At 72.0% G+C, this 56001-nt stretch carries 54 protein-coding genes, 1 pseudogene and 1 riboswitch (1 of these 56 only partly in view); of the genes and pseudogenes, 30 read left to right on the top strand and 25 right to left on the bottom strand.

Annotated elements, in window-relative coordinates; all coding sequences use genetic code 11:
• The 3 genes from AB0K36_RS23885 to AB0K36_RS23875 all read right to left on the bottom strand — a co-directional run.
• Positions 1-29 carry the beginning of a hypothetical protein gene (locus AB0K36_RS23885; protein WP_364597835.1) on the bottom strand. Its footprint begins 181 nt before the window's first position, so only the first 29 of its 210 coding nucleotides appear in the window; it begins with the start codon at positions 27-29; the stop codon falls past the left edge of the window.
• Positions 30-214: 185 nt separating this feature from the next.
• Complete coding sequence (locus AB0K36_RS23880; RefSeq protein WP_264242608.1) at positions 215-331, bottom strand: SGM_5486 family transporter-associated protein; 117 nt, start codon at positions 329-331, stop codon at positions 215-217.
• 4 nt (positions 332-335) lie between these two features.
• Positions 336-1613 carry a CynX/NimT family MFS transporter gene (locus AB0K36_RS23875; RefSeq protein ID WP_364597831.1) on the bottom strand — a complete coding sequence of 426 codons (1278 nt, stop codon included), beginning with the start codon at positions 1611-1613 and terminating at the stop codon, positions 336-338.
• A gap of 107 nt (positions 1614-1720) precedes the next feature.
• Here AB0K36_RS23875 and AB0K36_RS23870 point away from each other — a divergent pair, with 107 nt between their 5' ends.
• Complete coding sequence (locus AB0K36_RS23870; RefSeq protein ID WP_364597828.1) at positions 1721-2407, top strand: FadR/GntR family transcriptional regulator; 687 nt, start codon at positions 1721-1723, stop codon at positions 2405-2407.
• On the opposite strand, the gene AB0K36_RS23865 is transcribed toward AB0K36_RS23870, so the two are convergent.
• The 3 genes from AB0K36_RS23865 to fabG form a co-directional block, all read right to left on the bottom strand.
• Positions 2370-2813, bottom strand: coding sequence for a hypothetical protein (locus tag AB0K36_RS23865; RefSeq protein WP_229835546.1), 444 nt, complete (start codon positions 2811-2813; stop codon positions 2370-2372). The genes AB0K36_RS23870 and AB0K36_RS23865 overlap by 38 nt on opposite strands.
• 104 nt (positions 2814-2917) lie before the next feature.
• The gene (fabI, locus tag AB0K36_RS23860; RefSeq protein ID WP_364597825.1) at positions 2918-3685 is read right to left on the bottom strand and encodes an enoyl-ACP reductase FabI; all 768 of its coding nucleotides are present in this window, start codon (positions 3683-3685) and stop codon (positions 2918-2920) included.
• A gap of 4 nt (positions 3686-3689) precedes the next feature.
• A complete protein-coding gene (gene fabG / locus AB0K36_RS23855) occupies positions 3690-4409 on the bottom strand; it encodes a 3-oxoacyl-[acyl-carrier-protein] reductase (RefSeq protein WP_189475710.1) in 720 nt (239 codons plus the stop codon).
• 229 nt (positions 4410-4638) lie between these two features.
• Between fabG and AB0K36_RS23850 the strand changes: the two genes are divergently transcribed.
• The 3 genes from AB0K36_RS23850 (at position 4639) to tyrS (ending at position 8927) form a co-directional block, all read left to right on the top strand.
• Entirely contained in the window at positions 4639-6162 is a 1524-nt protein-coding gene (locus AB0K36_RS23850) for a TldD/PmbA family protein (protein ID WP_364597822.1), read from the top strand.
• A complete protein-coding gene (locus AB0K36_RS23845; protein WP_364597819.1) occupies positions 6159-7553 on the top strand; it encodes a metallopeptidase TldD-related protein in 1395 nt (464 codons plus the stop codon). The genes AB0K36_RS23850 and AB0K36_RS23845 overlap by 4 nt, the downstream gene beginning before the upstream one ends.
• Positions 7554-7658: 105 nt before the next feature.
• Positions 7659-8927, top strand: coding sequence for a tyrosine--tRNA ligase (tyrS, locus tag AB0K36_RS23840; protein ID WP_364597816.1), 1269 nt, complete (start codon positions 7659-7661; stop codon positions 8925-8927).
• A gap of 179 nt (positions 8928-9106) precedes the next feature.
• On the opposite strand, the gene AB0K36_RS23835 is transcribed toward tyrS, so the two are convergent.
• Entirely contained in the window at positions 9107-9385 is a 279-nt protein-coding gene (locus AB0K36_RS23835; protein ID WP_364597813.1) for a GlsB/YeaQ/YmgE family stress response membrane protein, read from the bottom strand.
• Between the two features lie 227 nt (positions 9386-9612).
• Between AB0K36_RS23835 and AB0K36_RS23830 the strand changes: the two genes are divergently transcribed.
• Both AB0K36_RS23830 and AB0K36_RS23825 read left to right on the top strand, forming a co-directional pair.
• Complete coding sequence (locus AB0K36_RS23830) at positions 9613-9987, top strand: DUF3099 domain-containing protein (RefSeq protein WP_364597810.1); 375 nt, start codon at positions 9613-9615, stop codon at positions 9985-9987.
• Positions 9988-10189: 202 nt separating this feature from the next.
• Positions 10190-10426, top strand: coding sequence for a hypothetical protein (locus tag AB0K36_RS23825; RefSeq protein WP_229835544.1), 237 nt, complete (start codon positions 10190-10192; stop codon positions 10424-10426).
• Here the strand turns inward: AB0K36_RS23825 and moaA are convergent.
• The 3 genes from moaA to AB0K36_RS23810 form a co-directional block, all read right to left on the bottom strand.
• Positions 10409-11398 carry a GTP 3',8-cyclase MoaA gene (gene moaA, locus AB0K36_RS23820; protein WP_364597807.1) on the bottom strand — a complete coding sequence of 330 codons (990 nt, stop codon included), beginning with the start codon at positions 11396-11398 and terminating at the stop codon, positions 10409-10411. The two genes, AB0K36_RS23825 and moaA, sit on opposite strands and share 18 nt — an antisense overlap.
• 150 nt (positions 11399-11548) lie before the next feature.
• Positions 11549-13186, bottom strand: a complete 1638-nt coding sequence (locus tag AB0K36_RS23815; protein ID WP_364597804.1) for a monocarboxylic acid transporter — start codon at positions 13184-13186, stop codon at positions 11549-11551.
• The gene (locus AB0K36_RS23810) at positions 13183-13548 is read right to left on the bottom strand and encodes a DUF485 domain-containing protein (RefSeq protein WP_364597801.1); all 366 of its coding nucleotides are present in this window, start codon (positions 13546-13548) and stop codon (positions 13183-13185) included. Before AB0K36_RS23810 ends, AB0K36_RS23815 begins: the two co-directional genes overlap by 4 nt.
• A gap of 255 nt (positions 13549-13803) precedes the next feature.
• On the opposite strand from AB0K36_RS23810, the gene AB0K36_RS23805 reads away from it, so the two are divergent.
• From AB0K36_RS23805 to AB0K36_RS23795, 3 genes are all read left to right on the top strand, one after another.
• Entirely contained in the window at positions 13804-15333 is a 1530-nt protein-coding gene (locus tag AB0K36_RS23805; RefSeq protein WP_364597798.1) for a S8 family peptidase, read from the top strand.
• A gap of 76 nt (positions 15334-15409) precedes the next feature.
• Positions 15410-16813, top strand: a complete 1404-nt coding sequence (locus tag AB0K36_RS23800; RefSeq protein ID WP_364597795.1) for a CoA transferase — start codon at positions 15410-15412, stop codon at positions 16811-16813.
• A 197-nt stretch (positions 16814-17010) separates the two neighbouring features.
• Positions 17011-20121: an NACHT domain-containing protein gene (locus AB0K36_RS23795; RefSeq protein ID WP_364597792.1), complete on the top strand. Its 3111-nt coding sequence runs from the start codon at positions 17011-17013 to the stop codon at positions 20119-20121.
• A gap of 7 nt (positions 20122-20128) precedes the next feature.
• Here the strand turns inward: AB0K36_RS23795 and AB0K36_RS23790 are convergent, their stop codons facing one another.
• Positions 20129-20851, bottom strand: coding sequence for a VIT1/CCC1 transporter family protein (locus AB0K36_RS23790; protein ID WP_364597789.1), 723 nt, complete (start codon positions 20849-20851; stop codon positions 20129-20131).
• A gap of 102 nt (positions 20852-20953) precedes the next feature.
• On the opposite strand from AB0K36_RS23790, the gene AB0K36_RS23785 reads away from it, so the two are divergent.
• The 5 genes from AB0K36_RS23785 to AB0K36_RS23765 all read left to right on the top strand — a co-directional run bounded on the left by AB0K36_RS23785 (position 20954) and on the right by AB0K36_RS23765 (position 25691).
• Entirely contained in the window at positions 20954-21961 is a 1008-nt protein-coding gene (locus AB0K36_RS23785) for a DEDDh family exonuclease (RefSeq protein WP_364597786.1), read from the top strand.
• A 63-nt stretch (positions 21962-22024) separates the two neighbouring features.
• Positions 22025-22258, top strand: coding sequence for a metallothionein (locus AB0K36_RS23780; protein ID WP_100106509.1), 234 nt, complete (start codon positions 22025-22027; stop codon positions 22256-22258).
• A gap of 72 nt (positions 22259-22330) precedes the next feature.
• Positions 22331-23116 (top strand): SURF1 family cytochrome oxidase biogenesis protein, encoded by a 786-nt coding sequence (locus AB0K36_RS23775; protein ID WP_364597783.1) that lies wholly within the window; start codon positions 22331-22333, stop codon positions 23114-23116.
• 30 nt (positions 23117-23146) lie between these two features.
• Entirely contained in the window at positions 23147-24931 is a 1785-nt protein-coding gene (locus tag AB0K36_RS23770; protein ID WP_364597780.1) for a glycoside hydrolase family 15 protein, read from the top strand.
• A 4-nt stretch (positions 24932-24935) separates the two neighbouring features.
• Positions 24936-25691 carry an SDR family oxidoreductase gene (locus AB0K36_RS23765; RefSeq protein ID WP_364597777.1) on the top strand — a complete coding sequence of 252 codons (756 nt, stop codon included), beginning with the start codon at positions 24936-24938 and terminating at the stop codon, positions 25689-25691.
• 307 nt (positions 25692-25998) lie between these two features.
• On the opposite strand, the gene amaP is transcribed toward AB0K36_RS23765, so the two are convergent.
• The 5 genes from amaP to AB0K36_RS23740 are packed head-to-tail and all read right to left on the bottom strand — an operon-like array spanning position 25999 to position 28378.
• On the bottom strand, positions 25999-26577 hold the full coding sequence (amaP, locus tag AB0K36_RS23760; protein ID WP_364597774.1) for an alkaline shock response membrane anchor protein AmaP: 579 nt from the start codon (positions 26575-26577) through the stop codon (positions 25999-26001).
• A 15-nt stretch (positions 26578-26592) separates the two neighbouring features.
• Positions 26593-27285, bottom strand: coding sequence for a DUF6286 domain-containing protein (locus AB0K36_RS23755; protein WP_364597771.1), 693 nt, complete (start codon positions 27283-27285; stop codon positions 26593-26595).
• Entirely contained in the window at positions 27282-27671 is a 390-nt protein-coding gene (locus tag AB0K36_RS23750; protein WP_364597768.1) for an Asp23/Gls24 family envelope stress response protein, read from the bottom strand. Before AB0K36_RS23750 ends, AB0K36_RS23755 begins: the two co-directional genes overlap by 4 nt.
• Before the next feature lie 6 nt (positions 27672-27677).
• On the bottom strand, positions 27678-27869 hold the full coding sequence (locus AB0K36_RS23745; RefSeq protein WP_189475670.1) for a hypothetical protein: 192 nt from the start codon (positions 27867-27869) through the stop codon (positions 27678-27680).
• 11 nt (positions 27870-27880) lie between these two features.
• Positions 27881-28378: an Asp23/Gls24 family envelope stress response protein gene (locus AB0K36_RS23740; protein ID WP_364597765.1), complete on the bottom strand. Its 498-nt coding sequence runs from the start codon at positions 28376-28378 to the stop codon at positions 27881-27883.
• 92 nt (positions 28379-28470) lie between these two features.
• On the opposite strand from AB0K36_RS23740, the gene AB0K36_RS23735 reads away from it, so the two are divergent.
• Positions 28471-29142 carry a hypothetical protein gene (locus AB0K36_RS23735; RefSeq protein ID WP_364597762.1) on the top strand — a complete coding sequence of 224 codons (672 nt, stop codon included), beginning with the start codon at positions 28471-28473 and terminating at the stop codon, positions 29140-29142.
• A gap of 118 nt (positions 29143-29260) precedes the next feature.
• Here AB0K36_RS23735 and AB0K36_RS23730 read toward each other — a convergent pair whose 3' ends face one another.
• From AB0K36_RS23730 to AB0K36_RS23720, 3 genes are all read right to left on the bottom strand, one after another.
• Positions 29261-30052, bottom strand: a complete 792-nt coding sequence (locus tag AB0K36_RS23730) for an enoyl-CoA hydratase/isomerase family protein (RefSeq protein ID WP_364597759.1) — start codon at positions 30050-30052, stop codon at positions 29261-29263.
• Between the two features lie 149 nt (positions 30053-30201).
• Complete coding sequence (locus tag AB0K36_RS23725; protein ID WP_005319113.1) at positions 30202-30423, bottom strand: helix-turn-helix domain-containing protein; 222 nt, start codon at positions 30421-30423, stop codon at positions 30202-30204.
• A gap of 386 nt (positions 30424-30809) precedes the next feature.
• A complete protein-coding gene (locus tag AB0K36_RS23720) occupies positions 30810-32408 on the bottom strand; it encodes an ABC-F family ATP-binding cassette domain-containing protein (RefSeq protein ID WP_364597756.1) in 1599 nt (532 codons plus the stop codon).
• A 370-nt stretch (positions 32409-32778) separates the two neighbouring features.
• On the opposite strand from AB0K36_RS23720, the gene AB0K36_RS23715 reads away from it, so the two are divergent.
• Positions 32779-33186, top strand: a complete 408-nt coding sequence (locus AB0K36_RS23715) for a VOC family protein (protein WP_364597753.1) — start codon at positions 32779-32781, stop codon at positions 33184-33186.
• A 33-nt stretch (positions 33187-33219) separates the two neighbouring features.
• On the opposite strand, the gene AB0K36_RS23710 is transcribed toward AB0K36_RS23715, so the two are convergent.
• From AB0K36_RS23710 to AB0K36_RS23700, 3 genes are all read right to left on the bottom strand, one after another.
• On the bottom strand, positions 33220-34608 hold the full coding sequence (locus AB0K36_RS23710; protein ID WP_435877923.1) for a hypothetical protein: 1389 nt from the start codon (positions 34606-34608) through the stop codon (positions 33220-33222).
• Positions 34609-34698: 90 nt separating this feature from the next.
• Positions 34699-35823, bottom strand: coding sequence for an alpha/beta hydrolase (locus tag AB0K36_RS23705; RefSeq protein ID WP_189475659.1), 1125 nt, complete (start codon positions 35821-35823; stop codon positions 34699-34701).
• A 568-nt stretch (positions 35824-36391) separates the two neighbouring features.
• A complete protein-coding gene (locus tag AB0K36_RS23700; protein ID WP_364597751.1) occupies positions 36392-37057 on the bottom strand; it encodes a class II aldolase/adducin family protein in 666 nt (221 codons plus the stop codon).
• Between the two features lie 211 nt (positions 37058-37268).
• On the opposite strand from AB0K36_RS23700, the gene AB0K36_RS23695 reads away from it, so the two are divergent.
• The 7 genes from AB0K36_RS23695 (at position 37269) to AB0K36_RS23665 (ending at position 45664) form a co-directional block, all read left to right on the top strand.
• Entirely contained in the window at positions 37269-38498 is a 1230-nt protein-coding gene (locus tag AB0K36_RS23695; RefSeq protein ID WP_364597749.1) for an inorganic phosphate transporter, read from the top strand.
• A 12-nt stretch (positions 38499-38510) separates the two neighbouring features.
• Complete coding sequence (locus tag AB0K36_RS23690; protein ID WP_159693227.1) at positions 38511-38732, top strand: hypothetical protein; 222 nt, start codon at positions 38511-38513, stop codon at positions 38730-38732.
• A gap of 123 nt (positions 38733-38855) precedes the next feature.
• Positions 38856-38998: riboswitch (cobalamin riboswitch) on the top strand.
• An 89-nt stretch (positions 38999-39087) separates the two neighbouring features.
• Entirely contained in the window at positions 39088-40041 is a 954-nt protein-coding gene (locus tag AB0K36_RS23685) for a cobalamin biosynthesis protein (RefSeq protein WP_364597746.1), read from the top strand.
• Positions 40038-41546, top strand: coding sequence for a cobyric acid synthase (locus AB0K36_RS23680; RefSeq protein WP_364597744.1), 1509 nt, complete (start codon positions 40038-40040; stop codon positions 41544-41546). Before AB0K36_RS23685 ends, AB0K36_RS23680 begins: the two co-directional genes overlap by 4 nt.
• Positions 41547-41634: 88 nt before the next feature.
• Positions 41635-43680 carry a putative cobaltochelatase gene (locus AB0K36_RS23675; RefSeq protein WP_364597741.1) on the top strand — a complete coding sequence of 682 codons (2046 nt, stop codon included), beginning with the start codon at positions 41635-41637 and terminating at the stop codon, positions 43678-43680.
• Positions 43680-44288: a cob(I)yrinic acid a,c-diamide adenosyltransferase gene (gene cobO, locus AB0K36_RS23670; protein WP_053557448.1), complete on the top strand. Its 609-nt coding sequence runs from the start codon at positions 43680-43682 to the stop codon at positions 44286-44288. The genes AB0K36_RS23675 and cobO overlap by 1 nt, the downstream gene beginning before the upstream one ends.
• The gene (locus AB0K36_RS23665; protein ID WP_364597738.1) at positions 44282-45664 is read left to right on the top strand and encodes a cobyrinic acid a,c-diamide synthase CobB; all 1383 of its coding nucleotides are present in this window, start codon (positions 44282-44284) and stop codon (positions 45662-45664) included. Before cobO ends, AB0K36_RS23665 begins: the two co-directional genes overlap by 7 nt.
• Before the next feature lie 41 nt (positions 45665-45705).
• On the opposite strand, the gene AB0K36_RS23660 is transcribed toward AB0K36_RS23665, so the two are convergent.
• Entirely contained in the window at positions 45706-46425 is a 720-nt protein-coding gene (locus AB0K36_RS23660; protein ID WP_364597735.1) for a ZIP family metal transporter, read from the bottom strand.
• Positions 46426-46799: 374 nt separating this feature from the next.
• Between AB0K36_RS23660 and AB0K36_RS23655 the strand changes: the two are divergent.
• Both AB0K36_RS23655 and cobC read left to right on the top strand, forming a co-directional pair.
• Positions 46800-47165 (top strand): annotated as a pseudogene (locus AB0K36_RS23655) (cobalamin biosynthesis protein); the annotation flags it as partial.
• A gap of 159 nt (positions 47166-47324) precedes the next feature.
• Positions 47325-48425 (top strand): Rv2231c family histidinol phosphate aminotransferase CobC, encoded by a 1101-nt coding sequence (cobC, locus tag AB0K36_RS23650; protein ID WP_364597732.1) that lies wholly within the window; start codon positions 47325-47327, stop codon positions 48423-48425.
• 139 nt (positions 48426-48564) lie between these two features.
• Here cobC and AB0K36_RS23645 read toward each other — a convergent pair whose 3' ends face one another.
• Positions 48565-49533, bottom strand: coding sequence for an SCO1860 family LAETG-anchored protein (locus tag AB0K36_RS23645; RefSeq protein WP_364597729.1), 969 nt, complete (start codon positions 49531-49533; stop codon positions 48565-48567).
• 417 nt (positions 49534-49950) lie between these two features.
• The gene (locus AB0K36_RS23640; RefSeq protein WP_364597726.1) at positions 49951-51036 is read right to left on the bottom strand and encodes an amidohydrolase family protein; all 1086 of its coding nucleotides are present in this window, start codon (positions 51034-51036) and stop codon (positions 49951-49953) included.
• Positions 51037-51152: 116 nt separating this feature from the next.
• Here AB0K36_RS23640 and AB0K36_RS23635 point away from each other — a divergent pair, with 116 nt between their 5' ends.
• From AB0K36_RS23635 to thpD, 5 genes are all read left to right on the top strand, one after another.
• Positions 51153-52253 carry a pyridoxal-phosphate-dependent aminotransferase family protein gene (locus tag AB0K36_RS23635; RefSeq protein ID WP_364597723.1) on the top strand — a complete coding sequence of 367 codons (1101 nt, stop codon included), beginning with the start codon at positions 51153-51155 and terminating at the stop codon, positions 52251-52253.
• A 427-nt stretch (positions 52254-52680) separates the two neighbouring features.
• Positions 52681-53211, top strand: coding sequence for a diaminobutyrate acetyltransferase (gene ectA / locus AB0K36_RS23630; protein WP_364597721.1), 531 nt, complete (start codon positions 52681-52683; stop codon positions 53209-53211).
• Between the two features lie 92 nt (positions 53212-53303).
• Positions 53304-54572 (top strand): diaminobutyrate--2-oxoglutarate transaminase, encoded by a 1269-nt coding sequence (gene ectB / locus AB0K36_RS23625; RefSeq protein WP_364597718.1) that lies wholly within the window; start codon positions 53304-53306, stop codon positions 54570-54572.
• A gap of 32 nt (positions 54573-54604) precedes the next feature.
• Positions 54605-55003: an ectoine synthase gene (locus AB0K36_RS23620; protein ID WP_005319062.1), complete on the top strand. Its 399-nt coding sequence runs from the start codon at positions 54605-54607 to the stop codon at positions 55001-55003.
• 3 nt (positions 55004-55006) lie between these two features.
• On the top strand, positions 55007-55903 hold the full coding sequence (gene thpD / locus AB0K36_RS23615) for an ectoine hydroxylase (protein WP_189475624.1): 897 nt from the start codon (positions 55007-55009) through the stop codon (positions 55901-55903).
• Positions 55904-56001: the final 98 nt, after the last annotated feature.

Here is a 56001-nt window from a genome sequence, read left to right as displayed (position 1 = left end):
AGGGACCGGGGGTGCGTGTGGGCCGGCATGGCCGCCTCCGTACGTCTAGAGGTCGATTCCCTCAAACGTACGGATCATGGACGGCCGGGCCCATCCGGTGGCCCACCCACTTCACCCTGAGCCTGGCCCCCTAGGGGAGGGTGGTGCCAGCACCACCGTCCCTCCGCGTCGAGGGAGGGACGGGGCCCCGGTGCCCGGCCGGAGCGGGGTCGGGTCAGGGAGCGGCGATCGTGGCGATGACCGAGATGACCACGCCGATGAGCAGGATCAGGCCGAAGATCCCGAGGAGCTTCTTCTGGCCGTTCTGGGGGTTCGGGTCGAGCACTGGCATGGTCTCAGTCTCGCATCCCGGTCTCGTCCTCGATCGTCCGGTCCCTGCCCGCGAGGACGCCCATGGCGATCTGGGGCACGAGAAGGGCCGCCATCAGCCCGATCGGCAGGCCCCAGCCGCCGCTGTGCTGATAGAGCACGCCGACCAGGAGCGGCCCGGGGATGGAGATCAGGTAGCCGGTCGACTGGACGAACGCGGAGAGCCGCACGACACCCGCACCGGTCCTGGACCGCATGCCGATCATGGTGAGCGCCAGCGGGAACGAGCAGTTCGAGATGCCCAGCAGCAGCGCCCACGCCCACGCGCCCGCCGCCGGTGCCAGGAGGAGTCCCAGGTAGCCGGTCAGGCCGCACAGGCCGAGACCGATCGCGATCGGTCCCTGCCGGCTCAGCCGGGTCGCCAGTCGCGGAATGACGAAGGCCAGCGGCACGCCCATGACCATGGTGACGGCGAGCAGCACGCCGGCGGTCTGCGCCGAGACACCCGCGTCGCGGAAGATCTGCGGCATCCAGCCCATGGTGATGTACGCACCGGTCGCCTGGAGCCCGAAGAAGCAGGCCAGGGCCCATGCGGTCGGGCTGCGGGTGATCCGCGGAGCGGGGGCGGGGTCGTCCCCCTGGGCCGTTCGCTCCGCGCCGTCCCCGCGGTCGCGGTCGCGCACCAGTCCGAGCCAGGGCAGTACGGCGACGGCCGCCAGCAGCGCCCACACGGCGAGACCGACCCGCCAACTGCCACCCAGCGCGCTCGTGATGGGCACGGTCGCGGCCGCCGCCACGGATGTGCCGAGCGCCAGCGCCATCGAGTAGAGGCCGGTCATGGAGCCGACCCGGTCGGGGAAGTAGCGCTTGACGATCACCGGCATCAGTACGTTGCTGACGGCGATGCCCATCAGGGCGAGCGCGCTGGCGGCGAGGAACCCGGCCGTGCCACCGGCGAAGGGCCGTACGACGAGCCCCGTCGCGATGGCCGCCATTCCGGCGCACAGGACGGCGCCGGGTCCGAAGCGGCGGGCGAGGCGGGGTGCGGCGGTGCCGAAGAGGGCGAAGCACAGCGGCGGCACGGAGGTGAGCATGCCGGCCACGCTGCCACTCATGTGCAGCCCGGTCCTGGCCTCTTCGAGCAGGGCTCCGAGGCTGGTGATGGCGGGGCGCAGGTTGAGCGCGGCGAGGACGATGCCGACGAGGACGAGCCGGGTGATCCACACCGGGCCCGTGCGGGCGGCAGAATCCCGGGGAGCAGGGGCTGTCGCGGCGGGGCTCAGTGTGCGGGTCTCGTCAGGCATTGGCCCATCATAGAATCATGGGATGATTGGTTGTCCAATCCTGGACGACACCTCGGCCGCCGGCCGCCCCAGGGCGTCGGGCGGACGCCTTCACGACAAGGAGCACCATGGCGCTGTCCTCTCCCCGGCGTTCCGCACTGTCCGACCAGGTGATCGCCCAGTTGCGGAACCAGATCACCTCGGGCGAGTGGCCGGTGGGTTCACGGATCCCGACCGAACCCGAACTCGTCGAACAGCTCGGCGTCGCCCGCAACACCGTCCGCGAGGCGGTACGGGCACTCGCCCACAACGGGCTGCTCGACATCCGGCAGGGCTCGGGGACGTACGTGCTGGCCACCAGTGAGCTCGCGGGCGTCATGCACCGGCGGTTCGCCGACGCCGACCCCCGGCACATCGCGGAGCTGCGCTCCACGATGGAGTCCTCCGCGGCGAGGCTGGCCGCCGAGCGGCGCACAGAGCGCGACCTCAGGCAGCTGGACGCCCTCCTGGCGAGGCGCGAGGAGGCATGGGCCTCCGGCGTCGCGGAGGCGTTCGTCGCCGCCGACGCGACGTTCCACCTCGCCGTGGTGGCCGCCTCGCACAACGAGGTGCTGACCGGTCTCTACGCCGACCTCGGCGATCTGCTGCGCGACTGGCTGCGCGAGGACATCGGCCAGGATCTGCGCCCCGAGCACCACATGGACCACGCGCGGATGGTCGAGGCGATCCGCGCGGGCGACGGCGACGCGGCCGCCTCGGAGGCGGCCGGCTACCCGTTCATGTGCCTGCGTCGGCCCGCGGCGGCTGGTGGCTGATCCACACCGAGCGGATCTCCTTCCAGCACCGTCCGGTCAGTTCCCCGTACTCGGCCGGGCGGAGCAGGACCGGGGCGGTGTCCGCGTCGACGTCCCACCAGCGGTCGCACTCGACGTGCAGCCGCACACGGTCGGCGGCGGGATACGGGTTGTGGCAGTAGGCGGTGACCCGGGAGCCTTCCACGACGGTGCTGCACCGGGCCTGGTAGGACGGCTGCGCCGGGCGGGGGTCCTGCGTCTCCTGACGGAACTGAAGGGCGGTGTAGGTGATCCCCCACACCAGCACCGTCGCGGCGGCCAGGGCGGAGGCGTTGCGCCATTTCGTACGCACGAGCAGGACCTCCTCGGCCGGGCTGCGGCGCACGCGCCACAACAGCACCACAAGGAAGATGTGCTCCTCCAGCATCGCCGCCCTCGCCCCCGGGCGCCCAGCCGCTGGGCCGAACGAGGGACGCCCCGCCCACCGCGCCAAGCGGTGGACGGGGCGTCCCTGGTGTACGTATGTGCTGGTCAGGCACCCATGATGTGCACGCCGCCGTCGACGTGGACGATCTCGCCGGTGGTCTTCGGGAAGAAGTCCGAGAGCAGCGCGACGACACCGCGGCCGGCCGGCTCCGGGTCGGCCATGTCCCACTCGAGCGGGGACCGCTCGTCCCACACCTTCGCGAGGTCGGAGAAGCCGGGGATGGACTTGGCGGCCATCGAGCCGAGCGGACCGGCCGAGATCAGGTTGCAGCGCACGTTCTGCTTGCCGAGGTCCCGCGCCAGGTAGCGGCTGGTGGCCTCGAGGGCGGCCTTCGCCGGGCCCATCCAGTCGTACTGCGGCCAGGCGAACTGCGCGTCGAAGGTCAGACCGACGACCGAGCCGCCGTTCTGCATCAGCGGCAGGCAGGCCATGGTCAGGGACTTCAGCGAGAACGCGGAGACGTGCATCGCGGTCGACACCGACTCGAAGGGCGTGTTGAGGAAGTTGCCGCCGAGGGCGTCCTGCGGGGCGAAGCCGATCGAGTGGACGACACCGTCCAGACCGCCGAGCTCCTCGCGCACGATGCCCTCGACGCGGGCCAGGTGCTCGTCGTTGGTGACGTCGAGCTCGATGACCTTCGCGGGCCTGGGGAGCTTCTTGGCGATGCGCTCGGTCAGGGTGGGCCGCGGGAAGGCGGTGAGGATGATCTCCGCGCCCTGCTCCTGGGCCACCTTGGCGGTGTGGAAGGCGATGGAGGACTCCATCAGCACACCGGTGATCAGGACGCGCTTGCCCTCGAGAATTCCGCTCATGTGATCAGTGACCCATGCCCAATCCGCCGTCAACGGGGATGACGGCTCCAGTGATGTACGAGGCGTCGTCGGAGGCCAGGAAGCGCACGGCGGCGGCGATCTCCTCCGGCTTCGCGTAACGGCCGAGCGGCACCTGCGAGACGATGCCCGCGCGCTGCTCGTCGGTGAGCACCTGCGTCATGTCGGTGTCGACAAAACCGGGCGCGACGACGTTGAAGGTGATGTTCCGCGAACCGAGCTCACGGGCCAAGGAGCGGGCGAAGCCCACCAGGCCGGCCTTCGAGGCGGCGTAGTTGGCCTGCCCGGCCGAGCCCAGCAGCCCGACGACGGAGGAGATCAGCACGACACGGCCCTTCTTGGCGCGCAGCATGCCGCGGTTGGCGCGCTTGACGACCCGGAAGGTGCCGGTGAGGTTGGTGTCGAGGACGGAGGTGAAGTCGTCCTCCGACATCCGCATCAGCAGCTGGTCCTTGGTGATGCCGGCGTTGGCGACCAGCACCTCCACATTGCCGTGCTTCTCCTCGATCTCCTTGTAGGCCTGCTCCACCTGCTCGGCGTCCGTGATGTCGCAGCGGACGGGCAGGCAGCCCGCCTCGACGAGCTCGGCGGGCGGCTCGCCCGACCGGTAGGTGATGGCGACCTTGTCGCCGTTCTCGGCGAAAGCGCGGGCGATGGCGAGGCCGATGCCCCGGTTTCCTCCGGTGACGAGAACCGAGCGGCTCAACGGATCACCCTTTCGTCAGTGGTCTGGAGCACCTGGCAGCCAGGCGACTACCCGAAAACCTATCGGTCCGGTCCGTCGTACGGGGAATCGGTCCCTGACAGCGCCGCAGATCAGTCACTGTCGGGTCCCTACAGAAGAGGACGGCACGGCATCCTTCACAACCCGCTGGGCAACAGGCACCCCGTCGCGACATGATCGGGGCGACCCGTCGCGACGACAGGAGACATCCGTGCCTCATTCCATCGACGAAGCCTTCACGGCGCTGCCGCTGCGGGCGCTCGCCGACGCGGCACTCGCCCGGGCCCGCGCGCTCGGCGCCGAGCACGCCGACTTCCGTCTCGAGCGTGTACGCAGTGCGGCGTGGCGGCTGCGTGACGCCAAGCTCGCCGGTTCCTCCGACACCACGGACCTCGGGTACGCCGTGCGCGTCGTGCACGGCGGTGCGTGGGGCTTCGCCTCGGGGGTGGATCTCACCATGGACGCCGCGGCACGCGTCGCGGGCCAGGCGGTGGCGATGGCGAAGCTGTCGGCGAAGGTGATCGCGGCGGCCGGGTCCGACGAGCGCGTGGAGCTGGCGGACGAGCCGGTGCACTCGGAGAAGACGTGGGTCTCGTCGTACGAGATCGACCCCTTCGAGGTACCCGACGAGGAGAAGACCGCGCTGCTCGCCGACTTCAGCGGCCGGCTGCTGCGGGCGGACGGCGTGGCGCACGTGGACGCGTCGCTGCTCACCGTCCACGAGAACAAGTTCTACGCGGACACGGCCGGCACCGTCACCACGCAGCAGCGTGTCCGGCTGCACCCGCAGCTCACCGCGGTCGCCGTCGACGGCACCAGCGGCGAGTTCGACTCGATGCGCACCATCGCGCCGCCGGCCGGCCGCGGCTGGGAGTACCTGACCGGCACGGGCTGGGACTGGGACCGGGAGCTGGAGGAGATCCCCGGACTGCTGGCGGAGAAGATGCGCGCGCCGAGCGTCGAGTCGGGCCGCTACGACCTGGTGGTCGACCCGTCGAACCTGTGGCTGACGATCCACGAGTCGATCGGCCACGCCACCGAGCTGGACCGGGCGCTCGGCTACGAGGCCGCGTACGCGGGGACCTCGTTCGCGACCTTCGACCAGCTGGGGAAGCTGGCGTACGGCTCGTCCGTGATGAACGTGACCGGCGACCGCACGGCCGAGCACGGGCTGGCGACGATCGGGTACGACGACGAGGGCGTCGAGGCGCAGAGCTGGGACCTGGTCAAGGACGGCACGCTGGTCGGCTACCAGCTGGACCGGCGGATCGCGAAGCTGACGAACCTCGGCCGGTCCAACGGCTGCGCGTACGCCGACTCCCCCGCGCACGTCCCGGTGCAGCGGATGGCGAACGTGTCGCTCCGCCCGGATCCGGGAGGCCTGTCGACGGAGGACCTGATCGGCGGGGTCGAGCGGGGCATCTACGTGGTCGGCGACCGGTCGTGGTCCATCGACATGCAGCGCTACAACTTCCAGTTCACCGGGCAGCGGTTCTTCCGGATCGAGAACGGCCGGCTGGCCGGACAGCTCCGGGACGTCGCGTACCAGGCGACGACCACCGAGTTCTGGGGCTCCATGGAGCAGGTCGGCGGCCCGCAGACCTATGTGCTCGGTGGGGCGTTCAACTGCGGGAAGGCCCAGCCGGGCCAGGTCGCCGCGGTCTCCCACGGCTGCCCCTCCGCCCTCTTCCGGGGCGTCAACATTCTGAACACCACGCAGGAGGCCGGCCGATGAGCCCCCGTACGACCAAGCCGCACGAGATCGTCGAGCGGGCTCTCGAGCTGTCCACCGCCGACGGCTGTGTCGTCATCGCCGACGAGGAGTCGTCCGCCAATCTGCGCTGGGCCGGCAACGCCCTGACCACCAACGGCGTCACCCGCGGCCGTACCCTCACCGTCATCGCGACCGTCGACGGCGCCGAGGGAACCGCCTCCGGTGTGGTGTCCCGGTCCGCGGTGACCGCCGCCGACCTCGAGCCGCTGGTGCGCGCCGCCGAGGCGGCCGCCCGCGGCGCCGGTCCCGCCGAGGACGCCCAGCCGCTGGTCGAGGGCACCCCGGCGTCCCCCGACTTCACGGACGCTCCCGCCGAGACCACCTCGGCCGTGTTCGCCGACTTCGCACCCGCCCTCGGAGAGGCCTTCGCGCGGGCCCGGGCCGGCGGCCGGGAGCTGTACGGCTTCGCCAACCACGAGATGACCTCCACCTATGTGGGCACCTCCACCGGACTGCGGCTGCGCCACGACCAGCCGAACGGCACCCTCGAGCTGAACGCCAAGTCCCCGGACCGTACGCGCTCGGCGTGGGCGGGCCGCTCCACGCGGGACTTCAAGGACGTCGACCCGGCCGTCATGGACGCCGAACTGGCGCAGCGCCTGGTCTGGGCCCAGCGCCGGACCGAGCTGCCCGCGGGCCGGTACGAGACGCTTCTGCCGCCCACCGCCGTGGCCGACCTGCTGATCTACCAGATGTGGTCGTCCGCGGCCCGCGACGCGGCGGAGGGCCGCACGGTCTTCTCCAAGCCGGGCGGCGGCACCCGCGTCGGGGAGACGCTGTCCCCCCTTCCGCTGACCCTGCGCAGCGACCCGCACGAGCCGGGCCTCGAGTCGGCCCCGTTCGTGATCGCGCACTCCTCCGGCGACGACGCCTCCGTCTTCGACAACGGCCTGCCGATCACGGCGACGGACTGGGTGCGGGACGGAAAGCTCGATCGTCTGGTGGCCACCCGGCACAGCGCCGGTCTGACCGGACTGCCGGTGGCGCCTGGAGCGGGGAACCTCGTCCTGGACGGCGGCGGTGAGCGCAGCCTGGAGGAGATGGTGGCCGGCACGGCCCGCGGTCTGCTGCTGACGTGCCTCTGGTACATCCGCGAGGTCGACCCGGCGACGCTGCTGCTGACTGGTCTGACCAGGGACGGCGTGTATCTGGTGGAGAACGGCGAGGTCGTCGGCGAGGTCAACAACTTCCGCTTCAACGAGTCGCCCGTCGATCTGCTGTCGCGGGCGGCGGAGGCCGGGCGCAGCGAGAAGACGCTGCCGCGCGAGTGGGGCGACTGGTTCACCCGGGCCTCGATGCCCGCGCTGCGGGTGCCGGACTTCAACATGAGCTCGGTGAGCAAGGGCGTGTGAGCGCCGGATATCCGGTCGGCCCGGCCCCCGGTCACCAATAGACTGGGTGGTAGCGCCCCGCTACCACCCAGTGGGGTTTCCACTGTTCCAAGGAGACACGACACCGTGACGGACATCGTCGACGAGCTGAAGTGGCGCGGGCTGATGGCCCAGTCCACCGACGAAGAGGCCCTGCGCAAGGCTCTCGCGGACGGTCCTGTCACGTTCTATTGCGGCTTCGACCCCACCGCGGCGAGCCTGCACGTCGGTCACCTGGTGCAGGTGCTCACCATCCGCCGCCTCCAGCAGGCCGGGCACCGCCCGCTCGCGCTGGTCGGCGGGGCGACGGGGCAGATCGGCGACCCGCGGCCGACCGCGGAGCGCACGCTGAACGATCCGGAGACGATCGGGCGCTGGGTCGACCGGCTGCGTTCGCAGATCGAGCTGTACCTGTCCTTCGAGGGCGACAACGCGGCGATCATGGTGAACAACCTGGACTGGACCGCGGGCATGTCCGCGATCGAGTTCCTGCGGGACATCGGCAAGCACTTCCGCGTCAACAAGATGCTCACCAAGGACTCGGTCGCCCGCCGCCTGGAGTCCGAGCAGGGCATCAGCTACACGGAGTTCAGCTACCAGCTGCTGCAGGGCATGGACTTCCTGGAGCTGTACCGCCGCTACGGCTGCACCCTGCAGCAGGGCGGCAGCGACCAGTGGGGCAACCTGACCGCGGGACTGGACCTGATCCACCGGCTCGAGCCGGACGCCGAGGTGCACGCCCTGGCCACGCCGCTGATGACCAAGGCGGACGGCACCAAGTTCGGCAAGTCCGAGACGGGAACGCTCTGGCTCGACCCGGAGATGACGACGCCGTACGCGTTCTACCAGTTCTGGCTGAACACGGACGACCGGGACATCTCCCGCTACATGCGTGTCCTGAGCTTCAAGAGCCGCGAGGAGCTCGAGGAGCTGGAGAAGCAGACGGAGGAGCGGCCGCAGGCGCGGGCCGCGCAACGCGCGCTGGCGGAGGAGCTGACGACGCTGGTGCACGGCGCGGACCAGTGCGCCGCGGTGATCAACGCCTCCCGGGCGCTGTTCGGTCAGGGCGAGCTGGCGGACCTGGACGAGGCGACACTGCGTGCCGCCCTCGCCGAGCTGCCGCACGCGCGGGTCGGCGAGCTGCTGCCGGTGGTCGATCTGTTCACCGAGGTCGGTCTGGCGCCGAGCAAGTCCGCCGCCCGCCGCACGGTGAAGGAGGGCGGCGCCTACGTGAACAACGTGAAGGTGACCGCCGAGGACGCGGTGGTGGCCGGTGACGAGCTGCTGCACGGCCGCTGGCTGGTCCTGCGCCGGGGCAAGAAGAACCTGGCGGCGGTCGAGGTCGCGGCCGGCTGACCGGAGCAGGACGTGCGGTGGCCGGTCGGCCGGGAGCAGCACGTTTCCGCAGCCTGCCGACCAAAGCGGGACCTGGCGTGCCGGCCGGCCGGGAGCAGGACGCACCCGAGGACCGGTGACCGGAGCAGGACATGCCGTGGCCGGGTGGGCGTGCTCGCCCACCCGGCCACGGGTGTTCGTCAGGCGCGATGCTGTTTCTTGCCGCGGGCGGCGGTGTAAGCCATGTCGCCCAGGAAGACGATGACGATGGCAGCCGCGAGCTGAAGTGCGTGCCGGCCCCAGTCGATGCCGCTGGTCTCCGCGATGCCGAAACCACGGGCGACGGCGTTGCCGATGATGGCGCCGATGATGCCGAAGATGGTGGTCAGCCACAGCGGACTGTGCTGCTTGCCCGGGATGATCGCTTTCGCCAGCAGGCCCAGCACGAATCCCACGATGATCGCCCACAACCAGCCCATGGCTGCCTCCTTGTCCGGCCTTGCGTGAGCAGTTACGTCGCCAGTCTCGGCGCGTGGGCCGTACGGCGCATGTCGGGGTCGGCCGTACGTGCGTCGGCGCAGGCCGGGCACGCAGACGTAGGGCGGCCCCGCTCTCGAACGCGGCGCAGCCCGGGCGTACCGTGGAGGATCGGAGCAGGGGAACGTCCGCCGAAGGTCCGGCACGGGGAAACGGGTGGTGGAGCACGATGCGGAAGCATGGTGGGACCGAGGTCTTCCGGATCACCGGCGCACGGCAGGGCCTTGCCGACGACGTCCGCGGCAGGCAGCGCCGCTATGTGATCTCGATGTCGATCAGGACGGTCGCCGTGATCCTCGCGGCGGTGCTGTGGAACGTGGAACGCCATGTGGCGATCGTGGCGCTGGCGCTCGGTGTGCTGCTGCCGTACATCTCCGTCGTCATCGCCAACGCGGGGCGGGAGAACGCCCCTTCGCTCCCGTCGACGTTCGTCCAGCCCCCGGTCCGGCCGGCCGTCGAGGCCGCCCCCGAGCAGCGCGAGGCGGAACCGGAGCCGGAGGCGGAGCCCTTCCAGGAGGACCGTCCGGGGGCCGGGCAGCGCTGATCACGGCGGTGTCCGGCGGGTCTTCGAAGCTCAAGAAAAGCTCAGATCAATCATGAAGTTCCGGTGCACCTCACCCTGTCCCCCGTGACATACTGCGTACGCGCTCCGCATCCCCCGTCGGAGCGACGGACCGACGCCGGGCAGCTCCCCCCGTGGCTGCTCGGCGTCGCCATGCTGGGACAATGATCCCGTGAATCCTCCGGTGAGTGACGAAACCCCGATCTGCTCTGCCAAGGGCTGCCGTACCGGCGCCGTCTGGGTCCTCGCCTGGAACAACCCGAAACTGCACACTCCGGACCGCCGCAAGACGTGGCTGGCGTGCGACGAGCACCGCGAGCACCTGTCCCAGTTCCTCGGGGTGCGCGGTTTCCTGAAGGACGTCGTGACGCTGGAGGAGTGGGAGCGGGGTGCCGGGGCCGGGTCAGCCGCCGATGGCTGACATGGGACGCTCCGGCTGCAGGAACGACGGGTCGTCGAGACCGGATCCGGCCTTCTTGCCCCACATCGCCAGCCGCCAGATGCGGGCGATCTCCTCGTCGGGCGCCTCCGAGCGCAGCGCCGCCCGCAGGTCGGTCTCCTCGGTGGCGAAGAGGCAGGTGCGCACCTGACCGTCGGCGGTGAGCCGGGTCCGGTCGCAGGCGCGGCAGAACGGACGGGTGACGGAGGCGATGACGCCGACCCGCTGCGGCCCGCCGTCGACGAGCCACCGCTCCGCCGGCGCGGATCCGCGCGCGGCGTCGCCTTCGGGGGTGAGGGTGAAGCGCGTCCGCAAGGACTGGAGGATGTCCCCCGCGGTGATCATGCCGTCACGCTTCCAGCCGTGCTGTGCGTCGAGCGGCATCTGCTCGATGAAACGCAGTTCGTATTCGTTCTCCACGGCCCAGGCGAGCAGGTCGGGTGCCTCGTCGTCGTTCAACCCGGGCATCAGGACGGCGTTGACCTTGACCGGGGTCAGGCCGGCGGCGCGGGCGGCTTCGAGGCCGTCGAGCACATCGTGGTGGCGGTCGCGGCGGGTGAGGGTCTTGAAGACGTCGGGCCGCAGGGTGTCCAGGGAGACGTTGACCCGGTCCAGGCCGGCGGCCTTGAGGGCCGCGGCGGTGCGCTTGAGCCCGATGCCGTTGGTGGTGAGGGACATCTTGGGGCGGGGCTCCAGGGCGGCGCAGCGCTCGACGATGCCGACCAGTCCCGGGCGCAGCAGCGGCTCACCGCCGGTGAAGCGCACCTCGGTGATGCCGAGGTCGGTGACGGCGATGCGGATCAGCCGGACGATTTCGTCATCGGTGAGCAGATCGGGCTTGGCCAGCCACTGCAGGCCCTCTTCGGGCATACAGTACGTACACCGCAGATTGCACCGGTCCGTCAGAGAAACGCGCAGGTCAGTGGCCACTCGGCCGTAGGTGTCGATGAGCACTGTGGGCCCCCTCCCCTAATCGCGGATCCGACGGTTTCGAGCCTACGCGACGCCGCCGACAACACCAGGGCCCGATTGGCACGAGGTACGGCACGGCCGCGTCGTAGGACCCTACGACGCGGCCGCTGACATGCGTATGTCGTTTTCCTCTCAGTGGGCGCCGATGCCGGTGAGGGACTTGACCTCGAGCTCGGCGTACTTGCCCTCGTCGGGCTTCTCCTTGGTCAGGATCGAGCCCAGCCAGCCGAGCAGGAAGCCCAGCGGAATGGAGATGAGACCCGGGTTGGAGAGCGGGAACCAGGCGAAGTCCACGCTCGGGAACATCGCGGACGGGCTGCCGGAGACCACCGGCGAGAACAGCACCAGGAACACCGAGGAGGCGAGGCCTCCGTAGATGGACCACAGGGCGCCCTGGGTGGTGAACCTCTTCCAGAACAGGCTGTAGAGGATCGTGGGCAGGTTGGCCGAGGCGGCGACCGCGAAGGCGAGGGCGACGAGGCCGGCCACGTTCAGGTCGCGGGCGAGCGCGCCGAGGGCGATGGAGACGATGCCGATGAAGACGGTCGCCCAGCGCGCGGCTCGGACCTCCTCCTTCTCCGTGGCCTGTCCCCTGCGGATGACGTTGGCGTAGATGTCGTGCGCGAACGACGACGAGGAGGCCAGCGTGAGTCCGGCGACGACGGCGAGGATGGTGGCGAAGGCGACGGCCGAGATCACGGCGAGCAGGATCGCGCCCCAGGCCGAGTCGACGCCGCCGATGTGCAGGGCGAGCAGCGGGGCAGCGGTGTTGCCCGCCGGGTTGGACGCCTTGATCTCCGCGGGTCCGACAATCGCGGCGGCGCCGAAGCCGAGCGCGATGGTCATCAGGTAGAACGCGCCGATGATGCCGATGGCCCAGTTGACGGACTTACGCGCGGCCTTGGCGGTGGGCACCGTGTAGAAGCGGATGAGGATGTGCGGGAGTCCGGCGGTGCCGAGCACGAGCGCGATGCCGAGGGAGATGAAGTCGAGCTTCGTCATACCGTCGACGCCGTACTTGAGGCCGGGCTCGAGGAAGGCGTCGGGGTTGCCCTTCTGTCCGACCTCGCTGTTCTTCGCCGCCTCTCCGAGCAGGTCGGAGATGTTGAAGTTGAACTTCCACAGCACCAGGAACGTGATGAGCAGGGTGCCCGCGATGAGCAGGACGGCCTTGACCATCTGCACCCAGGTGGTGCCCTTCATCCCGCCGATGGTCACATAGACGATCATCAGCAGACCGACGAGGGCGACGATCGCGATCTTGCCGCCGTCGCTGGTGATGCCGAGCAGCAGCGAGACGAGGATGCCCGCGCCCGCCATCTGCGCGAGCAGGTAGAAGATCGAGACGACGATGGTGGAGACGCCCGCGGCGGTACGGACCGGGCGCTGGCGCATCCGGTAGGCGAGGACGTCGCCCATCGTGTAGCGGCCGGAGTTGCGCAGCGGCTCGGCGACCAGCAGCAGGGCGACGAGCCAGGCGACCAGGAAGCCGATCGAGTAGAGGAAGCCGTCGTAGCCGAAGAGGGCGATGGCGCCGGCGATGCCGAGGAACGAGGCGGCGGACATGTAGTCGCCCGAGATGGCGAGGCCGTTCTGGAAGCCGGTGAACTGGCGTCCGCCCGCGTAGAAGTCGGCGGCGTCCTTGGTCTGCCGGCCGGCCCAGACGGTGATGAACAGCGTCCCGACGACGAAGGCCGCGAAGAGTGTGATGATCAGCGGCCGGTGCTCGGTCGTGGCGTTCGAGGCCGCGAGGTGCAGGGCGGGGCTCATGCGTCGGCCTCCATACGGGACTTGATGGCCTCGGCCTTCGGGTCCAGCTTCGCGGCGGCGTGCCGGGAGTAGAACCAGGCGATGAGGAACGTGGTCAGGAACTGCGCGAGGCCGAAGACCAGAGCGACGTTGATGTTGCCGAAGAGCTTCGTGCCCATGAAGCCGCCGGCGTAGTTCGAGAGCAGGACGTAGAGCAGGTACCAGGCGATGAACGCGATGGTCAGGGGGAAGGCGAAGGAACGGTACGTGCGGCGCAGTTCGCCGAATTCCGTACTCTGCTGCACCTGCACGAACGACTCTGTCGTGGGCTGTGCGGTGCTGGTCTGCTTATCGCGCTCGGGCGGCGGTGCCTCGGTGGTCACGGAATCTCCTCGCGACGCGGGTGCGGTGGGGATGGACTCGGGGATGTCACTGGCAGGGGCGGTTCGATGTTGTCCCACTCCCTGACAACGGCACGGAGCGCGCGCCGAACTGGTTCAGCCCTGGTCTTTTTCTTCTGTACTTCCTTCGCGAACTCATTGAATCCGGACCTTGATCAGCGATAGTTTCGCTCGTCATGTACCCGCCCATTCGCACAGGGGTGTCTGGGCGGTTGTCACGGATGATGTGGAGAACCCATGGCTCATCTGGGATCCAGACGGCGCCGCGCACTCGCGCTGCCCGCCGGTCTGGCGCTCACGGCCTCGCTCGGCTTCCTGCCCGCGGGGGCCGCTACGGCGGCGCCGGTCGACGACGTACCTGCCGCGGTCCAGGCGGACGGACCCAAGCTGTCGTACGTCGTGAACGTGAAGGGCGGTCACGGCACCGCAAAGTCGGTCAAGAAGGCCATAGCCAAGGCCGGCGGAACGGTGGTGATGTCCTACGACCAGATAGGCGTCATCGTCGTCCACTCGCAGAACCCGGACTTCGCCACGACCATCCGCGGTGTGCGGGGCGTGGCGTCGGCCGGTGCCACACGCACCGCGCCTCTGGCGCCCTCGGCCGACATGGCCATCGAGTCGGAGCGCCCGCTCACCGCCGACGAGGCGAAGGCCTCCGCCGCGGTGGCGTCCTCGGACCAGGACCCGCTGGAGCCCCTGCAGTGGGACCTCCCGGCCATCAAGGCCGACAAGGCGCACGAGAAGACCCTCGGCAGTGACAAGGTCACCGTCGCGGTCATCGACACGGGTGTCGACGACACCCACCCGGACCTCGCGCCGAACTTCGACCGCGAGGCCTCCGTCAGCTGCGTGGGCGGCGTGCCGAACACGGCGGACGGCGCCTGGCGTCCGGGCCCGACCGAGTCCGACCACGGCACCCATGTCGCGGGCACGATCGCCGCCGCGAAGAACGGCGTCGGCGTCACCGGCGTCGCGCCGGGCGTGAAGGTCTCCGGCATCAAGGTCTCGCAGCCCGACGGCTTCTTCTACACCGAGGCCGTCGTCTGCGGCTTCGTGTGGGCGGCGGAGCACGGCGTCGACGTGACCAACAACAGCTACTACACGGACCCGTGGCTGTTCAACTGCAAGAACGACGCGGACCAGAAGGCCCTCGTCGAGGCCGTCTCCCGCGCCACCCGCTACGCGGAGGGCAAGGGCGCGGTGAACGTGGCCGCGGCCGGCAACTCCCGTATGGACCTGGCGGCGGACGAGCTCACCGACACCACGAGCCCGAACGACACCACCCCGGTCGAGCGGGTCGTCAACCCGCGCGAGTGCCTCGACATCCCGACGCAGATCCCGGGCGTCGTCACGGTGTCCGCGCTGGGTGCGAAGGGCCTGAAGGCCTCGTACTCCAACTACGGCGACGGCGTGGTCGACATCTCCGCTCCGGGCGGCGACTCGACGCGCTACCAGGCGCCGGACGCGCCGGCGGTCGACGGCCGGATCCTCTCCACGGTTCCGGGCGGCTACGGCTACAAGGCCGGTACGTCGATGGCCTCCCCGCACGTCGCGGGCGTGGCGGCGCTGATCAAGTCGACCCACCCGTACGCACCGCCGGCCCTGGTCAAGGGTCTGCTGTACGCGCAGGCTGACGACACGGCGTGCACCAACCCGTACGACATCAACGGCGACGGCACCGTCGACGCGGTGTGCGAGGGCGGCGAGCGCGACAACGGCTTCTACGGCACGGGCGTCACCGACGCTCTGGACGCGGTCCGCCGCTAGCGGCTTCCTGTGAGGGGCCCGGTGCGGGATCCGCACCGGGCCCCTTGCGTTGTGGCGCCGGTGCCATAGTGAGTGCATGACCCACTCACCCTCCGATCTCCCGACCAGCGGTACCGCCCAGGCATGGGCGGCTCTGGATGGTGACCCCGCCCTGCTCGGCCGTGTCGTCCACAAGGGCGGCGGCTCTCTGCCGTCCCGGCTGCCGGTCATGGAGCTGGCGCGCGCCACCGTCGGGGTCTGCTCCCTCGCCGCCGCAGAGCTGGCCGCGCGGCGCGGCGGCGGTCCGGTCGCCTCCGTGACCGTCGACGACGGTGCGGTGGCCACGGCGTTCCTCAGTGACAGGCTGGTGCGGGTGGACGGCGTGGCGCCGACCACGTTCGCACCGCTGTCCCGGTTCTGGCGCTCCGCCGACGGGTGGGTTCGCACCCACGCCAACTACCCGCACCACCGGGCGCGGTTGCTCGCGGCGCTGTCCCTGCCCGAGGACGCCGGCGTCGAGGACGCCGCCGGCGCGATCGGCGAACGCCGTGCCGTGGACGTAGAGGAGAGCGTGTACGCGGCCGGTGGCCTGGCCGTGGCCATGCGCGCAGGGGACGAATGGGCGCGGCACCCGCAGGGTGCGGCCACCGCGGGACGTCCGCTGCTGCGGGTGGAGCGGCTCGGCGACGACCGCCCGCCGAGGGCCGCGAACGACCGGGCGTCCCTGCCCTGTTCGGGACTGCGCGTGCTGGACCTGACCCGGGTGCTGGCCGGACCGGTCGCCACGCGGACACTCGCGCTGCTGGGCGCCGACGTGCTGCGGATCGACTCCCCCCATCTGCCGGAGAGTCAGGACGCCCACAACGACACCGGGCTGGGGAAGCGGTCCACCCGGCTCGACCTGGCCGCGGCCGGGGACCGTGCCGCGTTCGAGGAGCTGCTGGCGCTGGCCGACGTGGTGGTGACCGGCTATCGACCGGGCGCCCTCGACCGGTTCGGTCTCTCTCCACAGGCGCTGGCCGAGCGCCGTCCGGGCCTGGTCGTGGCCCGGCTGTCGGCCTGGGGCCGGTACGGGCCGTGGGACGGGCGGCGCGGCTTCGACAGCCTGGTCCAGGCCGCGACCGGCATCGCGGCCACGGAGGGCGACGAAGGCCGCCCGGGCACACTGCCCGCCCAGGCCCTCGACCACGGCACCGGGTACCTGCTGGCCGCCGGGGTGCTGCGCGCGCTGACCGGACAGCACGGCGTCGGCGGCACCCGGCTGGTGGAGGCCGCTCTCACACAGACGGCGGCCTGGCTGACCAGCGGGCTCGTCAAGGCCCCGGACGGCGACACCGCGGCGTACGACGCCGACCGGTGGCTCACGGAGAGGGACAGCCCCATGGGGCGCCTGCGTCACGCCGTTCCGGCGGTCGGCTACGACGGCGGGCCGGCCGACTGGGCGCGCCCGCCCGGCTTTTGGGGGACGGACGCGCCGAGGTGGCCGGCCGCCACGGTGTGACCGTGGCCCCGGGTGCGGTGCGCCGGTGCCCGTCCGGCAGCCGTCGGGCCGGGCATCGGACAGCCCGCGCGTGCCGGAGCGTCTTCGCCCGCCGAGGGTAGGCCCGTCCGAACTACGGGCATGCACCGATGACCGGCGCGACACGGATCGCGGACCGCACGATCCGGTGGCCGGTGGACTCACGGGGAGGAACCACAGTGCAGGGGTTGGAAGCCGTCGTCTTACGGCTGGCCGGGACGCTGGCCGTGACCGTCGTGAAATCGCTGATCGCCGTCCGCCCGGGGGCAGGCCTGGTGACCGGCCGCAGGGCCGCGCCGCTCCCCCGGCCGGACCCGGCCCCGGTGGCGAGGAAGCTCGCTGGCCGGCTCTCGGACCCGTACGCCGACCTGCCCGACCACGAGCGCGAGGCCGCCGTCGAGGCGGTACGGGACACCGTCCAGGCCGCGGGCACGGTCGGTCCCGACCGGCTGTTCGCGCTGGACCTCGATCCGGAGCGGCTGTTCCGGACGCTGCGGGACCCGGCGGCCGGCCTGGCCGAGCGGGGCGTGGAACTCTACGACGAACTGCTGCGGCTGTGCTGTGCGCACATGGTCGAGAACCTGACCGCCGACCAGTCGTTCATGGCACGGGCGGCGGTGGAGCAGACCCGCAGGGCGGGACGCACGGAAGCACTCGTCGAGGACGTCAGGGACCGGCTCGGCCCTCGTCCGGAGGCGGTGGCCCTCGGCTTCGAGGGACGGTACGCGGACTACGTGGCCGAGACCCACGGGCGTCTGGAGCTGTTCGGGCTGACCCTCGGCCGGTCGGGGAGCGAGTGGCCGCTGGACACGGCGTACATCTCCCTGGCCGTCAGCGGGGACGGACCCCACCAGGAGGGTTTCGGCCTGCCCCGGACCGGACAGGTCGCCGTGAAGGCGGAGCAGATCCTGTCTTCCGCCGACCGGCTCGTCCTGCGCGGTGCCGCCGGCTCCGGCAAGAGCACCCTGGTGCAGTGGCTCGCGCTGAACGCCGCCCGGCGCAGTTTCGGCAAGGACCTGGAGGACTGGAACCGGTGCGTGCCCTTCCTGTTGCGGCTGCGCGCCTTCACGTCGTCCGACACCCTGCCGATGCCGGACGCCTTCCTGCGGGCGGCGGGGGTCCCGCTGCACGGTGAGGCACCCGCCGGCTGGACGGAGAAGCTGCTGACGGACGGCCGGGCGCTGATCCTGGTCGACGGGGTGGACGAGATCCCCTCACGGCAGCGGCACCGTACGGAGAACTGGCTGAAGTCGCTGATCGCCGCCTACCCGGACGCCCGGTACGTGGTCACGACCCGGCCGTCGGCCGTCCCGGAGGACTGGCTGGCCCGCCAGGGATTCGTCGGGCACTCGTTGCTGCCGATGGAGCGTGACGACATCCGCTCCTTCATCGGCCACTGGCACGAGGCCGCGCGCCAGGAGTGCCTGTCCCAGACCGAACGCGCCCAGCTCGACACCTACGAGACGTCCCTGCGCAAGGCCGTCTCCACCCGCCGTGATCTGGGCCGGCTGGCCACCAACCCGCTGATGTGCGCCCTGCTGTGCGCGCTGAACCGGGACCGCAGGATGCAACTGCCGCGTGCCCGCAAGGAGCTGTACGACGCCGCGCTCGACATGCTGCTGGTGCGGCGGGACACCGAGCGGGAGATCGTCGGTGTGGAGGGCGTCGATCTGACGCGTGAGGAGCAGACGGCGCTGCTGCAGCGGCTGGCGTACTGGCTCATCCGCAACGGCCAGGTGGAGGCCGAGCGCGCCGAGGCGGTGGAGATGGTGGCCGAATGGCTGGCCGCCATGCCGCAGGTGCAGGGCAGCCCGGAGCAGGTGTTCTCCCATCTGCTCATCAGGAGCGGTCTGCTGCGTGAACCCCGCCCGGGTGCGGTGGACTTCGTGCACCGCACGTTCCAGGACTATCTGGGCGCCAAGGCCGCGGTGGAGGCCCGCGACTTCGGGGTCCTGGTGCAGAACGCGCACGACGACCAGTGGGACGACGTGGTGCAGATGGCCGTCGGTCACGCCCGCGTCGAGGAACGGGCCCGGCTGCTGCGGCACCTGCTGCGCCGCGCCGACCGGGCGCAGCGCCACCGGCACCGTCTGGTGCTGCTCGCCGCGGCCTGTCTGGAACACGCTCCGGAGCTGGACCCGGAGATCCGCGCGACGGTGCAGTCGCGCACACAGGAGCTGCTGCCCCCGCGCACCCAGGAGGACGCGGCGCAGCTCGCCAAGGTCGGTGAGCTGGTGCTGGAACTGCTGCCGGGACCGGAGGATCTGGAGGAGTACACGGCGGCGGCCGTGGTCCGCACGGCGGCCCTGATCAAAGGGGACGCCGCGTTCGAGGTGGCCGCGCGGTTCCGGGAGGACGCACGGCTGTCCGTGGCGTTCCAGGTGTCGACGGCGTGGGGCTCGTTCGACACCGAGTCGTACGCCAGGGACGTGCTGGCCGCCGGGGCGTGGAACACCGCGTACCTGCATGTCCAGACCCCCGAACAGCTCCACGCCCTCCGCCACATACCCAAGGCCCGGCGCCTGCATCTGGCGGGAGACCACCACGACCTCACTCCGCTGCTCGCGGTGGAGGACCCCGAGTGGCTCTTCCTGTACGAGAACGGCGTGGTGGACGATCTCACGCCGCTCGCGTCGTTCCGGCGGCTCAAGGACGTCGGTCTGAGCCGGTGCCCCGAACTGCGCGACCTGCGGCCGCTGGCGCGTCCCGGACTCGAGCGGCTCTCGCTCTGGGAAGTTCACCCGGAGGTGTCGATCGAGCCCCTGCGGGACATGCCCGACCTGCGCAGCGTGAACCTCTCCCAGCCGCTGCTCATCGAGAGCCTCGAAGAACTGCCGGTCGGACCGGGCCTCGTGCACCTCGGGCTCCACCACCAGACCCGCTACGTGAGCCTGGAGGGCATCGAGCGGTGGCCGTCGCTGGAGGGGCTGACGATCGCGGGCCAGTCGCAGCTGCGTCAACTGTCGCGCCTGCCGCTGCCGGCGTCGCTGACGAGTCTGAGCCTGTACGAGGTCGACCCTCTCGACCCGCGTCCGCTCCTCGGCCACTCCACGCTGCGGCACCTGCACCTCTGGCGGTGCGAACTGCCGTACGGCCTCACCGCGCTGCGCGAACTGCCCGCGCTCACCTCCCTGGAGCTCTGGCAGTGCTCACCGTCCGGAGCGCCCGTCGACATCGGACCGCTCGTCGCGATGCCCGAGCTGAAGATCACCGTCTCGGACGACACCCCGGTCGTCGGCATCGACCGCTTCCCGCCCGACCGCGTCGAGGTGAAGCGCGTCAGGACCTGACAGCACCTCAGACACCGGCCGCGTCGAGCGCCGAACCGGCGGCGTACGTCACCGCCATGGCGAGCGCCCCGCCGCACATGTTGCGCAGGACGGCGGGCCCGGCCGCGGCAGCGCCCAGCCGGGCGCTCCACCAGCCGGTCAGCGCCAGCGCGGTGAGCACCGAGAGGACCGTGACGTACAGGCGGACCGATGCCGGCGGCAGCACGATCGCCAGCAGCGGCAGCAGCGCACCGACGGTGAACGCCAGGAAGCTGGCGCTCGCCGCGTGCCAGGGGTTGGTCAGCTCGTCGGGGTCGATGCCGAGTTCCACCCGGGCGTGCGCGCGCAGCGCGTCCCGGTCGGTGAGCTGCACGGCGGCCTCCCTGGCCACCTCCTCCGACAGGCCGCGGTCCGCCAGCATGCGGGTCAGCTCGTCCAGTTCGGCCTCCGGCTGCTCCTTCAGCTCCCGCTTCTCCACCGCCAGCGCGGCCCTCTCCGAGTCGCGCTGCGTGGAGACGGACACGTACTCGCCTGCCGCCATCGACATCGAACCGGCGAGCAGTCCGGCGAGGCCCGCCGTGAGCAGCGCCGGCCGCGAGTCCGTCGCGCCGGCCACACCGACGACGATGCCCGCCGTCGAGACGATGCCGTCGTTCGCGCCGAGGACGGCGGCGCGCAGCCAGTTGAGACGGGTACCGAGTCCACCGGGGTGCGCCTCGTCGTGGCTCTCGCCGCCGGTCGCTTCACTCATCCGGGGAGCCTCTCACGCACGGAAGTTGGGGACGAGGAGCCACACCCCGGGCTCCGGGCGATGGGGGCGGGACAGGGCTGTCGGTGTCTGCCCGTATTCTCTGTGACCATGCTCGACGACCGTAGGACCGCAGCGACGACGTGGCCGGCCGCGTACCCACAGGGGTACGCGGTCGTCGACGTGGAGACCACCGGCCTCGCCCGTGACGACCGGATAGTGTCGGCTGCCGTCTACCGCCTCGACACCCAGGGCAACGTCGAGGACCACTGGTACACGCTCGTCAACCCGGAGCGCGACCCCGGACCGGTGTGGATCCACGGTCTGACGAGCGAGGCGCTCGAAGGCGCCCCGCTGTTCGGGGACATCGCCGGCGAGCTCTCCGCGCGGCTCGACGGCCGGGTCCTGGTCGCGCACAACGCCACCTTCGACTGGTCCATGATCGCCAGGGAGTACGCGCGTGCGCGCGGCGCGGCGCCGACCCGGCAGCGGCTGTGCACCATCGCGCTCGCCAAGGAGCTGCGGCTCCCGCTGCCCAACCACAAGCTCGAGTCGCTGGCCGCGCACTACGGGGTCGTGCAGCAGCGCGCGCACCATGCCCTGGACGACGCCCGCGTGCTCGCGGAGGCGTTCCGGCCGAGCCTGCACACCGCGGCCCGCGACGGTGTGCGGCTGCCGCTGCTCGAATGCCGGCCGCTGACGGAGTGGTCGGACGCTCCCGCGACCCCGCGCGTCGGCTACCAGTCGTCGTACGGTCACAGCAGCTGGCGGCCGTCGCGCAAGCGGCCGCCGTGCCCGTACCCCAACCCGGGGAGGTACCGGCCGGGCGGGCAGCTGGTGCAGGGCATGCGGGTCGCCTTCTCCGGCGACACCTCCGTGGAGCGTGAACTGCTCGAGGACCGGGCCGTCGAGGCGGGCCTGCACGTCGCCACGAGCGTGTCCCGGCTCACGAGTCTGCTGGTGACCAACGACCCGGACGCGGCGACGTCCAAGACCGTCAAGGCCGCCTCGTACGGCACTCCGGTCGTCGACGAGGGCGCCTTCACCCAGCTGCTGCGGGACGTCGCCCCCGCGCCGGACGCCCCGACCGGACGGACACCCGCATCGGAGTGAACCGGGCGCGACTCGCCCGCCGCCCGCTCGCCCGGGGCGCCGAAGCGTTTCACCCTGTGGCGCATGGCACGTTGTGAGGTTTGCGGAAACGACTACGGCATGTCCTTCGAGGTGCACGCGCAGGGCGCGGTGCACGTCTTCGACTGCTTCTCCTGCGCCATCCACCGTATGGCGCCCATCTGTGAGCACTGCCGGGTGCAGATCATCGGCCAGGGCGTCGAGGTCGAGGGCCACTGGTACTGCGGCGCCCACTGCGCCCGCGCCGAGGGGAGGGCCGGCATCGTCGACAGGGTGTGACCTGCGCCCGGCCGGGGCACGGGCGGGGACCCACCGTCCGTGGCCCTGCGCCGAGCAGGTACGGTCGAAGCCGTGTACCGCTTCCTGTTGTCCCGGCAGTGGGTGATCCTCACCCTCATCGGCCTCGTTCTCATCCCCACGATGATCGAGCTGGGTTTCTGGCAGCTGCACCGGCACGAGCGCAGGGTCGAGCAGAACGCCCTGATCGCACGGAACCTCGAGGCGAAGCCGGTGCCGATGGAGGAGCTGACCTCCCCCGGGCACACCGTCCCGCGCTCCGACTACTGGCGGCAGATCACCGCGACCGGCACCTTCGACACCGACCACGAGATGGTCGTCCGCCGCCGCACCAACGCCGACGACCGCGTCGGCTTCCACGTACTGACCCCGCTGGTACTGGCCGACGGCCGGGCCGTCCTCGTCAACCGCGGCTGGGTCCCCGCCGCCGCCGACCAGAAGGCCTTCCCCGAGGTGCCTGCCGCGCCCGCGGGAACCGTGACCGTCACCGGCCGGCTCAAGGCCGACGAGACGACCGGCGCCAGCGGCATCAAGGACCTGAAGGGCCTGCCGCCCCGCCAGGTGATGCTGATCAACAGCGAGCAGCAGGCGCAACTGCTGGACCGGCAGGTGCTCGGCGGCTATCTGGAGCAGACGGCGCCGAAGCCCGCGGGCGGCGGCCCGGAGATGATCCCGACCCCGGACCACGACTCCATCGGCGCCCACATGGCGTACGCCGTGCAGTGGTGGCTCTTCGCCGCGGCGGTGCCCGTCGGCTGGGTGATTCTCGTACGGCGGGAGAGGCGCGACCTGGCTGCGGCGGAGCGGACCACGCACGAGCCGGCTCCCGCGGCTGCTTAGCGTCCCCTTCTGGCGGGAACACGCCGGAGCGTGACCCAACGTATCGAGGACTACGCCCTCATCGGCGATCTGCAGACCGCTGCGCTGGTCGGCAAGAACGGCTCCATCGACTGGCTGTGCCTTCCCCGTTTCGACTCCGCCGCATGCTTCGCCGCCCTCCTCGGCGACGAGGAGAACGGCCATTGGCGGATCGCGCCCAAGGACGCGGGCGCCTGCACCGACCGCCGCTATCTGGGCGCGTCACTGGTGCTGGAAACGGTGTGGGAGACCCGCACCGGCAAGGTCCGGGTCCTCGACTTCATGCCGCAGCGTGACGAGGCGCCGGACGTCGTCCGCATCGTCGAGGGCCTGAGCGGCACGGTCGAGATGGCGGGCACACTACGGCTGCGGTTCGACTACGGCTCCGTGGTGCCGTGGGTACGCCGCGCGGACGGCCACCGGGTCGCCGTCGCGGGGCCCGACTCCGTGTGGCTGCGCAGCGAACCGGAGGTCAAGACGTGGGGTCACCACTTCAGCACCTGCTCGTCGTTCACGGTCGAGGAGGGCGAGAAGGTGGCGTTCGTCCTCACCTGGCACCCTTCGCACAAGCCGCGGCCCGCGCTCGTCGACCCGCACGAGGCCTTGGAGCACTGCCTCCAGGACTGGGAGACCTGGTCGTCGAAGTGCCGCTACCAGGGCCCCTACCGGGACACCGTGCTGCGCTCCCTGATCACTCTCAAGGCGCTCACGTACGCCCCCACCGGAGGCATCGTCGCCGCGCCCACGACGTCCCTGCCCGAGGACATCGGCGGTGTACGGAACTGGGACTACCGCTTCTGCTGGCTGCGCGACGCGACCCTCACCCTGAGCGCCATGGTGTCCGTCGGATACCTGGACGAGGCCGCGGCCTGGCGGGACTGGCTCCTGCGGGCGGTAGCCGGCGACCCGGCCGATCTTCAGATCATGTACGGCCTGGCCGGTGAACGCCGCCTGCCCGAGATGGAGCTGGACTGGCTCACCGGCTACGCCGGCTCCGCGCCGGTCCGCGTCGGCAACGAGGCGAGGTGCCAACTGCAGATCGACGTCTACGGCGAGGTCATCGAGTCCCTCTACCTGGCCAGGCAGGCCGGTCTCGCACCCGAGCGACAGGCGTGGAACATCCAGCTGAGCCTTCTCGGCTTCCTCGAGTCCACATGGCGCGAGCCGGACGAGGGTCTGTGGGAGGTCCGGGGCCCGCGCCGGCACTTCGTCCACTCCAAGGTCATGGCATGGGTCGCCGCCGACCGCGCCGTGCGCACCCTCGAGAGCGAACCGTCGCTGCGCGGCGACTCGGCACGCTGGCGGGCCATGCGGGACGACATCCACCGCGAGGTCTGCGAGAAGGGCTTCGACCCGGTCCGCGGCACCTTCACCCAGTCGTACGGCTCCACGGAGCTCGACGCCGCGGTCCTGCTCATCCCGCGCGTCGGCTTCCTGCCCCCGGACGACCCCCGGGTCGTCGGCACGGTCGACGCGGTGTGGCGGGAGCTCGGCAATGGACCGCTCGTACGCCGCTACACCCCTGACGCCGCCCAGGTCGACGGACTGCCCGGCCGCGAGGGCGCGTTCCTGGTCTGTTCCTTCTGGCTGGCTGACGCGCTGCGGATGACGGGCCGTGAGCAGGAGGCCCGCGAACTGTTCGAGCAGTTGCTCGGCCTCTGCAACGACGTGGGCCTCCTCTCCGAGGAGTACGACCCGGTGACGGGACAGCACCTCGGCAACTTCCCGCAGGCGTTCAGCCACATCGGACTGGTGACCACGGCCCTCGCGCTCACCGGGCAGCGGACGGCAGGATAGGGCCATGGATCTTGGACTGAAGGACCGTGTCTACATCGTCACCGGCGCCTCGAGGGGCCTCGGCAACGCCTCCGCGCGGGCGCTCGTCGCCGACGGCGCGAAGGTCGTCGTCACCGGGCGCGACGAGAAGACGGTCACCGACGCCGCGGCCGCACTCGGCTCCGCCGCGGTGGGCGTCGCCTGCGACAACGCCGACCCCTCCGCCGCGGAACGCCTCGTCGCCGCCGCCCGCGCGCACTTCGGCCGCTTCGACGGCGTCCTCATCAGCGTCGGCGGCCCGGCGCCGGGCTACGCCGCGGACAACACCGACCAGCAGTGGGCCGCCGCGTTCGAGTCGGTCTTCCTCGGCGCCGTCCGCATGGCGCGCACGGCCGCGGCCGAACTCAACGAAGGCGGTGTCATCGGTTTCGTGCTGTCCGGTTCGGTGCACGAACCCATCCCCGGCCTGACGATCTCCAACGGCCTCCGCCCGGGCCTCGCGGGCTTCGCCAAGTCCCTGGCGGACGAACTGGGCCCGCGCGGCATCCGCGTGGTCGGCCTGCTGCCCTCCCGCATCGACACGGACCGCGTCCGCGAGCTGGACGCCCTGTCGGGCGACGCGGAGGCGGCACGCAGGGCCAACGAGGCGGCCATCCCGCTGCGGCGTTACGGCACCCCGGAGGAGTTCGGCCGCACGGCGGCGTTCCTGCTCTCGCCGGCGGCGTCCTATCTGACCGGCGTCATGCTCCCCATCGACGGCGGGGCGCGCCACGGCTTCTGAAAGGGCGTGTGTGTGCCCCACCGGCCCCTTCCCGGACCGGGGTTCCCCTCCCCGCCGGGCCCCTGCCCGTACGGGGACTCCCTCCCCCACCGGCTGCGCGCCTCGGTCCAGGCGGGATCCGCCTCTGCCGGCGAGCCGGATGTCGCGCAGCGGGATCAAGCCCGTCCGGGGGCACCTCGTAGGGGGAGGCTGAGGGCACCGCGCGAAGCGCGGTAAGGGGTCCGGGGGCTGCCCCGTCACGCGGCGGAGCCGACGATCCGTACAGCGGGAAGGGGCGGGGAACCCGAGCGGGGCCCCGCCGCCAGCGTCACGACACCCGTCGTGCCCGGTGCCTCGCCGCCCACAGCCGTACCTCCGTCGGCAGCGCCTCCAGCCCCGCCGAGTCCCTGGCGTGCGCGACCGCCTCGTCCGTGAGCCGCGTCAGCGTACCGCCGGGTGAGGCGTCCGGTTCCAGGTGCAGCGCCACCCGCGCCTGCGGCGCGTTCCGGCGGCCGGTCAGCATCACGGACGCCCGGGAGACGCCTTCCAGCGACGCCGCCTCGTCCTCCAGGGCACCCTGAAGCGCCCGGCCCCGCAACAGCGCGCCTTCACCGTCGCCGCTGTCGACCAGGACCTCCGCCAGCCGTGCGCGCCGCAGTTGGGCGAAGAACCACCACAGACCGAGGATCAGCAGGAGCGCGAGCACCGCGATGACGGCCGGCCACCACCAGTCCTGGTCGCGCCAGCGCGTCCGGTCGGCGTCGCTCAGCAGTACGTCGTGCCGTCCGTCGTAGGGCCACCACGAGGGGACGGAGAGACCCGTACCCGCCACGAGGACCGCGCCGCCGACGCACAGCAGGACGAGCCCGGCGAGGCCGAGGAAGACCCGGTTCACGGCTCGAAGCATCCCCTGCACCGTTCCTCACCTCTTCTTCGCGGGCGGTCTGCCGACGTGCACGGCCAGCTCCGGGGGCCGCGCGAGGCCGAGTTCCTCCAAGGCGGCGCCGAGTGCGTCGTCGAGGTCGGCGCGTACGTCGTCCAGGTCGCGGAAGTGCGCCCGCGCCCGTACCGACGCGCGGGAACGCCCCATACGGACCTGGACCGTCTGCACGCCGGAGACCTCCATGGCCCGGTCGCGGAGTACGATGGCCGCGGCCTCACGGCGCAGTCCCGCCCGTACATGGGGCCGGTCCCGGCGCATCGGCAGCAGCGCACGCAGCCCCGGTGTCACCGCGAGAACGATCAGCCACAGACCCAGCAGCATCACCGCGCCGGCCGCGGCGAGCACCGCGATCTCGTCCAGGCGCCATTCGGCGAGGTGGTCGGCGAGCCACCGCCGCCAGCGCATCGCGGGACGGTCGGCACGCACGGCGGCGACGTCGTACAGCAGCAGCCCCGCGCCCGCGACGACGACGAGGGCGAGCAGCCCGGCGGGCACCCGGCGCACCGACCAGAAGCGGCCGGCCTTGCGGGCGCCGCCGTCATCGTCCGCCACCGGGTTGTACGCGGAGGCGGACGCGGACTGGTCCATTTCCAGAACGGGCCGCGAGGAGCGTGCTTCCCGCTCCTGACGGGCCGGCTCTTCGGGGCCCGCGGGCCCGTCCGGTTCGGTCATCGGATCCTCCCCTGCGCCGCGCCGCGCGAGAGGGCGGAGTGCAGCCGTTCGACGTGCACCGCCACCTCGGGGACATCCATCCCCGCCAACGCCTTTACCCGCTCGACGACTCGCCGACGCACCGCGCCGCACTGCGCGCCGATGTCGGACGGGTACTCCAGCTCGAGGCTGACCCGCACCCGGGCCGTGTCGTGGTGCACCACGACCGTGGCGTGCGGCGGCGCGCCGCCCTCCGGGACACCGGGGACCGCTTCGCGCGCCGCCCGCGCGGCGATCTTCGCAACGACGCGGTCGGCGATCGCGGTCGATCCCCGGTCCGAGGGCGGCACCCGGCCCGCGGGAACGTCACGACCGGAGGCGCCGGCCACCGCGACGGGCTCTGCCACGGCGTGTCACCGCCGCCCGTCGCCACGCTCGCGGCCCCGGATGAAATCGCCGACCTCGAGGTCGCCCTCGAGGAACCGGCCGAGCACGAAGCCGACCGCTCCCAGGGCGGCAACCAGCAGGAACGCCCCGAAGCCGCCGAAGTATCCGGCGAACCCGAGTGCCATGCCGGCCATCAGTCCGACCACCGCCATGCTCATGTTGGGCTCCTCTACTGGATTCGAGGCTCCGGCTCGTCCTCTTCTTCGTCCGGCAGCTTCACGTCGCTGACGGCGATGTTCACCTCGACGACCTCGAGGCCTGTCATCCGCTCGACGGCGGAGACGACGTTCTCCCTGACCGCGCGGGCCACGTCGGAGATGGAGACGCCGTAGTCGATGACGATCTCCAGATCGATCGCGGTCTGTACCTCGCCGACCTCGGCCTTCACTCCGCGGGTGACGTTGGACTTGCCGCTGCCGGGCTGCACCCGGTCGCGCACCGCGCCGAAGGTACGGGAGAGCCCGCCCCCCATCGCGTGCACGCCGAGAACGTCCTTGGCGGCCAGTCCGGCGATCTTCTCCACCACTCCGTCGGCGATGGTGGTACGACCGCGGGACCCTGGCTCCGGCAGGCGCTTGCCGCCTGGGCTCTTACGGGTGGCGTCGCTGGAGCCGGACAGCTCGTTTCCGGATGTCGTGGGCAGGCTGCGCCCAGGTGTTTCGGTCATAGCCGTGGTCCTTTCCGGGCGGGTGACGGCCCCGTTGCCCACATTAAGTGCCATTGCCCACATCCGCGCCGGGGATGCGGCAGGCTGGAGGAATGACCACTCCGGATGCGGTTCTGCGGCGGGTACGCGGTGCATTGGGTCTCGGCAGACTCCTCGCCCTCGGCGGTCCGGCGGACGGTGCGTGGCTGTCGGAGTCAGCCGCCGCGGCGGTCCTGCGCCGTGCGGCGGCCTCGGTGCCGGGTGCCGTCCTGAACGACGTCAGGCTCTCCCTGGCGGACCCGGAGGCGGCGGAGTCCCCGACCGTGCCGGCGCCACCCGCGGCCCTGTGGCCGGGCCCGCTGCGCCTCGAGGCGGGGGTGTCCGTCTGGGACCTCGCAGAACCGCTGCCCGCGCTCACGGCGGCGCTGCGCGCGGCGCTGCTCGACGCGGCGGCGGAGGTGCTGGGTCTCACGGTCACAGTCGTCGATCTGCGGGTCGACGCCCTTCTGGACGCGGCCCCCGGGACTCCTGCCGCGCCCGCCGCCCCGGCGGCCGTCGAACCCTTCGACCCGGTGGGGACGGCCGTGGCCGCGACGGCGGGCGTGGCGCATCTGACGGGCACGCTGGGCGCGGCGGTCCATCACGCGCCGGACCACGTCCGCGTGGAACTCGCGACGGCGGAGGAGCACCGGGCGCTGGACGTGGCACGGGCGGTACGGAGGGTGGTGGCGGGGGCGCTGGAGGACGACCGCGCGGTGACGGTCGTGATCACGGCGACGGCTTGACCGCTGCCGCACCCCCGCGCCTCGGAACGCCGGACGGGCTGGATCTCGCCGGTGCGAAATCCAGCCCGTCCGGCAATCGAGGACAAGCGGGCACAGACCCCGCGCAGCGGGTCCCGGCTCAGTCGTCCAGGCCCGCCAGGTCACGCAGGCGCCGCCCCTGCGCCGCGCGTTCCGCCGCGCGCTGTTCGTCGTACGAGCGGCCCGCCGCTCCCCGCAGCAGTGCCTTCGTCTCGTTCACCGCGTCCCGGGGCGCGGCGAGCAGCGCCGCGGACAGGTCGCGTACCGCGGCGTCGAGTTCCTCGCCGGGGACGACGAGGTTGGCGAGGCCCGTGCGCTCGGCCTCCTCCGCGTGGACGAAACGGCCGGTCGCGCAGATCTCGAGTGCGCGGGCGTATCCGACGAGGGACACCAACGGGTGCGTGCCGGTGAGGTCGGGCACGAGACCGAGCGCGGTCTCGCGCATGGCGAACTGCACGTCCTGCGCGACGACCCTCAGGTCGCAGGCGAGGGCGAGCTGGAAGCCCGCTCCGATCGCATGGCCTTGCACGGCCGCGATGGAGATGATGTCGTTGCGGCGCCACCAGGTGAACGCCTCCTGGAACTCGGCGATGGACGCGTCGATCTCCGCGTCGGTGCCGCGTGCCAGGTCGATGAAGGACGGCTCGCCGTCGAAGCCCTCCGGCGTGAAAGCCTGCCGGTCGAGGCCCGCGGAGAAGGACTTGCCTTCGCCGCGCAGCACGACGATCCGCACGCTGCCGGGCAGTGACCGTCCCGCCTGCGCCAACGCCCGCCACAGCGCGAAGTTCTGGGCGTTGCGCTTGTCCGGGTTCGTCAAGGTCACCGTGGCAACCGCGTCTTCGACGGTGAGCCGTACGCCGTCCTTGTCGAGTACGGGATCGAGCGAAGTCATGAGGCGCCTCCGGTTCGGTGCAGTCTGGCCTGGCCTTCGAGTCAAGAAGGTAAGCTACTGCACAGTAACCGCCCGGCCGGCCATTGGGCCGACCAGGTGGCCACCGTAGGTACCGATGAACCGGAGGAGCAGCCTCGTCGACGGGACCGTCAGGCCGAAGCGGCCTTCTTGCCTCGCGTCGCTCCGCCACGTCCCCGCAGGACGACTCCGGACTCACTGAGCATCCGATGGACGAATCCGTAGGAGCGACCGGTCTCTTCGGCCAGCGCCCGGATGCTTGCACCGGAGTCGTACTTCTTCTTCAGGTCTGCCGCGAGCTTGTCGCGCGCGGCGCCGGTAACCCGGCTGCCCTTCTTCAGAGTCTCGGCCACCCGTGCCTCCTCATGGGAAGTGCGCTCTGGACTTCTCATGATCACCCCTCCCGGCCGTCCTGGCCACCCATTCGACAAGGTCAGTACGGAACGCTTTGTGGCGCGCTTTGAGGCCACCATGAACGGAATGCTTCATTCCGATCGGTGCTTGATCCACGCATTCCGGGCCGGGCACGGAAAAGGCCAGCTCAGAGCGGGCAGGAGGAAAAGCCCTCAGCGAGGCCCGGACGAAGCCGGTCCACCAGTCGCCACGCCGGAATACGAGACGCACTCACACAGATGATGGATCACTCGTAGGCCGAATGATCCATGCGGAGATCCATACGAAGATCGTAGAGGGGTGGATCGACGGATTCCGGCGCCGGACCGGAACCCGTCGCAGGGCCTCAGGCCAGGGCCACGAGGTCCTTGTAGTCCGCGCCCCACAGGTCCTCGACACCGTCCGGCAGCAGGATGATCCGCTCGGGCTCGAGCGCCTCGACCGCACCCTCGTCGTGCGTGACGAGAATGACGGCGCCCTTGTAGGTGCGCAGCGCCCCGAGAATCTCCTCGCGGCTGGCCGGGTCGAGGTTGTTGGTGGGCTCGTCGAGCAGCAGGACGTTGGCGGACGAGACGACCAGGGTGGCCAGCGCAAGCCGGGTCTTCTCGCCGCCGGAGAGCACACCGGCCGGCTTGTCGACGTCGTCGCCCGAGAAGAGGAACGAACCCAGCGTCTTGCGCACCTCGACCAGATCGAGGTCGGGCGCGGAGGAGCGCATGTTCTCCAGGACCGTACGGTCGGGGTCGAGGGTCTCGTGCTCCTGGGCGTAGTACCCGAGCTTGAGGCCGTGCCCCGGGGTGACCATGCCGGTGTCCGGCTTCTCCACGCCCGCGAGGAGCCGCAGCAGCGTGGTCTTGCCGGCGCCGTTGAGGCCCAGGATGACGACGCGTGAGCCCTTGTCGATCGCGAGGTCCACGTCGGTGAAGATCTCCAGGGACCCGTACGACTTGGACAGCCCCTCGGCGCTGAGCGGCGTCCTGCCGCAGGGCGCCGGCTCCGGGAAGCGGAGCTTGGCCACCTTGTCGGCCATCCGGACGTCCTCGAGGCCGGCCAGCAGGCGCTCGGCGCGGCGGGCCATGTTCTGCGCGGCGACGGTCTTGGTGGCCTTGGCGCGCATCTTGTCGGCCTGCGAGTTGAGCGCGGCGGCCTTCTTCTCCGCGTTCTGACGCTCGCGCTTGCGGCGCTTCTCGTCGGCCTCGCGCTGCTGCTGGTACAGCTTCCAGCCCATGTTGTAGACATCGATCTGCGAGCGGTTCGCGTCCAGGTAGAAGACCTTGTTGACGACGGTCTCCACGAGGTCGACGTCGTGGGAGATCACGATGAAGCCGCCGCGGTAGGTCTTCAGGTAGTCGCGCAGCCAGATGATCGAGTCGGCGTCGAGGTGGTTGGTGGGCTCGTCGAGCAGGAGCGTGTCGGCGTCCGAGAAGAGGATCCGGGCGAGTTCGACGCGGCGGCGCTGACCACCGGAGAGCGTATGGAGAGGCTGGCCGAGGACCCGGTCGGGCAGGCCGAGCGCGGCGGCGATGGTGGCGGCCTCGGCCTCCGCGGCGTAGCCGCCCTTGGTGAGGAACTCGGTCTCCTGGCGCTCGTACTGGCGCATGGCCTTCTCACGGGTGCCGCCCTGGCCGGAGGCGATGCGCTCCTCGTTCTGCCGCATCTTGCGGATCAGGGTGTCGAGGCCGCGGGCCGACAGGATGCGGTCGCGGGCGAGGACTTCGAGGTCGCCGGTGCGCGGGTCCTGCGGGAGGTAGCCCACCTCGCCGGAGCGGGTGATGGTGCCGCCGGCGGGGATACCCTCGCCCGCGAGGCACTTGGTGAGCGTGGTCTTGCCCGCTCCGTTGCGGCCGACGAGGCCGATACGGTCGCCCTTGGCGATGCGGAAGGAAGCGGATTCGATGAGGACGCGCGCGCCTGCGCGCAGCTCGATACCGGATGCGGTGATCACGGGGGAAGACTCCAGGGCGGTATGGACGGCGGAAGGGACGGGCGGAGACGCTTCTACGCCGTCTAATGCACAAGGAGAATTGCCATACGGCCCAGTCTAACGGGACCGTGCAAGTGTTTTTCGCGGCCTCGGCGGCGGCCCGGGAGGGTCGCGGCACCGCGTACGGGGCCATGGCGCGGGGGGCTGCTGCCACGGTGGGGCAGAGGTGATGCCCACGCGGTCGGCCACCACACCGGTCCCGCCACTTCACCGGCCCCGGGACATCCTGCCGCCGCGCGACACGTTCCGCTGAGCCCTGTTGTCAGTGGCGGGTGCCAGACTGAGACGCAGATCACATCCGAGTCGTCGAGCAAGTGAGGGAGCGATCGGGATGGCTCAGTCGCCGAGCATCTGTCCGACCCTGTTGTACGCGGACGCCAAGGCCGCGATCAGACAGCTCACCGAGGCCTTCGGCTTCACCGAACACGCGGTGTACGAGAACGAGGACGGCGGCGTGGTCCATGCCGAGCTCACCTACGGCAACGGCATGGTGATGCTGGGCAGCAAGGGCACCGGTGGCGAGTTCGACAAGCTCATGGAAGGCGCCGGGCCGACGGGGGTGTTCGTCCACGTCGACGACGTCGACGCCCACCACGGCAGAGCTGTGGAGCACGGCGCCGACATCGTGATGCCGCCCACCGACCAGGACTACGGCTCGCGGGACTACATGGCCCGCGATCTCGAGGGCCACGTCTGGAGCTTCGGCACGTACGCGCCGGGGGCGGCGGAGGCTTCGTAGACCTCACCGCCCCTGCGGTCGTGGTCCGCCGGGTCAGACGCCGCCGGTGTGCACCTGGAACGCGGCCCTGCGTACCGCCTTGGCCAGGGCCGGGTCCGGGTGCGCCGCCGCCAGGGCGACCAGGACCTGCACCGTACGGGGATGGCCGCCGGCCCGGACCGCCTCGAGCAGTGCGGGGACCGTGCCCTGCACCGCGGAATCGAGATGGCGCAGCAGCAGTTGGGGCTCCCCGTGGTCCGCGACGGCCGCGGCGGTGTCCACCCACAGCCAGGTCGCTTCCTCGCGGGTGAGGACATCGGCCGCGTCCTCGGGGTCCGCGCCCTCGTGCTCGGCGAGCCACAGCAGGGCGTACGGGCGAAGGGACGGTTCGGCTGCGGCCGCGCGCACGTCGCTCTCGGCGGGCGCGCCGACCACGCGCAGCGCCTCGAAGGCAAGGCCGCGCAGCAGGGCGTCCTCGCCCCGGGCGACGGTGAGCAGTTCCCCGACGGCGCTGGAGACGGTGCGCGCCGCGAGCCACGCCCGGTACTCGGCGCGGGCGGGGCCGGGGGTGAGGCGGGCACAGCCCCGGAGCATGTCCTCCGCGGACTGCTCGATGTTGCCGGCGGGGCTCTGGGCGGCCACGCAGATCTGCTCCAGCTTGACCCAGACCGCCCAGTTGCCGAGCGGGGTGAGGGTCGCCTGGCCCCGCTCCAGAGTCAGGGCGCCGACGGCGGACAGGCCCTCGAGCGCCCAGTCGAGGAGGGCGGCGACGGGGGCCTCCGCGGCACCGGACCCGGTCTGCGGTTCGGCCGGGGCACCGTAGGGGACCTCGCAGCGTTCCTCGCGGAGCTCGGCGACGCGCTGCTGGAGCAGGTCGAGCAGGGCGGGCGTGAGAACGGGGCCGGCCGACAGTTGGAGGAGGGAGAGCACCTGGGGCACCGCCTCGACCACCTCGGCGACCGCCGCGGGAGCGACGTCGCCGGGAGCGGGGTGGATCAGGGACCAGGCGTCGAAGAGGGCGACCCAGCCGCGCAGCACGGCCATGTCGTCGCGGTCCCAGGCGCGCAGGCGCCAGCCGGGGCGGACCGTGTCGCCGTGCAGTTCGACGAGGCCGGCGAGGCGGGCGCGGTCCCAGCCGGCCCGCACCTCGTCCATGGTCAGGTCCAGGGCGGCAGCGGCCCGTTCCTGGGCGCCGGCCGAGAGGGGTGCGGTGCCGTGGTCGCGGTCGGCGGCCGCCCAGCGGGCGATGCGGACGGCGTCGGCGAGGACAGCCCGCGCCTGGCGCGCGAGCTCGGCGGGGGCGGGTGTGCCCTCCGGCGGCCGGGGCGCCGGACGGTTCCGCCGGGTCGTCACGGCCCGTCGCGCGGTGGCCAGCGACCGCGAGCGGACAAGACGGAGTCTGGAGTTGCGCGCCAATTGCTCATCAGGCTTTCGGGACGTCACGGGGTGCAGTCTTCCCGTTGACACCCCGAAAGCCCAAACGGAACCTGTCGGGCGGCGCTGGACGGCCGTCCCACGGGCGTCGTACGCGGGTCACATGAGGGGGGTGAGGAAGCGCCTGAGGACCTCTTCGTACCCCTTCGGGTCGGCGTTCCACATGGCGGCGTGCGGCGCCTGCGGGACCGTGTGAAGGGTGACCAGATCGGGGCGGCGGGCGGCGAGTTGGCGCGAGCCGCGCCAGGGAGCCAGGGTGTCGTCGGGGCCGTGGAAGATCAGCGTCGGTACGGCCAGCGACTTCGGGTCGCCGGCTTCGGCGAGGCGGTCGCCGTGCGCTCCCGTGCGGCCCTGGGCGGCCCGGACCGCGAGCGGAAGCAGCGGGGCGGGGGTCCTGCGGGCGGCGGCCAGCGCGCGCACCGTCGCCTCCCATTCGAGGACCGGCGAGTCGAGGACGACGCCGCTGATCCGGTCCCGCAGACCGGAGTTGGCGGCGGCGTGGAGCGCCATCGAGGCGCCGACGGACCAGCCGTGGACGATGACCCGCTCGGCGCCGTAGCGGACGGCGTGGCGGACGGCGGCGTCGAGGTCGCGCCACTCCGAGTCGCCGAGGTTGCCCAGCCCGTCCGGGGGCCGCGGGGCGCCGGAGTCTCCCCGGTAGGCGAGGGACAGCACCGGGAACTGGAGGGCGTGCAGGCAGCCCAGCACGTTCATGGTGTGTTCCCGGGTGGTGCCGAGCCCGTGCACGGCGATCACCCAGGTGGAGCGCGGCCCGGGCACGAACCACGCGGGGAGTGCGCCGAGTTCGCCGGGGACGAGGACCTCGGAGTGCTCTATGCCGAGCGCGCCGGCCGGGTCTCCCCGGTGGACCTGCGGAGTGAGCCGCACCTTGGTGCCGGGCTTCAGCTCGCCTTCGGTGACGCGCACGAGGCGGCGCACGACCGTGTCCGCGTCGTGCGGGACGCCGCTGAGCACCTCCCCCACGACCGCGTGGACGCCGGACCCCTCCAGCCCGTAGGTGCCCGGGCGCAGCGAGGCCAGGCTGCGGGTCATGACGACGGCGCCGGGGGGTGTGGCGTGGACGGTGAGCCGGGGGTCACCGGGCAGGGGCCTGTCGGCCGCCCGCAGGGCGGCGTGGCTCGCGTAGCGGCCGGCGGCGACTGCCGCCGCGCCGACGCCGATCAGGGTGGTGACGGCCGCTGCCGTCGCTGTAGCGGGGCGCACGTGTACCAGTGTCGGGGCGGGCGCGGGAGGGGGCCAGTGGGCGGGGCCGGGAGTGTTGCGACGTGGACGTCTTCCCGGAACCGGGCACCGCCCGGACCCGCCGCCGCGCTCCGCGCGGGGTCCGAGGCCCCGCCCCCGGAGCTCCGCGCCTCGAACTCCCCGTGCGGCCTGGCGGCCGTAGGGACCCCGCTCCCCGCGACCGGGGCAGGGCCGGGGCCCACCGGTCCGTGGCCCCCCGGATCTGCCCGCGCTCGCGCGGTCTATTCGGGGGCTCCGCACCTGCCCCCGCGTCTCGATCTCCGGCGGGCCGGAGAAGCCTCCGTGCGGAGGAGGCTCAGGAGCGGCCCGGTCAGAGCCGGAGCCGGCGCGTCCGGCCCCGGCCGCCGGCAGAGCTGGAACTGCCGGAAAGCCGGATGCCACCAGCCGCGCCGGACTCCGCCGGCGGCTGAGCGTGGTGCCGTCGGCTGAGCCGGATGTCGGGCCCCGGGCCCTAGGGCTGGAAGGGGCGCTGCCGAAGGCCGTGGGGTCCCGGGTCCGGCCCCGGTTTCGGGGAGGAGGGGTGCCGGAGCTAGGCAGGCGGCTGGCCGTAGTCGTGGAGTTGGTGGGTGACCTCCGCGAGCTGCGCGTCGGAGAGGAGGGTCGGCGTGCGGCCGGGGACGGAGGAGGCCGTCAGCCAGAGGCGGCACATCCACTCGAGCTGGGCCGTGCGGTCGTACGCCTCGGACAGGGTGGCGCCGTAGGTGACGGTGCCGTGGTTCTGGAGGAGGCAGGCCGTGCGGTCGCGCAGGGCGTGGAGCATGTTCCGGGCCAGCTCCTCCGTGCCGTACAGGGCGTAGCCCGCGACGCGGACCGGGCCGCCGAGGGCCGCGGTCATGTAGTGGACGGGCGGCAGCTCGGGGACGAGCGTGGAGACCGCCGTGGCGTGCACGGCGTGCGTGTGCACGACGGCGGCCGCGCCGGTGTGGCGGTGGACAGCGAGGTGCAGCGGCAGCTCGCTGGTGGGCCGCAGGCCGCCGAGGACCTGTCTGCCGTCGAGGTCGACGGCGACGGTGTCCCGCGGGGTGAGCCGGTCGTAGGGGACACCGCTCGGGGTGACGAGGACCAGCTCGCCCACCCGTACGGAGACGTTGCCGGAGGTGCCCACCACGAGACCTTCGGCCGCCGTTCTGCGGGCGGTGTCCACGAGCTCCCGCCATGCGCGTTCGACCGCGCTCTGCCGCGCCTCATCAGTCATGCCCGCGATCCTTTCAGGCGGAGCCGGCCGGGCTCGGGGACACGGAGGGTGTTCGAGTGGCTGCGGGGAGCGCGACGGAGGCCCGAAAACGGACAAGCGGAATCGGCCGTCATCACTTGGGGACACCGCAGCGCCCGACCCAGTTCACCTTCCGTTCATCCAGGTTGCTTACGGTCCTCGCGTCAATGACGTCAAACGATTGCCTGGGTAAATGGAACACATCACACTGCTGCTCGCGATTGTGATCGTGACAGCTCTCGTGTTCGATTTCACGAACGGTTTCCACGACACCGCCAACGCGATGGCGACGACCATCTCGACCGGCGCTCTGAAGCCCAAAACCGCGGTGGCCATGTCCGCCGTTCTGAACCTCGTCGGTGCTTTTCTCTCCGTGGAGGTCGCCAAGACGATCTCCAGTGGACTGGTCGACGAATCAGGCATCACACCTGAAGTCATCTTCGCGGCGCTCGTCGGCGCCATCCTGTGGAACCTGCTCACCTGGCTGGTGGGCCTGCCGTCCAGCTCGTCGCACGCCCTCATGGGCGGTCTGATCGGCGCCACGGTCGCCTCGGTCGGCTTCGGCGGCGTCAACGGCGGCGTCGTCGTCACCAAGGTCCTGATCCCGGCCGTCGCCGCGCCGCTCGTCGCCGGCCTCGCCGCGATGCTGGCGGCCCGGCTGACGTACAAGATCGGCAAGAACACGGACCCGAAGGCCACGGCGAAGGGCTACCGCGCCGGGCAGATCGCCTCCGCGGGCCTGGTCTCCCTGGCGCACGGCACCAACGACGCCCAGAAGACGATGGGCATCATCACGCTGGCCCTCGTGGCCGGCAATGTCGTCGCCCCGGGTTCCAACCCTCCGATGTGGGTCATCGTGTCCGCCGGTGTGGCGATCGCGCTCGGCACCTACCTCGGCGGCTGGCGCATCATCCGCACCATGGGCAAGGGCCTCACCGACCTCCAGCCGCAGCAGGGCTTCGCCGCCCAGACCAGCGCGGCCAGCGTGATCCTCGCCTCCTCCAACCTCGGCTTCTCCCTGTCGACGACGCACTCGTGCTCGGGCGCCGTCATGGGCGCCGGGCTCGGCCGCAAGGGCGGTGTGGTCCGCTGGTCGACCGCCACCCGGATGTTCGTGGCCTGGGGTCTGACCCTGCCGGCCGCCGGTCTCGTCGCGGCGGCTTCCGAGTACGTCACCAAGCAGGGTGACTGGGGTGTCGCGGCCGTCGCCGTCTTCCTCGTCGCCTCCTGCGTCGCGATCTGGTTCATCTCGCGCCGTCAGGTCGTCGACCACACCAACGTCAACGACGTGGAGGAGGAGCCCGCGGGCGTCGTCACGACCGCCATCGCGGCCGTCACCCCGCCGCCCGTCGGTGACCTGAAGGCCACCATCGCGGCCCCGGCAGAACCCGAGACCGAGTCGCCCCGCCCGGCCACGGTGTAAGGAAGTAACGGAATGAAGATCGACTGGACTGCTCTCGGCTCCGTTTTCGGCGTGAGCCTCGTCGCCACCGTCGCGCTGGTGGGACTCTTCACCCTGGGCGTCGTGGGCCTCACCAAGCAGGAGGCGGCCACTCAGGCCGGCGGCTCCGGCGCACTGGCCCGCACCGGCGCGTACGCCTGCTTCGCCCTCTGCGCCGCGGCCGTGTCCTACGGGATCTACCTGATCGTCGTCTGACGACCGCACCGCCTTCGACGGCCGGGCCGCGCGCACCCTTAGGTGTTCGCGGCCCGGCCTTCGTGTGTCCGCCCGTGTGGGGCTCGGCACACTGCCCCGCCGCAGGTCAATGGTGAGTTGACGGGCGTTCGCGCGCGTGGTGGACTGCCGGGGCCAACAACGGCGGCAGAAGAGGAAGTCCGGTGCGAATCCGGCGCGGTCCCGCCACTGTCACCCGGGAGGAACCCCGGGGAGCCAGGAACTCTCACCGCCGGTCACGTCGAACCAGGGCGCGGACCCTGAGTGAGGACTTTTCGCATGCCCGGCCGCGGTACAGCCCTGTCCGTCGGACACCACCCCTGGGATCGCTGATCCCGTGCGTGCCGACCGAGTCTTCGTGTACGGCGCCGCCGCCGGCCTCGCCGGTGACCTGCTCCTCGGCGATCCCCGCCGCGGGCATCCGGTCGCCGCGTTCGGACGGGCCGCGAGCGCCGTCGAGCGTGTCCTTTGGCGTGACCACCGCGGCCGGGGCGCCTTGCACACCGCTGTGTGCGCCGGTGGCGCCGTCGCAGCGGCCGTGCTGGCCTCCCGGGCCGTACGCCGCTCCCCTGCCGCGTCCGTCGCGCTGACCGCCGCCGCCACCTGGGCGGTCGTCGGGGGTACGACCCTGGGGCGGGAGGCCACGGCCATCGGCGACGCGCTGGCCGCCGGGGACGTCGAGGCGGCCCGTGAGCGGCTGCCCCACCTCTGCGGGCGCGACCCGCAAGCCCTGGACGAGCAGCAGATCGCCCGCGCCGTCGTCGAGTCCGTCGCCGAGAACACCTCCGACGCCGTCGTGGGCGCCCTGGTGTGGGGAGCGCTGGCGGGCGTACCCGGGCTGGTCGGCTTCCGGGCGGTCAACACCCTGGACGCGATGGTCGGCCACAAGTCGCCCCGCTACCTGCGGTACGGCTGGGCGTCGGCCCGCCTGGACGACGTCGCCGGGTGGCCCGGCGCCCGGCTGACCGCCGCGCTGGCGGCCGTCTGCGGCCCGGACCGGCGCGGAGCCCTACGGGCCTGGCGCGCGGACGCGGCCAAGCACCCGAGCCCCAACGCGGGCCCTGTGGAGGCGTCTTTCGCGGGCGCCCTGGGGGTCCGGCTGGGCGGTTCCCTCTCGTACGGCGGGCGGGTCGAGCACCGGCCGGTGCTCAACGGGGCCGGGCGTGCGGTGGAGTTCGGTGACATCGGACGGGCGGTGCGGCTGTCGCGCCGGGTCGGCCTGCTGACCCTCGCCGTCTGCGCGGCGGGGCGGGTGCTGCGGCAGGGCCGCGGCGGAAGGAGGCCGGCATGACCGGTGGGGGGCTGCTCGTCGCCGGGACCACCTCGGACGCGGGCAAGAGTGTCGTGACCGCCGGGATCTGCCGGTGGCTGGTGCGCCAGGGTGTGAAGGTGGCGCCGTTCAAGGGGCAGAACATGTCCCTGAACTCGTTCGTGACGCGCGAGGGCGCGGAGATCGGGCGGGCGCAGGCCATGCAGGCGCAGGCCGCGCGCGTGGAGCCGACCGCGCTGATGAATCCCGTACTCCTCAAGCCCGGCAGCGACCGTTCCAGCCAGGTGGTGCTGATGGGCCGGCCGGTCGGCGAGCTGAGCGCCAAGGGGTACCACGGGGGCCGGCAGCGGGAGCTGTTCGAGCCGGTGATGGCGTGCCTTGAGGAGTTGCGGGGCACGTATGACGCCGTGATCTGCGAGGGGGCGGGCAGTCCGGCCGAGATCAATCTGCGCCGCACGGACATCGTGAACATGGGCATCGCGCGGGCCGCCCGGCTGCCGGTGCTCGTGGTCGGGGACATCGACAGGGGCGGCGTCTTCGCCCAGTTCTTCGGTACGACGGCGCTGCTGAGCCCCGAGGACCAGGCCCTTGTGGCGGGCTATCTGGTCAACAAGTTCCGCGGTGACGTGTCGTTGCTGGAGCCGGGGCTCGAGATGCTGCTCGGACTGACCGGGCGGCGGACGTTCGGGGTGCTGCCGTACGCGCACGGGCTCGGTATCGACGAGGAGGACGGCCTGCGGGTGTCCCTGCGCGGCACCGTGCGGGAGTCGGTGGTGGCGCCGCCCGTCGGTGAGGACGTGCTGCGGGTCGCGGTGTGCGCCGTCCCGCTGATGTCGAACTTCACGGACGTGGACGCGCTGGCGGCGGAGCCGGGCGTCGTGGTCCGGTTCGTGGACCGCGCGGAAGAACTCGTGGACGCCGACCTGGTCGTGGTCCCCGGCACGCGCGGCACGGTGAAGGCGCTGGCGTGGCTGCGTGAGCGCGGCCTCGCGGACGCCTTGGTCCGGCGCGCGGCGGAGGGCAGGCCGGTGCTGGGCATCTGCGGCGGCTTCCAGGCGCTGGCCGAACACATCGAGGACGACGTCGAGTCGAGGGCCGGCGCGGTCGACGGGCTCGGACTGCTGCCGGTACGGGTGCGGTTCGCGCCGGAGAAGACCCTCGCACGGCCCGTCGGCGAGGCGCTCGGCGCGCGCGTCGAGGGCTACGAGATCCATCACGGCGTCGCCCGGGTACTCGGCGGCGACGCCTTCCTGGACGGCTGCCGGGTGGGCTCCGTGTGGGGCACGCACTGGCACGGGTCCCTGGAGAGCGACGGCTTCCGGCGGGCGTTCCTGCGGGAGGTCGCCGCACAGGCGGGCCGCCGCTTCGTGCCCGCGCCGGACACGTGCTTCGCCGCGCTGCGGGAGGAGCAGCTGGACCGGCTGGGGGATCTGATCGAAGAACACGCGGACACGGGGGCGTTGATGCGGCTGATCGAGGAAGGGGCGCCGGCGGGACTGCCGTTCATCCCTCCGGGCGCGCCGTGAGAGCGGTCGCCGGGCAATCGGCCCGCCGTCGAATCCGACAGGGCACAGGCGAGCCGCTCCGCGGCTCCAGCGAAGGAGTGATCAGGCGATGAGCACCCCCTATCCGTTCACCGCGGTCGTCGGGATGGACGATCTGCGGCTGGCCCTGCTGCTCAACGCGGTCAGTCCGGCGGTCGGCGGCGTGCTCGTGCGCGGCGAGAAGGGGACCGCCAAGTCGACCGCCGTGCGGGCGCTCGCGTCCCTCATGCCGGACGTCGACGTGGTCGCGGGCTGCCGGTTCTCCTGCGCCCCCACGGCCCCGGACCCGGCGTGTCCTGACGGCCCGCACGAGGCGGGGCCGGCGGTGGCGCGGCCGACGCGCATGGTGGAGCTGCCCGTCGGCGCTTCCGAGGACCGGCTCGTCGGGGCTCTCGACATCGAGCGGGCGCTCGCGGAGGGCGTGAAGGCGTTCGAGCCCGGCCTGCTGGCGGACGCGCACCGTGGGCTGCTGTACGTCGACGAGGTCAATCTGCTGCACGACCACCTCGTCGACCTGTTGCTGGACGCCGCCGCCATGGGCGCTTCGTACGTCGAGCGTGAAGGCGTCTCCGTACGGCACGCCTCCCGCTTCCTGCTCGTCGGGACCATGAACCCCGAGGAGGGCGAGCTGCGGCCGCAGTTGCTGGACCGCTTCGGGCTCACCGTGGAGGTCGCGGCCTCGCGCGACCCCGATCAGCGGGTGGAGGTCGTACGGCGCAGGCTCGCGTACGACGACGACCCTGCCGGCTTCGCGGCGCGCTGGGCCGGTGAGGAGGAGGCGCTGCGCGAGCGGATCGTGACGGCGCGGGAACTGCTGCCGCGGGTGGTGCTCGGTGATGTGGCGCTGCGTCAGATCGCCGCCACCTGCGCCGCGTTCGAGGTGGACGGCATGCGTGCGGACATCGTGATGGCCCGTACGGCGACCGCGCTGGCCGCATGGGCGGGCCGGGACGAGGTCACGGAGGAGGACGTCCGGCAGGCCGCGCTGCTGGCGCTGCCGCACCGCAGGCGCCGCAACCCGTTCGACGCGCCGGGCCTGGACGAGAGCAAACTGGACGAGACGCTGGACGAGTTCGGCGGTCACGACGAGCCGGACGGGGACCCGGACCCGACCGACCCGGACCCCGACCCCGGTCCCGAGGGCGGGCCCGACGGCGGAGGCGGCGGGGTGCCGCCGCAGGGCAGCGGACCGGACAGCGGTGAGGCGGCCGGGTCCGCGCCGGAGAGCGGTCAGGCGCCGGTACCGGCGCCGGGCGCGGGCGCCGAGCAGCAGCCCGCGCGGGCCACGGAGCCCTTCCGTACCAAGATGCTCAGCGTGCCCGGCCTGGGCGAGGGAGCGGCGGGGCGCAGGTCCCGGGCGCGTACCGAGCACGGCCGTACCACCGGCGCACGACGGCCCCAGGGCGCGCTCACCAAACTGCACCTGACCGCCACCGTGCAGGCCGCCGCTCCGCACCAGCGCGCCCGCGGGCGCAGCGGCCCCGGGCTGGTGGTCCGCCGGGACGACATGCGGCAGGCGACCCGTGAGGGGCGTGAGGGGAACCTCGTGCTGTTCGTGGTCGACGCGTCCGGTTCGATGGCGGCCAGGAAGCGGATGGGCGCGGTCAAGGGCGCGGTGCTGTCCCTCCTGCTCGACGCGTACCAGCGGCGCGACAAGGTGGGGCTGATCACCTTCCGCGGCAAGGGCGCGGAGCTGGCCCTGCCGCCCACGTCCTCGGTGGACGCGGCGGCGGCCCGGCTGGAGTCGCTGCCGACGGGCGGCCGTACGCCGCTGGCGCAGGGACTGCTCAAGGCACAGGACGTACTGCGTATCGAGCGGCTGCGTGATCCGACGCGCCGTCCGCTGATGGTGGTGGTCACCGACGGCCGGGCCACGGCCGCGGGGTCCGGCGACGCGTTCGCGCCGGCCCTGCGCGCCGCACGGCTGCACGCCGCGGAGGGGACCGCGGCCGTCGTCGTGGACTGTGAGGCCGGGCCGGTGCGGCTCGGCCTGGCCGGCACACTCGCGCGGGAGCTGGGCGGCAGTGCCGTCACTCTCGACGAACTGCGGGCCGAATCGATCGCCGGGCTCGTCAAGGACGTCCGGGACGTATCCGCCACAAGGAGGGCCGCGTAATGCCGCAGGGACAGCCGTCCGTCGTACCGGACGACGGACTCACCACCCGCCAGCGCCGTAACCGTCCGCTGGTGTTCGTGCACACGGGCATCGGCAAGGGCAAGTCGACGGCCGCCTTCGGGCTGGCGCTGCGGGCCTGGAACCAGGGCTGGCCGGTCGGGGTGTTCCAGTTCGTCAAGTCGGCGAAGTGGAAGGTCGGCGAGGAGAACGCGCTCAAGGTGCTGGGCGCGAGCGGCGAGGGCGGCACGGTCGCCTGGCACAAGATGGGCGAGGGCTGGTCGTGGATCCAGCGCGCCCCCGCGGAGGGCGAGCAGTCCAACGAGGACAAGGCCCGTGAGGGCTGGGAGCAGGTCAAGCGGGACCTCGCCGCCGAGACGCACAAGCTGTACGTGCTCGACGAGTTCGCCTACCCCCTGCACTGGGGCTGGATCGACACCGACGAGGTGATCGAGGTGCTGCGCGGGCGGCCCGGCACCCAGCATGTGGTGATCACCGGCCGCAACGCGCCGCAGAAGCTGATCGACTTCGCCGACCTGGTCACGGACATGTCGAAGGTCAAGCACCCGATGGACGCGGGTCAGAAGGGCCAGCGGGGCATCGAGTGGTAGCACGTCTCGTCATCGCCGCGCCGTCCTCCGGCGCGGGCAAGACAACGGTCGCGACGGGCCTGATGGCAGCGTTCACGGCGGCCGGTCTCGCGGTCTCCCCGCACAAGGTGGGCCCGGACTACATCGACCCCGGCTACCACGCGCTGGCCACCGGGCGGCCGGGCCGCAACCTCGACGCGTACCTCTGCGGTACGGAGCTGGTCGCCCCGCTGTTCCGGCACGGTGCCGGCGACTGCGAACTCGCCGTCGTCGAGGGCGTGATGGGTCTGTTCGACGGAGCCGCCGACCAGGGCGAGCTGGCCTCGACCGCACAGGTCGCCAAGCTGTTGCGCGCCCCCGTGGTGCTGGTGGTCGACGCGTCGTCGCAGTCCCGGTCGGTGGCGGCGCTGGTGCACGGGTTCGCGTCGTGGGACCCGGAGGTACGCATCGGCGGGGTGATCCTCAACAAGGTCGCCACCGACCGGCACGAGCACCTGCTGCGGGAGGCGCTCGGCGGGTCGGGCGTGCCGGTGCTCGGTGTGCTGCGGCGTGCGGCCGAGGTGGCGACGCCGTCGCGTCACCTGGGACTGGTGCCGGTCGCCGAACGGCAGGCTGAGGCGGTGGACGCGGTGGCGTCGATGGCCGAGCAGGTGCGGGCGGGGTGCGACCTCGACGGGCTGCTGGCGCTGGCGCGCAGCGCGCCTCCCTTGCACGCACAGGCGTGGGAGCCCGTGTTCGGGGCAGGTCCGCACGCCGGGGACGCGGCCGCGTCGTCCGCCACGGGCGCGGGGGCCGTGCGGCCGGTGGTGGCGGTCGCCGGGGGCGCGGCGTTCACGTTCTCGTACGCCGAGCACGTGGAACTGCTGCGGGCCGCCGGGGCCGAGGTCGTGGCCTTCGACCCGCTCCGGGACGAGCAACTCCCCGAGGGGACCCGCGGTGTCGTCATCGGCGGCGGCTTCCCCGAGGTGTACGCGCCCGAGCTGTCCGCGAACGAGCCGCTGCGCAAGGCGGTCGCCGAACTGGCGCGCTCAGGCGCGCCGGTCGCGGCCGAGTGCGCGGGGCTGCTCTACCTGGCCCGGTCGCTGGACGGCAGGCCCATGTGCGGCGTGCTGGACGCCGACGCGCGCATGTCGGGCCGGCTGACCCTCGGTTACCGGGAGGCCGTCGCGGTGAGCGACAGCCCGCTCGCGGCGGCGGGAACACGGCTGCGGGGCCACGAGTTCCACCGCACGGTGCTGGAGCCGGGCGCGGGGCCGGTGCCCGCGTGGGGCATGGTGCGGCCGGAGCGCCGGGTCGAGGGCTTCGTGCAGCAGGGCGTGCACGCCAGCTACCTGCACACGCACTGGGCGTCGCGGCCGGAGGTGGCCGCCCGGTTCGTGGCGGCGTGCGCCCAATGAGCGGGGGAAGAGCCAGGGGAGCGGCGGCTTCCTTCACGGTGTCACTCGGCCACGCCGACGACCAGCCAGATGAAGCTCACTCCCCCGACGGTGCACAACAGGGTGGAGCGGGCCGGGTGTTCGTGGTGCGCCTCGGGCAGGATCTCGGCGGCGGCCAGGTACAGCAGCGCGCCGCCGAAGAAGCCGAGGTAGCTGCCGAGAAGATCCTCAGGAAGAGTGAACAGCACGGTCGACGCCGCGCCGACGACGGGGGCGGCCGCGTCGGCGAAGAGCATCATGTTCGCCTTGCGGCGGGTGTTCCCGTACAGGCTGGTGATCGTGTACGTGTTGAACCCGTCGGCGAAGTCGTGGGTGACGACGGCGAGCGCCACGGCGGCGCCCATCCCGCCGCCGACCTGGAACGCGACGCCGAGCGCGATGCCGTCCATCAGGCTGTGCGCGACCATGGCCGCGGCCGCCGTCAGACCCACCTGCGGCACGCGGTGGTCCGCCCCGTGCGCCGCCTGCCGTACGGCCAGCAGCCGTTCGACCATGTGCGCCGTGAGGAAGCCGCCGACGAACAGCAGCAGGGCCTGCGGCACGCCCAGCACCGGTGCGCCCGCGGCCTCCAGCGCCTCCGGCAGCAGCTCGAGGCCGACGACACCGAGCATCAGCCCCCCGGCCAGGCCCAGCACGAGGTGACGGCGGTCGGTGACACGACCGGCCGTCCAGCCTCCGAAGAGCGTCATCAGGAACGCGCCGAGCGCGACGATCACCGCCATGCGCCCTTGCTAGCCGATCCCGGGACGCTCCCGCACATCGCTGTGCGTCCGGTTCACCCGGTTGACCGGCCGTCGGCCACGGTCGGAACAGCCACTGACCGGCCGTCGGCCGCCGACAGGAGGGCCGCCTCGTGAACGATGCCGTGACCCGGTCGCCGCGCGGCACCACGACCGGTCCGGCAGCCGGTGCGACGACAGGCACCGCGACCCGGCCGCCGGACGGTTCGACGGACGGCACGACGGCGGACGCCGTCAGCAGCCCGCCGGACGGCTCGGCGGACGGTGCGACGACAGGCGCCGCGAGCCGCCCGATGGACGGCCCGACGACAGACTGCGCGACCGGCCCGACGGGCGGCTCCGCCGCAGGGTCCGGGGGCCTGGTCGTCGGTGTCGGCGCGTCACGTGGCGTGCCGGCCGACGAGGTGCACGGCCTGGTCGAGGAGGCGCTGCGCGAGGCGGGGCTGTCGGCGGCCGACGTGGTGGCCCTGGCGACCGTCGACGCGAAAGCGGCGGAGCCCGGCGTGCTGGGCGCCGCGGAGCGCCTGGGCGTTCCGTTGTGGACGTACGGCGCGGAGCGTTTGGCGCGGGTTCCCGTGGAGAACCCGTCCCGCGCCGCACTGTGTGCGGTGGGGACGCCGTCGGTCGCCGAGGCCGCGGCGCTGGCGGGCGGCGGCGAACTGCTGGTCCCCAAAAGGCGGTCCGCACCGTCGGGCCGGCCTGCCGGTGCGACGTGCGCGATCGCTCTCCTGGGGTCGCGGACGTCGTCGACCACTGCCGTGACGCGGCCGCAGAGGACATGATGTCCGTGCGTTTGTTCACCTCCGTTCGATCCCTCATTGTTCGCCCCCACACCGAGGAGACTTCCGTGACCAGTTCTCCCCCACCACGGCACGGCAGCCATGTACAGGCACGCTGAGCACCCCGAGCGCCCGGAGGATCCGGAGCAGCGTTCCGGCGGGCACGATCTGCGGCACCACGGCGACGCGGAGGTGCGGGACGGCGCGGCGGGTCTGATCGACCTCGCCGTCAACGTCCGTACCGGCACGCCTCCGAGCTGGCTGCGCGAGCGCATCACTGCTTCGCTCGGGTCACTCGCCGCGTACCCGGACGGCCGGGCCGCCCGCGCCGCCGTCGCCCGCAGGCACGGGCTGCCGGAGGACCATGTCCTGCTGACGGCGGGCGCGGCGGAGGCGTTCGTGCTGCTGGCGCGCGCCCTTCCGGTGCGGCGGCCTCTTGTGGTGCACCCGCAGTTCACGGAGCCGGAGGCGGCGCTGCGTGACGCGGGCCATGCCGTGGAGCGGCTGCTGCTGCGCGAGGAGGACGGGTTCCGGCTCGACCCGAAGGCCGTTCCGGACGAGGCGGACATGGTCGTCATCGGCAATCCGACCAATCCGACGTCCGTGCTGCACACCGCTGAGGACATAGCCCTGCTGGCCCGGCCCGGGCGTCTGCTCGTGGTGGACGAGGCGTTCATGGACGCGGTGCCGGGCGAACGCGAGGCGCTGGCGGGGCGGACGGACGTACCCGGCCTCGTGGTGCTGCGCAGTCTCACGAAGACATGGGGGCTCGCGGGCCTGCGGATCGGCTACGTGCTCGCGGAGCCGCGGACGATCGCGGCACTGGAGCGGGCGCAGCCGCTGTGGCCGGTGTCGACGCCGGCGCTGGTCGCGGCGGAGGCCTGCATGGGCCGGGCGGCGCTGGCGGAGGCGGAGGCGGCGTCGCTGCGGATCGCCGCGGACCGTGCCCATCTGCTGGCGGGACTGGCCGAGTTCGAGGAGGTCCGGGCGGTGGAGGCGGCCGAGGGGCCGTTCGTCCTCGTACGGGTGCGGCGCGCGGCGCAGGTGCGCGAGCGGCTGCGGCTGCTCGGTTTCGCGGCCAGGCGCGGGGACACGTTCCCCGGCCTCGACGACGAGTGGCTGCGGCTCGCGGTGCGCGACCGCGTCACGACGAACCGTTTCCTCCAGGCACTCGACCAGGCGCTGACGATGGTCGGTCACTGACGGCACCGGGACGCCGAGGCACCGGCGCCCCGGGCACGTGGCTCCCGGTGCCCGGCGCGCCGGGAGCTGCCCGGGTACGGAGGCGGTGGCGGCCGGGTCCCTCTCCCCTCCTCGAGGGCCCGGCCGCCGTGGCCGGGCGTCAGCCCCTGGAGCGGCGACGGCCGAAGAGGGTCGCCGCGGCACCGGCGGCGAGCAGGACGGCCGCGCCGCCCGCGAGGTACGGCGTCCTGGAACTTCCGCCCGTCGCCGCGAGGTTGTCCTCGCCGGGCTGCTCGCCGGACTGGGCGGAGACCCCCTCGGCGGGCTTCTCACCGGCCGGCTCGTCGTCCGCGGGCCTGTCGTCCGCGGGGGGCGCCGGCTCGGCCGGCTTCGCGGTCCCGCCCGACGACGCGCCGGGTGTCTCGCAGGTCGCCTCCGCGAGCGTCACCTCGCCGTCGACCTCGGCGACGTTCAGCTCCAGCGGGTTGACGGCGACCTTGAGCTGCAGGGCCGTCGCGGCGGCCGTACGGGACGTGGTGCGGGTCTTGGACAGCTCGAGGCTCACCTCGCCCACGCCCGGCACCTCGACGCGCGTCGGGCCGCCCGTGCTGAGTGTGACCTTCTTGCCGAGCACCCTCACCTTGCCCAGCAGGTTCGACTCGGCGACGGGCTGCCGGCCGCTCTCGCAGACGGCCTTCGACGTGACCTGCTCGACCTCGATCAGCGACAGCAGCGGAAGACCGGGCACGTGCACCCTGGCGTTGGCCAGCTTGCTGTGGGCCTCGGCCTTGCCGCTCTCCACCGTGGCCTTCGAGGTCGCCACGTCCGCGCGCAGCACCTGGACGTGCCCGCCCTTCCCCACTCCGTCCAACTCCACGCTCAGCGCGGTCTTCTCGGCGCTGCCCGGGGCCCGGACCTCGTTGAGCGTCGTCCTGAGCGGCACGTGGACCGTCTTGTCGAGCAGGGAGACGTCCAGGCCGGTACGGAGCACGACCGCGGTGGCACTTCCCTCACCGCCGCCGGTGGCGTGGGCAGGGCCGGCGAGCGCCACAGGCGCGGCGGCCAGAGCGGCGACGGCCGTCGCCGCGGCGGCCTTGCGTGCGGGCATGCGGAAGGTGTTGCTGTTCAAGGTGGTGGAACCCCCACGGAGACATGGGGCCGCCTGCCGTCGCACGGGGACACGTGGACGGCGGCGACCGGGACACCGAAATCTTTACGCACGGAGAGTGAACGGACAGACACCTGACGCGAGTTCACCCTAAAGTGGGGTTTCCGTGTTCGTATTCGATTCTTGAGGCACGCGCGTTCCCGTACGGCGCACCCGTCACCGTCCAAGGGTGGTGCGCCGGTCCACCACCGAGGGCGCGTGCGAGGCTTCCCGGCAACGGGCGTTGAGTGCCTCAACGAACGGCGACGGCGCCCGGTAACGCCCTGTCAACCCGGCACCGCCCGCCCGTCCGCGGCAGTCGCCCCTTGCGGAGACCGCCTCCGCGGACGTCACCGTTCCACGGAGACCGCCTCCGCGGACGTCACCCTTCCGCGGAGGTCATTCGACGATCCGCCCGTCGAGGACGATCCGGCGCGGCGCCGCGAGCACCCGCACATCGGCCCGCGGGTCCTCGTCGTACACCACCAGGTCGGCCGGGGCGCCCTCCTCCAGCGCCGGGCGGCCCAGCCAGCTCCTGGCTCCCCACGTGGTCGCCGACAGGGCCTCGAGCGGCGGGATGCCCGCCTTCACCAGCTCGGCGACCTCCGCGGCCACCAGCCCGTGCGCGAGGGAACCGCCGGCGTCCGTGCCGACGAAGACCGGCACGCCGGCGTCGTAGGCCCCGCGCACGGTGTCGTAGCGGCGCTCGTGCAGCCGGCGCATATGGGCGGACCACCGGGGGAACCTGGACTCCCCGCCCGCGGCAAGAGCGGGGAAGGTGGCGATGTTGACCAAGGTCGGGACGATGGCGACGCCGCGCTCCGCGAACAGCGGGATCGTCTCCTCCGTGAGGCCGGTCGCGTGCTCGATGCAGTCGATGCCGGCCTCGACGAGGTCGCGCAGCGAGTCCTCCGCGAAGCAGTGCGCCGTCACCCGGGCGCCCAGACGGTGGGCCTCCGCGATGGCCGCCTCCACGGCCCCGCGCGGCCAGCAGGCGGTCAGGTCACCGGCGTCCCTGTCGATCCAGTCACCGACGAGTTTGACCCAGCCGTCGCCGCGCCGTGCCTCGCGCGCGACGTACGCCACCAGGTCCTCGGGCTCGATCTCGTGCGCGTAGTTGCGGATGTAGCGCCGGGTGCGGGCGATGTGCCTGCCCGCCCGGATGATCTTCGGCAGGTCCTCGCGCTCGTCGATCCAGCGGGTGTCGGAGGGAGATCCCGCGTCGCGGATCAGCAGCGTGCCCGCCTCGCGGTCGGTCAGGGCCTGCTTCTCGCTGGTCGCGGCGTCGACCGGGCCGTGGTGGTCGAGACCGACGTGGCAGTGGGCGTCCACCAGCCCTGGCAGCGCCCAGCCGTGCACGGTGACCGCCTCGGCGCGGGGGCGTTCGAAGGTGATCCGGCCGTCGACCGCCCACAGTTCGTCCCGCACCTCCTCGGGCCCGACGAGCACCCGCCCCTTCACATGCAGCACCGTGTGATCGCTCATGCCAGGAACTGTACGAGGCCCTCGGTACTCTCGAGCGAGAGCCCGAACACTGTCCGAACACCGTCCGGCCCTGGTGGGAACACCGGCCGGACGACCGAGAGAAACCGAGCACCGCCGTGACACACCCGCTGCTGGACCTCGCCCCGCTGACCGCCGCGCACTTCGCGTCCATCGAGCGCCGGGTCGCGGCGCTGCTCGGCACCGAGCAGGACGTGGTCGTGATGCAGGGCGAGGCCCTGCTGCCCCTCGAGGGCTGCATCCGCGGCGGCGCGCACCCCGGTTCGACGGCGCTGAACGTGGTCACGGGCCCCTACGGCCAGACCTTCGGCAACTGGCTGCGCGACTGCGGGGCCGATGTGGTGGACCTCGAGGTGCCCTTCCACACGGCGGTGAGCGCCGAGCAGGTGGCGCGGGTGCTGGCCGAGCACCCGGAGATCGACTTCGTCTCCCTGGTGCACGCCGAGGCGGCGACGGGCAACACCAACCCCGTCGCGGAGATCGGCGAGGTCGTACGGGCGCACGGCGCGCTGTTCATGCTGGACGCGGTCGCGTCCGTGGCCGCGGAGCCCCTGCTCCCCGACGCCTGGGGCGTGGACCTGTGCGTGATCGGCGCGCAGAAGGCGATGGGCGGCCCCGCCGGCGTCTCCGCCGTGTCGGTGAGCGAGCGGGCCTGGGAGCGCATCGCCGCCAACCCGGCCGCGCCCCGCGGCTCGTACCTGTCGCTGCTCGACTGGAAGCAGCGCTGGATCGACGGTGGACGCAAGGCCCTGCTGCACGCGCCCGCGCAGCTGGAGATGCTGGCGCTCGAGGCGTGCCTCGAGCGGATCGGGTCGGAGGGCCTGGACGCCGTGACGGCCCGGCACGCGGCGGCCGCCGCGGCCACCCGCGCGGGAGCGTTGGCGCTCGGCGGTGGTATCGCCCCCTATGTGCACGAGGCACGGCACGCCGCCCCGGTCGCGACCACGCTGCGCGCCCCCGCCGGGGTGGACGCGAGGGACCTGGTGGCGAAGGCGCTCGCCGCCGACCCATCGCTGCCGGTGATGGCCGGTGGCGGCCCGCTCGCCTCGGAGATGATCCGGATCAACCACTACGGCGTGGACGCGACCCGTGGCGTGGTGCAGTCGTCCCTCGCGGCGCTGGGCGGCGCGCTGGCCGAGCACGGCCGGCCTGTCGATCTCGAGGGCGCGCGCCGGGCGGCCGGCGAGAGCTGGGACTGACGACCGGGCGGCCCCGTTCCGGCGGGGCCTCTGCCCGCTCCGCGTCGCCGCGGCGTTCTCCGGCAGGCTCCTCACATCGAATCCCGGTGTCCCGCGTACATCCCGCATAAACAAACCGAACAAATGCGGGAGCAAATTCAGGTTCACTCCGGTAAACAGCTCCCCGCATTCTGCTGCCCCGGATCCCGACCGTTAAACGTAGGGATTCATATCGTTTTCAGGGTCGATTCAATCATGTGTCAACGGGGTTGCCGCCATGTGACCGACACCACAGAGAGACCGATATGCCCGGATATATCCGGGCAAACACGAGCGATCGCCCGACGATTCGCAGCGAGCTCGCACGCGCGCGATAACACAACGGCTCTCTTCACCCAACCCCCTGGCCCGATGCAATCCACGAATTTGCTCGGTAAATTGAATCGACATGACCGCCGCACAAGAAGACCTTGTACGAGCCCGAGACGAATTCCTTGAGATCGACACCCCACGAGTGGAGGACGGAGCCGCGATCTGGCGCATCGCCCGCGACTCCGAGGTTCTGGACCTCAACTCCTCGTACAGCTACCTGCTGTGGTGTCGCGACTTCGCGGCCACGTCCGTCGTGGCCCGCGGCCGTGACGGCGAGCCCATCGCCTTCGTCACCGGATACGTACGCCCCGACCGCCCGGAGGCGCTCGTCGTCTGGCAGGTGGCCGTCGACCACGCGCACCGGGGCCGGGGGCTGGCCGGCGTCCTGCTGGACGCACTGACCGCCAAGGTCACCGGCGGACACGGGGTCCGCGAGATAGAGACGACCATCACCCCGGACAACACCGCCTCCGACGCCCTGTTCACCTCCTACGCCAAGCGCCACGGAGCATCCCTCAGCCGCGAGGTCCTCTTCGACGGCGGGCTGTTCCCCGAGGGGACGCACCAGCCGGAAGTGCTGTACCGCATCGGCCCCGTCGCCGCGTGACCGCTGCCGCGCGCCCTGTGCCCGCACGGCACCCCGCGCGCGCCGTGTCATCCCTGACCTCTCGCGCCCACCCCACCCCCATGGAGTTCGCTGTGACCATCACCCCGCCCGCCCTGAGCGTCTTCGAGACCCTCGAGTCCGAGGTGCGCAGCTACTGCCGCGGCTGGCCCGCCGTGTTCGACCGCGCCCAGGGCAGCCACCTCCACGACGAGGACGGCCACACCTACCTCGACTTCTTCGCCGGCGCCGGATCGCTGAACTACGGGCACAACAACCCGGTCCTGAAACGCGCCCTGATCGACTACATCGAGCGCGACGGGATCACCCACGGCCTGGACATGGCCACCACCGCCAAGCGCGCGTTCCTCGAGTCGTTCCAGAACGTGATCCTGCGCCCGCGTGACCTGCCCTACAAGGTCATGTTCCCGGGGCCGACGGGCACCAACGCGGTCGAGGCCGCGCTGAAGCTCGCCCGCAAGGTGAAGGGACGCGAGTCCGTCGTCTCGTTCACCAACGCCTTCCACGGCATGTCGCTCGGCTCGCTCGCCGTCACCGGCAACGCCTTCAAGCGGGCCGGCGCCGGCATCCCGCTGGTGCACGGCACCCCGATGCCGTTCGACAACTACTTCGACGGCCAGGTCCCCGACTTCCTCTGGTTCGAGCGGCTGCTCGAGGACCAGGGTTCGGGCCTGAACAAGCCGGCCGCCGTGATCGTCGAGACGGTCCAGGGCGAGGGCGGCATCAACGTGGCCCGTGCCGAGTGGCTGCGCGCGCTGCAGGACCTGTGCCACCGCCAGGACATGCTGCTGATCGTCGACGACATCCAGATGGGCTGCGGCCGCACCGGCGGCTTCTTCTCCTTCGAGGAGGCCGGCATCGTCCCGGACATCGTCACCGTCTCGAAGTCCATCAGCGGCTACGGCCTGCCCCTGGCGCTCACGCTGTTCAAGCCCGAGCTGGACATCTGGGAGCCGGGCGAGCACAACGGCACGTTCCGCGGCAACAACCCGGCGTTCGTGACCGCCGCCGCGGCCCTCAACACCTACTGGGCCGACGGGCAGATGGAGAAGCAGACCATCGCCCGCGGCGAACAGGTCGAGCGTGCGCTGCTCGCCATCGTCGACGAGATGGGCGGCGAGGGCGTCAGCTTCCGCGGCCGCGGCCTGGTCTGGGGCATGGAGTTCGAGGACAAGCCGCGTGCGTCCGCCGTCTGCGCCCGCGCCTTCGAGCTCGGAATGCTGCTCGAGACGTCCGGGCCGGAGAGCGAGGTCGTGAAGCTGCTGCCGGCGCTGACGATCTCCGCCGACGAGCTGGACGAGGGCCTGCGCATCCTGGCGCGCTCCGTCCGAGAGACCGCCTGACCACCCGCACTACCGAAAGGTGACGAACCACCGTGATCGTCCGATCGTTCAAGGACATCGAGAACACCGAGCGCCACGTGAAGTCCGCTTCCGGCACCTGGGAGAGCAAGCGCATCGTGCTCGCCAAGGAGAAGGTCGGCTTCTCGCTCCACGAGACCGTGCTCTACGCGGGTACGGAGACGTCGATGTGGTACGCGAACCACATCGAGGCCGTGCTCTGCGTGGAGGGTGAGGCCGAGCTGACCAACGACGAGACGGGCGAGACCCACTGGATCGAGCCCGGCACGATGTATCTGCTGGACGGGCACGAGAAGCACACCATGCGCCCCAAGACGGACTTCCGTTGCGTCTGCGTCTTCAATCCCCCCGTCACCGGACGGGAGGACCACGACGAGAACGGCGTCTACCCGCTGCTGACCGAGGAGGGCTGAAAGATGACCACCGCACCCGCACGCACCGACCTGTACCCGACCCGTGGCGCCAGTGAGGTGCTCACCCCCCGCAAGGACCCGGTCGTCTGGTCGGCACCCGGCGCCCCGGGACCGATCGCCACGGCGGACCTCATGGGGTTCGAGCGGGACGGCTTCCTCACCGTCGACCAGTTGATCAGGGACGACGAGGTCGCCGTGTACCGCTCCGAGCTGGAGCGGCTGATCAGCGACCCGGCGGTGCGTGCCGACGAGCGCTCGATCATCGAGCCGAAGTCGCAGGACGTGCGGTCGGTCTTCGAGGTCCACAAGCTCAGCGAGCTGTTCGCCGCGCTGGTGCGCGACGAGCGGGTGGTGGGCAGAGCCCGCCAGATCCTCGGCTCCGACGTGTACGTCCACCAGTCCCGTATCAACGTGAAGCCCGGCTTCGGCGCCTCCGGCTTCTACTGGCACTCGGACTTCGAGACGTGGCACGCGGAGGACGGCCTGCCGAACATGCGCACCGTCTCCGTCTCCATCGCGCTGACCGAGAACTTCGACACCAACGGCGGCCTGATGATCATGCCGGGGTCGCACAGGACGTTCCTCGGCTGCGCGGGTGAGACGCCGAAGGACAACTACAAGAAGTCGCTGCAGATGCAGGACGCCGGCACACCGTCCGACGAGGCGCTGACGCGCTTCGCGGACGACCACGGCATCCGGCTGTTCACCGGCCGGGCCGGGTCGGCGACCTGGTTCGACTGCAACTGCATGCACGGCTCCGGCGACAACATCACGCCGTACCCGCGCAGCAACGTCTTCATCGTGTTCAACAGCGTGGAGAACACGGCGGTCGAGCCGTTCGCGGCGCCGGTGCCGCGGCCCGACTTCATCGGGGCGCGGGACTTCACTCCGGTGCGGTGACCGCACGGCACGACGCGCGGGCGGGCCGGACTCCCTGGGAGTCCGGCCCGCCCCCGTTCGCGTCGGCGCCGCCCCAAGGCCACCACCGGCCGATAAGC

The sequence above is a fragment of the Streptomyces kurssanovii genome (assembly GCF_040677245.1).
Taxonomy (GTDB): Bacteria; Actinomycetota; Actinomycetes; order Streptomycetales; family Streptomycetaceae; genus Streptomyces; species Streptomyces kurssanovii.
This window is presented reverse-complemented; position numbering and strand designations above follow the sequence as displayed.

Excerpts from the sequence above, each read along its gene's own strand:
- AB0K36_RS23880 (WP_264242608.1), bottom strand. The coding sequence starts at position 331 with ATGCCAGTGCTCGACCCGAACCCCCAGAACGGCCAGAAGAAGCTCCTC.
- AB0K36_RS23875 (WP_364597831.1), bottom strand. The coding sequence starts at position 1,613 with ATGCCTGACGAGACCCGCACACTGAGCCCCGCCGCGACAGCCCCTGCT.
- AB0K36_RS23870 (WP_364597828.1), top strand. The coding sequence starts at position 1,721 with ATGGCGCTGTCCTCTCCCCGGCGTTCCGCACTGTCCGACCAGGTGATC.
- AB0K36_RS23865 (WP_229835546.1), bottom strand. The coding sequence starts at position 2,813 with ATGCTGGAGGAGCACATCTTCCTTGTGGTGCTGTTGTGGCGCGTGCGC.
- fabI (WP_364597825.1), bottom strand. The coding sequence starts at position 3,685 with ATGAGCGGAATTCTCGAGGGCAAGCGCGTCCTGATCACCGGTGTGCTG.
- AB0K36_RS23845 (WP_364597819.1), top strand. The coding sequence starts at position 6,159 with ATGAGCCCCCGTACGACCAAGCCGCACGAGATCGTCGAGCGGGCTCTC.
- AB0K36_RS23835 (WP_364597813.1), bottom strand. The coding sequence starts at position 9,385 with ATGGGCTGGTTGTGGGCGATCATCGTGGGATTCGTGCTGGGCCTGCTG.
- AB0K36_RS23830 (WP_364597810.1), top strand. The coding sequence starts at position 9,613 with ATGCGGAAGCATGGTGGGACCGAGGTCTTCCGGATCACCGGCGCACGG.
- AB0K36_RS23815 (WP_364597804.1), bottom strand. The coding sequence starts at position 13,186 with ATGAGCCCCGCCCTGCACCTCGCGGCCTCGAACGCCACGACCGAGCAC.
- AB0K36_RS23805 (WP_364597798.1), top strand. The coding sequence starts at position 13,804 with ATGGCTCATCTGGGATCCAGACGGCGCCGCGCACTCGCGCTGCCCGCC.
- AB0K36_RS23800 (WP_364597795.1), top strand. The coding sequence starts at position 15,410 with ATGACCCACTCACCCTCCGATCTCCCGACCAGCGGTACCGCCCAGGCA.
- AB0K36_RS23790 (WP_364597789.1), bottom strand. The coding sequence starts at position 20,851 with ATGAGTGAAGCGACCGGCGGCGAGAGCCACGACGAGGCGCACCCCGGT.
- AB0K36_RS23780 (WP_100106509.1), top strand. The coding sequence starts at position 22,025 with ATGGCACGTTGTGAGGTTTGCGGAAACGACTACGGCATGTCCTTCGAG.
- AB0K36_RS23765 (WP_364597777.1), top strand. The coding sequence starts at position 24,936 with ATGGATCTTGGACTGAAGGACCGTGTCTACATCGTCACCGGCGCCTCG.
- amaP (WP_364597774.1), bottom strand. The coding sequence starts at position 26,577 with ATGCTTCGAGCCGTGAACCGGGTCTTCCTCGGCCTCGCCGGGCTCGTC.
- AB0K36_RS23755 (WP_364597771.1), bottom strand. The coding sequence starts at position 27,285 with ATGACCGAACCGGACGGGCCCGCGGGCCCCGAAGAGCCGGCCCGTCAG.
- AB0K36_RS23745 (WP_189475670.1), bottom strand. The coding sequence starts at position 27,869 with ATGAGCATGGCGGTGGTCGGACTGATGGCCGGCATGGCACTCGGGTTC.
- AB0K36_RS23740 (WP_364597765.1), bottom strand. The coding sequence starts at position 28,378 with ATGACCGAAACACCTGGGCGCAGCCTGCCCACGACATCCGGAAACGAG.
- AB0K36_RS23735 (WP_364597762.1), top strand. The coding sequence starts at position 28,471 with ATGACCACTCCGGATGCGGTTCTGCGGCGGGTACGCGGTGCATTGGGT.
- AB0K36_RS23730 (WP_364597759.1), bottom strand. The coding sequence starts at position 30,052 with ATGACTTCGCTCGATCCCGTACTCGACAAGGACGGCGTACGGCTCACC.
- AB0K36_RS23715 (WP_364597753.1), top strand. The coding sequence starts at position 32,779 with ATGGCTCAGTCGCCGAGCATCTGTCCGACCCTGTTGTACGCGGACGCC.
- AB0K36_RS23700 (WP_364597751.1), bottom strand. The coding sequence starts at position 37,057 with ATGACTGATGAGGCGCGGCAGAGCGCGGTCGAACGCGCATGGCGGGAG.
- AB0K36_RS23695 (WP_364597749.1), top strand. The coding sequence starts at position 37,269 with ATGGAACACATCACACTGCTGCTCGCGATTGTGATCGTGACAGCTCTC.
- AB0K36_RS23690 (WP_159693227.1), top strand. The coding sequence starts at position 38,511 with ATGAAGATCGACTGGACTGCTCTCGGCTCCGTTTTCGGCGTGAGCCTC.
- AB0K36_RS23680 (WP_364597744.1), top strand. The coding sequence starts at position 40,038 with ATGACCGGTGGGGGGCTGCTCGTCGCCGGGACCACCTCGGACGCGGGC.
- AB0K36_RS23675 (WP_364597741.1), top strand. The coding sequence starts at position 41,635 with ATGAGCACCCCCTATCCGTTCACCGCGGTCGTCGGGATGGACGATCTG.
- cobO (WP_053557448.1), top strand. The coding sequence starts at position 43,680 with ATGCCGCAGGGACAGCCGTCCGTCGTACCGGACGACGGACTCACCACC.
- AB0K36_RS23660 (WP_364597735.1), bottom strand. The coding sequence starts at position 46,425 with ATGGCGGTGATCGTCGCGCTCGGCGCGTTCCTGATGACGCTCTTCGGA.
- cobC (WP_364597732.1), top strand. The coding sequence starts at position 47,325 with ATGTACAGGCACGCTGAGCACCCCGAGCGCCCGGAGGATCCGGAGCAG.
- AB0K36_RS23640 (WP_364597726.1), bottom strand. The coding sequence starts at position 51,036 with ATGAGCGATCACACGGTGCTGCATGTGAAGGGGCGGGTGCTCGTCGGG.
- ectA (WP_364597721.1), top strand. The coding sequence starts at position 52,681 with ATGACCGCCGCACAAGAAGACCTTGTACGAGCCCGAGACGAATTCCTT.
- thpD (WP_189475624.1), top strand. The coding sequence starts at position 55,007 with ATGACCACCGCACCCGCACGCACCGACCTGTACCCGACCCGTGGCGCC.